At 41.0% G+C, this 57,671-nt stretch carries 55 protein-coding genes and 1 riboswitch (2 of these 56 only partly in view); of the genes, 5 read left to right on the forward strand and 50 right to left on the reverse strand.

The genetic code is table 11. The features are described 5' to 3' along the window. The 12 genes from PU629_RS15295 to PU629_RS15350 all read right to left on the reverse strand — a co-directional run. A protein-coding gene (locus PU629_RS15295) for an acetyltransferase (RefSeq protein ID WP_275280924.1) crosses the window boundary here: on the reverse strand, nucleotides 1-569 show its 5' portion. The gene continues 94 nt to the left of window position 1, outside the view; 569 of the gene's 663 nt are visible here — the first part of the coding sequence; it begins with the start codon at nucleotides 567-569; the stop codon falls past the left edge of the window. 18 nt (nucleotides 570-587) lie between these two features. Then, nucleotides 588-1,184, reverse strand: coding sequence for a sugar transferase (locus PU629_RS15300; protein WP_275280925.1), 597 nt, complete (start codon nucleotides 1,182-1,184; stop codon nucleotides 588-590). A gap of 18 nt (nucleotides 1,185-1,202) precedes the next feature. Then, nucleotides 1,203-1,373, reverse strand: a complete 171-nt coding sequence (locus PU629_RS15305) for a hypothetical protein (RefSeq protein WP_275280926.1) — start codon at nucleotides 1,371-1,373, stop codon at nucleotides 1,203-1,205. A gap of 56 nt (nucleotides 1,374-1,429) precedes the next feature. Beyond that, nucleotides 1,430-2,608, reverse strand: coding sequence for a glycosyltransferase (locus tag PU629_RS15310; protein ID WP_275280927.1), 1,179 nt, complete (start codon nucleotides 2,606-2,608; stop codon nucleotides 1,430-1,432). Next, nucleotides 2,605-3,771 carry a glycosyltransferase family 1 protein gene (locus tag PU629_RS15315; protein WP_275280928.1) on the reverse strand — a complete coding sequence of 389 codons (1,167 nt, stop codon included), beginning with the start codon at nucleotides 3,769-3,771 and terminating at the stop codon, nucleotides 2,605-2,607. The genes PU629_RS15310 and PU629_RS15315 overlap by 4 nt, the downstream gene beginning before the upstream one ends. A 12-nt stretch (nucleotides 3,772-3,783) precedes the next feature. Continuing rightward, on the reverse strand, nucleotides 3,784-4,851 hold the full coding sequence (locus PU629_RS15320) for an EpsG family protein (RefSeq protein ID WP_275280929.1): 1,068 nt from the start codon (nucleotides 4,849-4,851) through the stop codon (nucleotides 3,784-3,786). A gap of 13 nt (nucleotides 4,852-4,864) precedes the next feature. After that, nucleotides 4,865-5,779: a glycosyltransferase family 2 protein gene (locus PU629_RS15325; protein ID WP_275280930.1), complete on the reverse strand. Its 915-nt coding sequence runs from the start codon at nucleotides 5,777-5,779 to the stop codon at nucleotides 4,865-4,867. Between the two features lie 14 nt (nucleotides 5,780-5,793). Beyond that, nucleotides 5,794-6,954, reverse strand: a complete 1,161-nt coding sequence (locus PU629_RS15330) for a glycosyltransferase family 1 protein (protein WP_275280931.1) — start codon at nucleotides 6,952-6,954, stop codon at nucleotides 5,794-5,796. After that, nucleotides 6,936-8,126: a glycosyltransferase family 4 protein gene (locus PU629_RS15335; protein ID WP_275280932.1), complete on the reverse strand. Its 1,191-nt coding sequence runs from the start codon at nucleotides 8,124-8,126 to the stop codon at nucleotides 6,936-6,938. The genes PU629_RS15330 and PU629_RS15335 overlap by 19 nt, the downstream gene beginning before the upstream one ends. Nucleotides 8,127-8,232: 106 nt before the next feature. Next, a complete protein-coding gene (locus PU629_RS15340) occupies nucleotides 8,233-10,056 on the reverse strand; it encodes a polysaccharide biosynthesis protein (protein ID WP_275280933.1) in 1,824 nt (607 codons plus the stop codon). Between the two features lie 419 nt (nucleotides 10,057-10,475). Continuing rightward, nucleotides 10,476-11,144, reverse strand: coding sequence for a CpsD/CapB family tyrosine-protein kinase (locus tag PU629_RS15345; protein ID WP_275280934.1), 669 nt, complete (start codon nucleotides 11,142-11,144; stop codon nucleotides 10,476-10,478). A gap of 25 nt (nucleotides 11,145-11,169) precedes the next feature. Beyond that, nucleotides 11,170-12,015, reverse strand: coding sequence for a YveK family protein (locus PU629_RS15350; RefSeq protein ID WP_275280935.1), 846 nt, complete (start codon nucleotides 12,013-12,015; stop codon nucleotides 11,170-11,172). 352 nt (nucleotides 12,016-12,367) lie between these two features. Here PU629_RS15350 and PU629_RS15355 point away from each other — a divergent pair, with 352 nt between their 5' ends. Then, the gene (locus tag PU629_RS15355; RefSeq protein WP_275280936.1) at nucleotides 12,368-13,246 is read left to right on the forward strand and encodes a metallophosphoesterase; all 879 of its coding nucleotides are present in this window, start codon (nucleotides 12,368-12,370) and stop codon (nucleotides 13,244-13,246) included. 172 nt (nucleotides 13,247-13,418) lie between these two features. Here the strand turns inward: PU629_RS15355 and PU629_RS15360 are convergent, their stop codons facing one another. Continuing rightward, entirely contained in the window at nucleotides 13,419-13,901 is a 483-nt protein-coding gene (locus tag PU629_RS15360; RefSeq protein WP_275280937.1) for a CcdC family protein, read from the reverse strand. A 503-nt stretch (nucleotides 13,902-14,404) separates the two neighbouring features. After that, a riboswitch (cyclic di-GMP riboswitch) is annotated at nucleotides 14,405-14,488 on the forward strand. Nucleotides 14,489-14,523: 35 nt separating this feature from the next. On the opposite strand from PU629_RS15360, the gene PU629_RS15365 reads away from it, so the two are divergent. Beyond that, nucleotides 14,524-14,640, forward strand: a complete 117-nt coding sequence (locus PU629_RS15365) for an anti-repressor SinI family protein (RefSeq protein ID WP_275280938.1) — start codon at nucleotides 14,524-14,526, stop codon at nucleotides 14,638-14,640. Nucleotides 14,641-14,674: 34 nt separating this feature from the next. On the opposite strand, the gene PU629_RS15370 is transcribed toward PU629_RS15365, so the two are convergent. The 5 genes from PU629_RS15370 to yneA all read right to left on the reverse strand — a co-directional run bounded on the left by PU629_RS15370 (nucleotide 14,675) and on the right by yneA (nucleotide 17,525). Continuing rightward, nucleotides 14,675-15,025 (reverse strand): helix-turn-helix domain-containing protein, encoded by a 351-nt coding sequence (locus PU629_RS15370; protein ID WP_275280939.1) that lies wholly within the window; start codon nucleotides 15,023-15,025, stop codon nucleotides 14,675-14,677. Nucleotides 15,026-15,445: 420 nt separating this feature from the next. Further along, on the reverse strand, nucleotides 15,446-15,661 hold the full coding sequence (locus tag PU629_RS15375) for a YneF family protein (RefSeq protein ID WP_275280940.1): 216 nt from the start codon (nucleotides 15,659-15,661) through the stop codon (nucleotides 15,446-15,448). A 139-nt stretch (nucleotides 15,662-15,800) separates the two neighbouring features. Then, nucleotides 15,801-16,259, reverse strand: coding sequence for a sporulation inhibitor of replication protein SirA (sirA, locus tag PU629_RS15380; RefSeq protein WP_275280941.1), 459 nt, complete (start codon nucleotides 16,257-16,259; stop codon nucleotides 15,801-15,803). A gap of 493 nt (nucleotides 16,260-16,752) precedes the next feature. Next, entirely contained in the window at nucleotides 16,753-16,986 is a 234-nt protein-coding gene (locus PU629_RS15385; protein ID WP_275280942.1) for a DUF896 domain-containing protein, read from the reverse strand. 191 nt (nucleotides 16,987-17,177) lie between these two features. After that, on the reverse strand, nucleotides 17,178-17,525 hold the full coding sequence (yneA, locus tag PU629_RS15390) for a cell division suppressor protein YneA (RefSeq protein ID WP_275280943.1): 348 nt from the start codon (nucleotides 17,523-17,525) through the stop codon (nucleotides 17,178-17,180). A gap of 167 nt (nucleotides 17,526-17,692) precedes the next feature. Here yneA and lexA point away from each other — a divergent pair, with 167 nt between their 5' ends. The 3 genes from lexA to PU629_RS15405 all read left to right on the forward strand — a co-directional run bounded on the left by lexA (nucleotide 17,693) and on the right by PU629_RS15405 (nucleotide 19,811). Next, nucleotides 17,693-18,313, forward strand: coding sequence for a transcriptional repressor LexA (gene lexA, locus PU629_RS15395; RefSeq protein WP_275280944.1), 621 nt, complete (start codon nucleotides 17,693-17,695; stop codon nucleotides 18,311-18,313). A 685-nt stretch (nucleotides 18,314-18,998) separates the two neighbouring features. Continuing rightward, nucleotides 18,999-19,502 (forward strand): DUF4183 domain-containing protein, encoded by a 504-nt coding sequence (locus PU629_RS15400; RefSeq protein WP_275280945.1) that lies wholly within the window; start codon nucleotides 18,999-19,001, stop codon nucleotides 19,500-19,502. Nucleotides 19,503-19,517: 15 nt separating this feature from the next. Continuing rightward, nucleotides 19,518-19,811, forward strand: a complete 294-nt coding sequence (locus PU629_RS15405) for a DUF4183 domain-containing protein (RefSeq protein WP_275280946.1) — start codon at nucleotides 19,518-19,520, stop codon at nucleotides 19,809-19,811. A 452-nt stretch (nucleotides 19,812-20,263) separates the two neighbouring features. Here PU629_RS15405 and glnA read toward each other — a convergent pair whose 3' ends face one another. From glnA to PU629_RS15565, 32 genes are all read right to left on the reverse strand, one after another. After that, nucleotides 20,264-21,598 (reverse strand): type I glutamate--ammonia ligase, encoded by a 1,335-nt coding sequence (glnA, locus tag PU629_RS15410; RefSeq protein ID WP_275280947.1) that lies wholly within the window; start codon nucleotides 21,596-21,598, stop codon nucleotides 20,264-20,266. Between the two features lie 54 nt (nucleotides 21,599-21,652). Further along, nucleotides 21,653-22,048: a MerR family transcriptional regulator gene (locus PU629_RS15415; protein ID WP_275280948.1), complete on the reverse strand. Its 396-nt coding sequence runs from the start codon at nucleotides 22,046-22,048 to the stop codon at nucleotides 21,653-21,655. Between the two features lie 179 nt (nucleotides 22,049-22,227). Further along, nucleotides 22,228-23,487, reverse strand: a complete 1,260-nt coding sequence (locus tag PU629_RS15420) for a methionine gamma-lyase family protein (protein WP_275280949.1) — start codon at nucleotides 23,485-23,487, stop codon at nucleotides 22,228-22,230. Continuing rightward, nucleotides 23,459-24,712 carry a GTPase HflX gene (gene hflX, locus PU629_RS15425; protein WP_275284447.1) on the reverse strand — a complete coding sequence of 418 codons (1,254 nt, stop codon included), beginning with the start codon at nucleotides 24,710-24,712 and terminating at the stop codon, nucleotides 23,459-23,461. Before hflX ends, PU629_RS15420 begins: the two co-directional genes overlap by 29 nt. A gap of 44 nt (nucleotides 24,713-24,756) precedes the next feature. After that, nucleotides 24,757-25,737 carry a stage V sporulation protein K gene (spoVK, locus tag PU629_RS15430; protein ID WP_275280950.1) on the reverse strand — a complete coding sequence of 327 codons (981 nt, stop codon included), beginning with the start codon at nucleotides 25,735-25,737 and terminating at the stop codon, nucleotides 24,757-24,759. Nucleotides 25,738-26,045: 308 nt separating this feature from the next. After that, the gene (gene hfq / locus PU629_RS15435; RefSeq protein ID WP_275280951.1) at nucleotides 26,046-26,276 is read right to left on the reverse strand and encodes an RNA chaperone Hfq; all 231 of its coding nucleotides are present in this window, start codon (nucleotides 26,274-26,276) and stop codon (nucleotides 26,046-26,048) included. Nucleotides 26,277-26,321: 45 nt separating this feature from the next. After that, nucleotides 26,322-27,266: a tRNA (adenosine(37)-N6)-dimethylallyltransferase MiaA gene (gene miaA, locus PU629_RS15440; RefSeq protein WP_275280952.1), complete on the reverse strand. Its 945-nt coding sequence runs from the start codon at nucleotides 27,264-27,266 to the stop codon at nucleotides 26,322-26,324. Beyond that, nucleotides 27,266-29,233 carry a DNA mismatch repair endonuclease MutL gene (mutL, locus tag PU629_RS15445; protein ID WP_275280953.1) on the reverse strand — a complete coding sequence of 656 codons (1,968 nt, stop codon included), beginning with the start codon at nucleotides 29,231-29,233 and terminating at the stop codon, nucleotides 27,266-27,268. The genes miaA and mutL overlap by 1 nt, the downstream gene beginning before the upstream one ends. A gap of 4 nt (nucleotides 29,234-29,237) precedes the next feature. After that, the gene (gene mutS, locus PU629_RS15450; RefSeq protein WP_275280954.1) at nucleotides 29,238-31,916 is read right to left on the reverse strand and encodes a DNA mismatch repair protein MutS; all 2,679 of its coding nucleotides are present in this window, start codon (nucleotides 31,914-31,916) and stop codon (nucleotides 29,238-29,240) included. A 136-nt stretch (nucleotides 31,917-32,052) separates the two neighbouring features. After that, a complete protein-coding gene (cotE, locus tag PU629_RS15455; protein ID WP_275280955.1) occupies nucleotides 32,053-32,592 on the reverse strand; it encodes an outer spore coat protein CotE in 540 nt (179 codons plus the stop codon). Between the two features lie 1,584 nt (nucleotides 32,593-34,176). Beyond that, a complete protein-coding gene (locus tag PU629_RS15460) occupies nucleotides 34,177-34,611 on the reverse strand; it encodes a YlbF/YmcA family competence regulator (RefSeq protein WP_275280956.1) in 435 nt (144 codons plus the stop codon). After that, a complete protein-coding gene (gene miaB / locus PU629_RS15465; RefSeq protein WP_275280957.1) occupies nucleotides 34,608-36,098 on the reverse strand; it encodes a tRNA (N6-isopentenyl adenosine(37)-C2)-methylthiotransferase MiaB in 1,491 nt (496 codons plus the stop codon). Before miaB ends, PU629_RS15460 begins: the two co-directional genes overlap by 4 nt. Nucleotides 36,099-36,427: 329 nt before the next feature. Continuing rightward, the gene (locus PU629_RS15470) at nucleotides 36,428-37,357 is read right to left on the reverse strand and encodes a dipeptidase (RefSeq protein ID WP_275280958.1); all 930 of its coding nucleotides are present in this window, start codon (nucleotides 37,355-37,357) and stop codon (nucleotides 36,428-36,430) included. 151 nt (nucleotides 37,358-37,508) lie between these two features. After that, a complete protein-coding gene (locus tag PU629_RS15475) occupies nucleotides 37,509-37,769 on the reverse strand; it encodes a stage V sporulation protein S (RefSeq protein WP_275280959.1) in 261 nt (86 codons plus the stop codon). Nucleotides 37,770-37,861: 92 nt separating this feature from the next. Then, nucleotides 37,862-38,656 (reverse strand): TIGR00282 family metallophosphoesterase, encoded by a 795-nt coding sequence (locus PU629_RS15480; RefSeq protein ID WP_275280960.1) that lies wholly within the window; start codon nucleotides 38,654-38,656, stop codon nucleotides 37,862-37,864. 135 nt (nucleotides 38,657-38,791) lie between these two features. Beyond that, nucleotides 38,792-39,739: a DUF2705 family protein gene (locus PU629_RS15485; RefSeq protein WP_275280961.1), complete on the reverse strand. Its 948-nt coding sequence runs from the start codon at nucleotides 39,737-39,739 to the stop codon at nucleotides 38,792-38,794. Next, the gene (locus PU629_RS15490; RefSeq protein ID WP_275280962.1) at nucleotides 39,736-40,659 is read right to left on the reverse strand and encodes an ABC transporter ATP-binding protein; all 924 of its coding nucleotides are present in this window, start codon (nucleotides 40,657-40,659) and stop codon (nucleotides 39,736-39,738) included. The genes PU629_RS15485 and PU629_RS15490 overlap by 4 nt, the downstream gene beginning before the upstream one ends. A gap of 330 nt (nucleotides 40,660-40,989) precedes the next feature. Next, nucleotides 40,990-42,549: a ribonuclease Y gene (gene rny / locus PU629_RS15495; RefSeq protein ID WP_275284448.1), complete on the reverse strand. Its 1,560-nt coding sequence runs from the start codon at nucleotides 42,547-42,549 to the stop codon at nucleotides 40,990-40,992. 399 nt (nucleotides 42,550-42,948) lie between these two features. Further along, the gene (recA, locus tag PU629_RS15500) at nucleotides 42,949-43,989 is read right to left on the reverse strand and encodes a recombinase RecA (RefSeq protein ID WP_275280963.1); all 1,041 of its coding nucleotides are present in this window, start codon (nucleotides 43,987-43,989) and stop codon (nucleotides 42,949-42,951) included. 260 nt (nucleotides 43,990-44,249) lie between these two features. Beyond that, complete coding sequence (locus tag PU629_RS15505) at nucleotides 44,250-45,482, reverse strand: competence/damage-inducible protein A (protein ID WP_275280964.1); 1,233 nt, start codon at nucleotides 45,480-45,482, stop codon at nucleotides 44,250-44,252. A gap of 79 nt (nucleotides 45,483-45,561) precedes the next feature. Beyond that, nucleotides 45,562-46,146, reverse strand: a complete 585-nt coding sequence (pgsA, locus tag PU629_RS15510) for a CDP-diacylglycerol--glycerol-3-phosphate 3-phosphatidyltransferase (protein WP_275280965.1) — start codon at nucleotides 46,144-46,146, stop codon at nucleotides 45,562-45,564. Nucleotides 46,147-46,319: 173 nt separating this feature from the next. After that, nucleotides 46,320-47,249 (reverse strand): helix-turn-helix domain-containing protein, encoded by a 930-nt coding sequence (locus PU629_RS15515; protein ID WP_275280966.1) that lies wholly within the window; start codon nucleotides 47,247-47,249, stop codon nucleotides 46,320-46,322. 21 nt (nucleotides 47,250-47,270) lie between these two features. Next, a complete protein-coding gene (locus PU629_RS15520) occupies nucleotides 47,271-48,047 on the reverse strand; it encodes a DUF3388 domain-containing protein (RefSeq protein ID WP_275280967.1) in 777 nt (258 codons plus the stop codon). A 213-nt stretch (nucleotides 48,048-48,260) separates the two neighbouring features. Then, the gene (locus tag PU629_RS15525) at nucleotides 48,261-48,521 is read right to left on the reverse strand and encodes a DUF3243 domain-containing protein (RefSeq protein WP_275280968.1); all 261 of its coding nucleotides are present in this window, start codon (nucleotides 48,519-48,521) and stop codon (nucleotides 48,261-48,263) included. A gap of 89 nt (nucleotides 48,522-48,610) precedes the next feature. Further along, complete coding sequence (ymfI, locus tag PU629_RS15530) at nucleotides 48,611-49,342, reverse strand: elongation factor P 5-aminopentanone reductase (protein ID WP_275280969.1); 732 nt, start codon at nucleotides 49,340-49,342, stop codon at nucleotides 48,611-48,613. A 10-nt stretch (nucleotides 49,343-49,352) separates the two neighbouring features. Then, nucleotides 49,353-50,639 carry an EF-P 5-aminopentanol modification-associated protein YfmH gene (gene yfmH, locus PU629_RS15535; RefSeq protein WP_275280970.1) on the reverse strand — a complete coding sequence of 429 codons (1,287 nt, stop codon included), beginning with the start codon at nucleotides 50,637-50,639 and terminating at the stop codon, nucleotides 49,353-49,355. Then, nucleotides 50,640-51,926: an EF-P 5-aminopentanol modification-associated protein YfmF gene (yfmF, locus tag PU629_RS15540; protein ID WP_275280971.1), complete on the reverse strand. Its 1,287-nt coding sequence runs from the start codon at nucleotides 51,924-51,926 to the stop codon at nucleotides 50,640-50,642. A gap of 87 nt (nucleotides 51,927-52,013) precedes the next feature. Then, nucleotides 52,014-52,979, reverse strand: a complete 966-nt coding sequence (locus tag PU629_RS15545; RefSeq protein ID WP_275280972.1) for an ABC transporter permease — start codon at nucleotides 52,977-52,979, stop codon at nucleotides 52,014-52,016. Next, nucleotides 52,957-54,039: an ABC transporter permease gene (locus PU629_RS15550; RefSeq protein WP_275280973.1), complete on the reverse strand. Its 1,083-nt coding sequence runs from the start codon at nucleotides 54,037-54,039 to the stop codon at nucleotides 52,957-52,959. Before PU629_RS15550 ends, PU629_RS15545 begins: the two co-directional genes overlap by 23 nt. A 3-nt stretch (nucleotides 54,040-54,042) precedes the next feature. Continuing rightward, a complete protein-coding gene (locus PU629_RS15555) occupies nucleotides 54,043-55,560 on the reverse strand; it encodes an ABC transporter ATP-binding protein (protein WP_275280974.1) in 1,518 nt (505 codons plus the stop codon). Between the two features lie 69 nt (nucleotides 55,561-55,629). Continuing rightward, entirely contained in the window at nucleotides 55,630-56,712 is a 1,083-nt protein-coding gene (locus PU629_RS15560; protein WP_481900440.1) for a BMP family lipoprotein, read from the reverse strand. A 301-nt stretch (nucleotides 56,713-57,013) separates the two neighbouring features. Next, a protein-coding gene (locus PU629_RS15565) for a DNA translocase FtsK (RefSeq protein ID WP_275280975.1) crosses the window boundary here: on the reverse strand, nucleotides 57,014-57,671 show its 3' portion. The gene runs 1,661 nt beyond the window's last position; 658 of the gene's 2,319 nt are visible here — the last part of the coding sequence; the start codon falls outside the window, past its right edge; the stop codon is at nucleotides 57,014-57,016.

A 57,671-nucleotide genomic window follows, 5' to 3' on the forward strand; every position in this document is an offset into this window, starting at 1 on the left:
TGAAGTACAGTTGCCCCTGCCCCAATAACAGACCATTGACCTATTTTTACTCCTGGTAATACCGTCGCACCACTGCCGATATGAACACCTTCTTCTACCTTCACACCACCTGTTAATGTGGCATTTGGTGAAATATGGGAAAAGTTCTCAACGCGGCCATCGTGTTCAACAATGGCTCCCGAATTAATAATCACATGATTTTGTATCTTTGTTTCGGAATTGATCACAGCATTCGGCATAATGACCGTTCCCTCTCCAATTATCGCTGAGGAGCTAATCACGGCTGTGGGATGTACCAATGTGAGATACCTTTCAGCAGGAAGATCTAAGTATTCAACTATTTCTTTACGTTTCCGATTATCTCCAATTGCATTAATAAATCGAACATTATAAAACTGCAACAAAAGGTTTTGTGTAAAAGACATTGGACCACATAAATACCCGTCATGATGCTCCAAGCGCGAGTACCGGTCATCTAAAAAACCAATCAATTCATGTTCAGGGAAATGGTCTAAAAGCTCTTTAACAACCTTACCATGACCGCCATGGCCTATAATGACAACCTTCACCCTTTTACCTCCCGACCTTTAACCTTGTTTAACCCCGCGAAAGGGCTCCATCGTAGCATGTTCTGGATGGTGAATACCCTGAGAACGTATGACTTTTATTAAAGTCATACCTAATATTTTTAAATCTAATAAAAATGATTGATTCTCAACATACCAAACATCAAACTTAAACTTTTCTTCCCAGGAAATTTCATTTCGACCATTTATTTGAGCCCATCCTGTGATACCTGGCTTAACTAAATGTCGTTTTGCCTGTTCCGTGGAATAAAGGGGGAGATACTCCATTAAGAGCGGTCTCGGCCCAACCAGGCTCATATCTCCTTTTAAAACATTGACTAGTTGGAGCCATTCATCGAGACTAAATTTCCGTAAGAAAAGACCCAGCGATGTGAGCCTTTCTGCGTCCGACAGCAATTGACCGCTTACATCCGTTTCGTTGGTCATCGTTCGGAATTTATAAAAATAAAATGGCCTTTCATTTAAACCAGGTCGAAGCTGTTTAAAAAAAACAGGTGATCCTAGTCTCCATCTAACCACTATACTTATTAAAACTATCAAAGGGGAAAGGAAAATGAGAAAAAAAAGGGCGACACTCAAGTCAAACGTTCGTTTCAATTTATCATCTCTCCATACTTACTTAAGCTTCTCTTCTTCGATTGCTTGTATAGCTCCCATTAATTGAATCTTCATCAACTCAACAGCATCTTGGACACTGATCTCTCTAATTTGTTCTCCTGAGTAAAAATTTAATAGGATTTCGAAAATTTTATTCTTATATAACGATACAGGATTTTTCGTATCCACTATCCCAACACCTCGAGTAATTCGTTAATGACTAGTAATAGTTTAATAGTTTGCATTTAAGTTTCTAGCAATTGAATAAATTTATGTACCTCTTCTTGATTTCTTTGGTTATCTTGAAGTTGAATCGTTAAGCGCTCCCTTAAAGATCGATCTTTAATCAAGGCTTGAAGGGTAGAGGCCAATGCCTCAACATTTGGTTCTGAAAGAATACCCGTTACTCGATCGTTAATTTGTTCCTGAAAGGGGGGGATGTTTGTGACCACAACTGGCTTAGCTAAAACTAATGCTTCTTCTACCGCTACACAATGGGCTTCTGTAAATGAAGGCTGAACATAAACATCACAATGTGCCATATAAGGATAAGGGTTATCCTTCTCACCCAGCATGATAAACACTTCCTCTAGTTCTTCTTGCTGGATTCGCTTTTTTAGCTCTTCATATAAATCCCCCCCACCTATGAGATACCATCTTATGGGTTTCCCTGCTTTTACTATTTTTTTACACGTTTCAAGGGCTAAGAGGACTCCTTTTTCTTTTACTAATCGTGCGACGGTAACAATCGTGAATCCATGAAAGGAGCCATAAGGTTCAAATGCCTCTGAGAGTTCCTTAATCATTCTTGGAGAGACACTGTTATGGATGACTCTAATCTTATGTTTAATCTCTGGAAAAGCAGTTACCAATGATTGCTTTGAGGATTCAGCAACTGTCACGATATAGTTGCTTTGCTCAAAGGTTTTTCTTTCAAGTGTCGGTTGCTGCCAGCCGACTTTTGAAGCATAATCCATATGATTGTAGACAATTTTCTTCTTGGCCTTTACTTTTTGAGCCACATAGTAATTAGTAAAAAAGTCAAGATAGCTTACAGCCACATCATATTCCTTATTGACAGAGGGTAAGATGCGTTTATAAACGGCCCACCTTGCACCCGTTCCTACTCCTTTTGAGAATAAAGCAACCGACGGAGCTAATACTTTGCCTGCCACTAACAAGAATTTCTTTTTTCTTATTAACTGAGGGAGGGCAAGGGTTATCGGCGTAGAAAACGTCTCAAATAAAGGGGGGAGAATGTTCACTTCTCTTGGTACATGCTTAAATAACATGCCGCTATGGTCAAACAATAGAAGATCCACTTCGTATTTCGCATAATCGAGGTTTGAAAGCAGCGATATTAAGCTTTTTTCTACCCCTCCTGTTTGAAGGTATAGCGCTACAAATAAGAGCTTCTTCTTCATCCCGACTCTCCTTCAATGATCCAAGACTTTTCTAAGAAACCATAAAGAGATAACCAATCCTTAGCTGTATCGTTAACAGTAAACCTTAAGCGGCTGAAAGCATGTTGGATCTCGTTGATGCTTAATCTCTTATTTTCGAATGACTGACGAATAACTTGAACCCATTGAGTCATGTCTGTTTCTAAACTGAGATAAGAAATTAGCCCTAACTTCAGATCCGTGGTCCTAGGGACAGTATCTGATACCACACAAGGCTTTCCAGCTGCTTGTGCCTCTAGAACAACTAAACCAAAGCCTTCAGACAGGGATGGAAAGACGAAGACATCAAAACTTTTCATTAATAACGGTATATCTTCCCTTACTCCTAGAAATCGGACATTTTCCGTTAGGCCTAGGCGACTCGATTCCGCCATGATCTCATTCTTAAGAGGTCCATCTCCAACAAAAACAGCTATCATTTTTTCTTCCTCTAGAAGGAATTGTTTTAGAATCATCAGTACGTATCGTTGGTTCTTCACTTCAGAAAAGTTCCCGACATGACCAATTACTCGTGTACCCTCATGTAGTTTTAATTCTTCTTTTAACTGAATAACCTTATTTTCACTTATTTGTATGAAATCGTCCAAACTAATCCCGTTATTCAAGATTCGAATTTGCCCATTCTTTAATCGCCTTGAACCAAATAAAAAGCGTCCAGCCTCTTCGCTGCACGCACAATAATCCGTTCCCATAAACCCTATAAGAGATTGCAATCCTTTAAATGTCAAATAGTGTCTGAATGAGTGTGAATTCACCCATTGATTCGAATGGGCGTGACACACTCGTTTTTGAACGCCTTCTAATTTTGCCGCTAAAGCAACAATCCCTGACTGATAGTCCGTATGACAATGAACAGCTTCATAAATTTCGGACCTAATAATAGACCTTAAACATTTAACATAGGACACGAATCCTGATTGACCAAGACTTGGAATTCTATAGATCCTTCCACCCATCTCTTGAATTTCGTCATCGTAATCGCAGGTTGTCAAGCGATGTGATACAAAATCAAACTGTACCTTATCCCGATTAATTGTTCGATAAACGTTCATAAGAAGTGTCTCTGCTCCTCCTCGGTTCATCGCACTTACAACATGCAAAATTCGTTTGCGTCGTCCTTCCAAATTTTTCACCTCCTAAAGTTTAAGATAGGTACTCCCATATTGAAGATCGAGTGAAATCACTTGTTCATAATAAAAATAGCCGAGATAACAAATAATGAGCAGAAAATAAATGATTTGGCGTTGTTTCTTTACGAATAGAAAAAGGATCCAGGAAAATAGGATTAAATTGTAGAGGCCAAAATAAATATCGAATCGTGCAAAAATCCAATTTTTTGTTGAAACGATCATGAAAACTAACCCTAAAATACTCAGGTTAACAAAGTAATCGCTCTCTGGCCATATTTCTCTTAATTTGTCCCTCCCTAAATAAGCAATAAGCAGCGGTGACGCCGTTACAAATACACGAATAATATTAGCTCCACCTTCTTGAAAATCACTGTAATGGCCATATTCCGTATCTGAAAGTGCATCAAACAAAACCGATTGAAATAGAGTGAATCCGATCGCCATTATTAATCCAGAAATAAGAAGTAAAAAAGTCCATTTTGACCAGGCCTTTTTTCTAACAATAAAATAAATAGGAATAAAGATAAGTGCCGTTCGATGAATCGTCGCTGCAAACAGCACGATGAGCATAAACTTTTTCCAATCGCCCTTTATGATTAGAGGCGTAGCAGCGAATAGAATGGACGATGCTAAAAATTGCCTTATCCCATTCATCGAAACAGTATACATACCTGAAGTAAAATAGATAAAAAAACTAATTTCAATCATTCTTGAATACTTATAAAGAACGATAACAATTAATACATTAGTGATCAAAGCCGTTACAAATATTAGGATTTGAGGATTATTAGATAGCTTATGAAGAAGTGATTGTAAAATAAAAAAACCAAAATCATCCTTAAAACTTATATTTTTTATTTGATAATTTATCACTTCATAGCTATGGATATAAAAATAGGTATCGCCAATATTATTTCGGAGCCCAGAAACTAAGACCAATGCTAGCATGACGAAAAAAATAAGGATTTTATTAGGTTTTGTATAATGCATTTTCATCCGATCAAAGTAAGAAAAATATCGTGCAAGGAAAGAGGATAAATAAACAAAACCTAGATTAAGCCATATGATTTCCATGTTCTGAATCCTTTCAACTGTTAGTCTTGTTAACCTCCATAAAAGTCACCCTTTTCGTCTTTTTAATAAACAAAAATAAAGCAACACCAAGCGGAGTTGCCAAAATGGTGATTAATTTATTCGGTGACGACATCCAATACTTATAATTTTTAAGTAAAAGGTTGCTAGAAATAAAATGAATGGAAGCACGGAATCGTTCTTTAAACGATTGAGCATAGTTCATTGTGGTCACCCGATAAAGTAAGAAACCCTTTGGATTGGTTTTATATTGAGTAATGATATTTCGGCTTGACCCATCCTTTAAATATTCAACATGACACAAAATGTCATTCAAGATGAGTAAAGGACCAAATTGATCAATTAAAATATACTTAAAGGCAAGAGGGCAATATTTTTCGCCTTCATAAATTGGATAAGGCGATGTCCTCTTCGTTAAGGCTGTTCGATAGACAAGCTTTTTATCCCCTTTAACCTTATACTTTCGATAGAGGTCTGAATGGGTGGAAGCCTCTAACTTTTCAGGCAGTTTAGTTCCAATAATTTCTCCATTGAAAGTAGCATCAAGTCCCACCATACCTGCATAGGTCTCACTTCCATTCTTTAACCAAAAACAAGTTATCTTCTCGACAGCATCATCTGGCATATAATCATCTGAATCAATACACACGTTGAGCTCTGTGTCTATTAATTCATAGGCCTTATTGTGGGCACCATGCATGCCTTGGTTTTCCTGGTAATGATAAACGATCTTAATAGACCCTTCTTTGATCCAGCTTTGAACAAGCTGCCGAGTGTTATCAGTCGACCCATCATCAATGATTAACCATATAAATTCTTTACAGGTTTGTCTTTTTAAACTTTCATAACAAACTGGCAAGGTATAAGCTCTATTGTAAGTTGGCGTAAAGATTGTTATTAGAGGTTTCATCGCTTTCTCCAATTTTATAGATTCACAGATTGAACTTGTTCTGAAATGGTCTCGTTGACTATTCGCTCTGCTTCAAGAACGTAATAATTTTCAAGCCAATTGGCCGAATCCTGAATATCATATCCCGCTTTCTTTATCTTCAAAGTTTCATTGCTATTACTTAATCTTTTCAAAGTTAAACTTTTCAAAGCCCACATGCTCGGCGCTTCATTTAAGGATTTATAGTTCATGAGACCAAGGCCCAGATCGACTTCTCTCGTAATCCTTTCTGATACGAGGCAAGGAACGCCTACAGCCTGTGCTTCTATAAGTGTTAAAGGTAGCCCTTCATGAAAGGATGGATAGATGAGTACATCAAAAAGATGTAACACTTTATGAACATCCTCCCTAACACCCATAAATATCACCTGATTTTCCAAGCCTAATTCATGAACCTTGTTTTCGATCTGTAATTTAAGAGAACCCTCTCCAACAAGAACTAATAATGAATGAGAATGATGTTTGACAACCTCATTAAAAATATCGATGAGATAATGATGATTTTTTTGTTTATTAAATCTTCCAATATGGCCAATGACAAACGGATTAGAATCACCAAGCTGTTGCTTCATTTTCATCTCTTTCTTTATTGCATCAGAGAATTGGAAGGTCTTAAGATTAATTCCATTTTTTATGATGGAAGTTTGAGTACTATGAACCTTGAACAGCCAATTAGAGGCTTCTTGAGAGCAGGCAAAGTAATGAGAAGCAAACTTAGGAATGAATCGTCCGACAAGCCATTTATAGCCTTTAACTAGCCAATTCCCTTCACTGCTTGTATTGTGACTGTGCGCGATTCTAATCGGTATACCAGCGTTATAAGCTTCTTTTAATACTAATCCACTCATTTTATCGAGATGAGAATGAACAATTAAATAATGAGCGTGTTGGTTAAAAAAGGCTCTTAACTCTTTTTGATAGTTAACCGGACCTACCTTTGTTACATAGGGTATTCGAAAAATATGCCCGCCTAACTCTTTGATTTCTTTGTCATAAACACCAGGATTACAAATTAAAAAATCAAATTGAATCTTAGAACGATCAATATGGCGATACAGATTCATTAATAGGGTTTCTGCCCCGCCGCGATTCATATTCACTACAACTTGTAAAACTCTTAATGCGGTTTTCTCCATGCCCTCACCCCCTTTTCGATCAAATCATTGTATATAGATTGATGGGCTTCCATAATGAGCTCTTTACTATACCGCAGAAGGATCTGTTCTCTTCCCACTTTTCCAAATTGGCGACCAACTTTGGGATTCAAGATTAATGTTTTAAGAGCTTCGGCCATCTTCAGGGGAGAAGAATGGTCAACCAAATAACCAGAGCTTTCATGTTGAACTAATTCTCGGTGTCCCCGGTTATCAGTAGCAACAACTGGTAACCCGCACGACATCGCCTCCATAATATTTACCGGTAACCCTTCTCGATAACTAGAAGCTACTGCTATGTCTGACATCTGAAGAAAAGGTAATACATCGTTTTGGTAACCTAAGAAATGAACCCGATCGCCGAGCCTTCTTTCAACGGCCTGCTTTTGGCAAGCCTCTAATAGCTTCCCATCCCCCGCAAGTAATAGATGAACATGTGGAAGTTCCTGATGCAGATAACTTAGTACTTCAATTAAAAACTGCTGATTTTTATTTGCATTAAACTCTGCGGCGTAAAAAAGGAGACTATCTTTTGGCTGAAACCCCAATGACACTTTCAATAACTTTTTTTCTCCGTTTAGAAGAGGTCTATAGAGCCCTGTATCTACTCCTACACCGTTCACTTTAAGAATGTGATTTGCTTTAAATTTCTTTGCTCTAGATAAAAGATAGTCCTCTTCATTAATCGTAATTAATACATCGGTAAATCGAGAAAGCCATTTCTCAATTGGATAATAGATGATCCAATTCATGATTGGAGCCTTTTTATAAAAATGAAACCCATGCACTGTATAAAGAACAGAACTCCCCTGTTTTCTAACAAATCTTGCTGCCAGTCTGGTTAAGACACCGCCCATAGGTGTGTGACAGTGGATGATTTGAAACCGATATGTCTGTATAATCTCTTTGAGTTTCAAGTAAGCATTCACATTCTTTGTTCTAAATGGAGAACGAGAAACCATGAGGTGATGTCTTACATTAACAAACGGCAGCTCCATATCCCCATAAGCGGCAATGTGAACTTCCCATCCTTGATCATGAAACCACTTTAGGATCTGCAAGTGAAACTTTTGAAAATGATAATCCACAGTTGCACAAAAAAGAACACGTTTTTTTTCCTGGAGTCCCTCAGAGACTTCTTGATATAATGGCACAAAAGATCTCATTGTGTTAGGGTTCCTGGGTCAACTATTTTTAAGCCATTAGTGACAAATTCAGATAAACGCCTATTTAATTTATGCATCTCAAAACTCCTCTAAATTAACTTGAAACACTAAGCAGCTTTTCTGAAAAACTATTTCTATTCGCCATCTCAACAACCCTCTTTTTAATTTCATCAGAGCTTAAAGTCAGAAACTGATTTAATAGTTCATTAATTTCTTGGATGAGAATTTGGGAAGTCTTACCAATATAAATGTGCGGATAAACTTGTTCTTCATGTCTTTCATTTAAATTTAATAGCTCCTCTGATAATTTTTCACCTGGTCTAACCCCTGTAAAAGTTAATCCAATCTCTTCTATCGTATGACCCGATAATCGAATTAAATTTTCAGCAAGATCTACTATTTTTACAGGCTCTCCCATATCGAGAACAAATATTTCCCCGCCTTTTGCTAAGACACCTGCTTGAAGGACAAGTCGCGATGCCTCAGGAATCGTCATAAAATATCTCTGCATTTCAGGATGTGTGACTGTAACGGGTCCACCCGATTGGATTTGTTTCTTGAATAGAGGAATAACACTTCCTCTGCTCCCTAGTACATTTCCAAAACGAACGGCTACAAATCTTGTTAAACTGATGGAGTCCATATGCTGAATGATCATTTCTGCTAAACGTTTGGTTGCGCCCATGACACTTGTTGGATTGACAGCTTTGTCAGAGGAAACCATCACAAATGTTTCAACCCCCTGTGAATGACAAGCCTCCGCCATATTCTTGGTACCTATTAAATTGTTTTTGATGGCTTCTTCAGGATTTTCCTCCATTAATGGGACATGTTTATGTGCAGCTGCATGATAGACAACAGATGGACGATAGGTTTGAATAACTTTTTGAATCCGCTCAAAATCCTGTACATCTGCAATCACTGGAATTAATTCTATATCTTGTTTCATAGCCCATTCTTTGAGTTCATTGTTGATGGAATAAATACTATTTTCACCATGACCGAGCAAAATCAATTTACTCGGTTGAAAGGGAATGATTTGCCGGCATATTTCAGAGCCAATCGAACCGCCTGCCCCGGTTACTAAAATAGTATTATTTTTAATAAATTCTGATATGGAGGCTATATCGAGAGAAACGGGTTTACGTCCCAACAGGTCTTCTACTTGAACATCTCTAAATTCACTCACTGACACCTTGCCTGTCATTAAATCTTCAAGCATGGGTATCGTTTGTGTTTTAGCATTGGTCTTAGAGCATTCCACAAAAATTCGATTTAAATCCTTTTTGCTTAATGAGGGGATGGCTATAACAATATTTGTAATTTGGTTATCCTCAACAATGTTTTCTATATCGCCAACTCCACCTAGAACTGGCATTCCTAATATATCAAGGCCTTGTTTGGATGGACTATCATCAATAAATCCAAATGGGCATAATTCTGCATTTTTGTTGGTCAATAATTGTCTCGCAACCATAATTCCAGCAGAACCTGCTCCGATGATCAATGTGCGTTTATTAGGTTCCCATTTTATGATGTATGTATCACGTATCAATCGCCACATTAAACGAGAGCCGCTGATTAAAAAAAGATAAAGCAATCCCGTTACAACAAGGAAACGAACATCTACTTTTTTAAATAAGATAAACTGGAACCCTCCAACCAATAAGACTGAAAAGGTAACGGTCTTGATAATCATAATTAATTCATGAACACTTGCATATTCCCAGGCCTTTTTATACAGCTTATAAATGGATGAAAAAAAATAATGACAAATTAAAAGACAAACTGTACTAAACAACATAGTTTCAGAATAGACGGGATGGAACTGAATAATTGTTAGCCCACTGAGCACCGATGATATTGCAATCAGTGAGTCTACTAATACAAACACGGTGAGCCGTTTAGCGTAGGTCAAGCCTCCCTCCCCCACTTTCCTTAGTTAATTGAATGAAGATTTAATCGTTCGATATGGGTAACTTTTTCAAGCCCCTTCTTAACATCCTTTAATTGTTCCATCGAAAGCCTCCTGTTTAATATAAATATATAGACTAAGAATACGGAAACTTAACTATTTGGATTAGACCCCTTTCGTCTTGATTTGATCTATACTAGTAAGCAGTAAAAGACTAAACACGGATGCCTACTCCTAATAGGATAGACATCCGTGTTTAAACTTTTATGAATTTAAATGGGCATTTAACCCTTCCTCACGTTACACCATTGACGATCTACGTCTAAGGTCTTCTAACCCACAGAATAACCGAGTGCCTACGTTGATAAAGGAAAGTAGACATTTCCTTCTGTTCTTAATATAGAACGCCATCACCAAAAAAACTACCTTGTTACTCGTTTATTAAGAATACTTCCGATTAATTTAGCTTCTGATTGCTCTAGCAGCTTCTTTGCTTCTAAGATTTTCTTATATGAGGTCTTACCACTACTTGCTACCAATAAAGTGCCATCACATTGATGAGCCAAAATAGAGGTATCGGTTACTTCCAAGACAGGAGGTGAATCAAATAAAATATAGTCATACATCGACTTAACCTGTTTCATAAAGCGTTTCATAGCGACCGACACTAGAACTTCAGCTGGATACGGAGGAATCGGGCCACATGGCAGGACATCCAGTGTTTTGATACCCGTAGGATAAATGGCTTCTTCTAATAACGACTGACCCTTTAATACATAGGACAAACCAAGTTCTGAGTTTTTTGTAAAAATTTTATGTAGGGAGGGCTTCCTTAAGTCTGTATCAACGAGTAAAACTTTTTTTCCTAGCTGCGATAATGAAACCCCTAGATTAACAAGACAAGTTGTCTTTCCCTCTCCATATTCGGCCGATGTTAAGATCATGGTTTGGATTTCGCTGTTCTTAGGTAAAAATTGTAAAGATGTTCTTGCCTTTCTAAAATCTTCAGCAATTTGTGATTTCGGATAGTAGTAAGAGGTTAAATGCCTCTTAATGACTATTTCCTTTTTATTATCTTTAAAATGACGCATTCTATCAGCTCCATAAAAATTGTTATTATAAATAATCGTGTCTAGCTTGCGTCTGTCGTTCTTGTAATATGTTACGTTCATTTAATTGCTTTCTTTTTTCAGTTTCTTCCTCCAACCTACTACTTAATGGATCTCTTCTTTCAACTAGAAAACGTTGCCTCTGACTTTTGTTTTTTGCCTTTTCGGAAGTTGATTTAGTCATCTTAGTAATGGACCCAACTACAGGCAATTGGAGAAGGACTTCCAGCTCCTTTTCTGTTCTTATTGATTCATCCATTGAATTCCTTAAAAAGGCTAAACAAATCCCTAAGATTAAACCAGCTACTCCTCCATAAAGGATAAGTTTATGATTCATTCCATTATTAACACTCTCCACTTCTGCCGGTGACAACTGACGTACATTTTTGAAATTTAAAACTCTTGCAACCTCATCTTTAAAGACAGATACTTCGGTATTTGCAATTTCTCTAACCAAATAAGGATCAGAATCACTGACTCTAAGATCAATAATTTGAGAATCATTAATATTGGTAACCGAAATTTCGTTTGAAAGAACATTTGGAGATCTTTTCGACATAATGTGGTTGCTTACATTTGACAAAACATTTGGATCCGTAAACATGACCATTAGAGTGCTCAGCGTGCTCGCATCATTTTGTGGTCCATTACTGCTGATTAAGACGCGTGTCGAAGCCTGGTATGATGGTTTCGGTTGATGTTCAATTGAGTACCAATAGCAAAGAGCAGATCCAAATAATGTAAAAATGAGGATACTGACATAATATCTCTTTAAGACAGAGAAAATTTCCTTTAAATCAATTTCTTTTAATCTTTTAGAATGAGGAAGCGTCTCTTGTTCAAAATTGCTCAATGGTTTCACCTTCCGAATTATTAGACTTTTTATTTTATTAATTTTTTTATATAATATTAGGAAACACACTTCGTCAATTCAACATAATGTTCTTAGTTCTATATAATGAACAAATTCAGCTATCGGCTCTGCTTTTACATATACAACTAGAAAATTAACTAATTCCAGAATTTCTTTTCACTAATCTCCAAGGAAATCGAACTCCCTTAAAGCTTATAGCTGCAACCATGTTTCCTATATAGAACAAATCTATAATTTAAATTAACACTACCGCCCAAGTTCTGTCAATGTTATTTTTAAAATTTTCATATTTATTTACACAAAAAAACTCACTGCCAAAAGGAGTGGTCCCATGTCCAAGAGAAAGGATTCGTTGCCCCCGTCTTTAACCATGAACCGACGGAAATTTTTAAAAACCTCATTCGGTCTCATAACAGCCTCCCTCCTCGCCACACCTGGCTATTCCTTTTTCCTCGAACGTTTCTGGGTCGAAACTACTCAGCTCAGTTTAAAAATGTCCCGGCTCCCCCATGCCTTTAATGGCCTCCGTATCGTCCAAATTAGTGACTTACATCTTGGATTTTATTACGATGTTCATAACTTAGAAGGAATTGTTCGGCGTGTGAATCAATTAAATCCTGACTTAATTTGTTTCACGGGAGATTTGGTCCATGAACAGCTTGATGGAATTGAGAAAAGTATACCGGTCTTAAAAAAACTAAACGCTTCCCTCGGGAAGGTCGCAATCTTTGGCAACCACGATTTTCGCGGTGGGGACCCCGCACGCGTTCAGGCAACACTTGAAAAATCAGATTTTCATTTTTTAAAAAACAGTCATATGACCATTTCCCGAGGGAAGAGCGCACTACATATCGCCGGTCTTGATGATCTTTTTGGCGGACACCCTGATGGCAAAAAAGCGCTAAAGGGAATCCCTCGAAATGGATTTACCCTTTTACTTGCCCACGAGCCGGATCTCGCTGATTGGAAGCAGGCTGTTCCTTATCCCGTTGATCTTATGCTTTCCGGCCACAGCCATGGCGGACAAATTCGTGTTCCTTTTTTGGGAGCCCTCTACCGGCCAGACGGTGCGAAACATTATATAGAAGGTTTAAAAACAATTGGTCAGTCCGACATGAAACTCTATGTGAATCGAGGCATTGGGACAACCTACCTCCCATTTCGTTTTAACTGTCGTCCTGAAATGACGCTGTTTATTTTGCGATCTTGATCGTACTAAAATGTCTTCTTTTTATATAGCCCTTCTCTAATGTTGAAACTTCACCCGTTATAAATAGAAACGGATCTAAGCAAAATCTACAGACTTTAAGCACATATTCAACTCATTATTGACATGCAAAAAGCCCCCTCATTTCAGGGAGGGGGCTTCATTTTTTGTTGGATCAAGTTGTAGTAATAATGGAATTGGCTTGTTTTTCGAGACGTTTGTACATAATATACATGGCAACGCGCCACGGGAGGATCATGCCAAAAGCAAGGACGAAGAACAACGCACCGGTCTGCGCATAGCTGATTTCTTGCTCAACAAAAATCTTAATGATGACACGGACGATTAACAATCCAATCAACACAAAGGCAAAGGCTTTTGACCGCTTCAAATAAATTTGCTCATCACGTATTTCAAACTTGGATGTCTTAACAAGCAAAATAGAAAAGATGGCACCAACGACAAGGGCCTCAAAAAAATCTAACCAAGGAACACGGCACTGCGGAGCGATAAACATTAAAAAGCCTGTTGACATCCCCATTGGTGGGATAAGGATTTTTCGTGCATTCGTCGGGCGATTAGACGCCTTCAGCCGCACAATAATAATGCTTCCAGCGAACAAAATCCCTATTAATAAACTTAAAAGCTGTAGCCACATAATTATCAACCTTCTTATCTCAAGCTGTTGACACTTTTATTCCTATTATAGCGTGAACCCCCGAAATTTAAAAGGATTGTGTAAGAGCTTTGTTGATCATGTCATAAGATGACCTGTCCCCTTAATGAAAATAAAATAGGCTAAGTTAGGTTTAATTGCACCTTATCTCTTTTTTCATTTACGATTAACCGGCAGCTGATCGTTTTTCATTCGGCACTCTACCATCAGACAACCTCTCAATTAAGAGTCCGATTATCACATCTAACTAGATATTCTTATTTTTCCTCTAATCAATCCCTTCACACAACGGTTGTAATTTTACTATTTCGACATATTATTGGACAAAAAGTGACGAACGAGGGGCTAGACGTCTTAACTCGCACAAAGGATTGTTTAAATCGGGGGATTTTGTCGTTTTTTGTCATTAGATTCTATATTAACCTTCTTATATTTTGACAGTTTTCTCATAGACAAATTGATTATAATTAAGAAAAAAAGTAGGACGATTTATTGGAGACGATGAGGGGTATTTTCTATTTGGGCACCTTAAATATCCTGAGTTAGTGGTGCAACCGACCGGCAGCTGGACATTCAGTGAGTCCTTGGGAGGATGAAGCCTTATATGAAAATGGGTGTGTTGGATGTTGAATGGGTTAAACTTATAAAGGAGGCTAAAGAATTAGGGTTATCGGTTGAAGAAGTACGGTTATTTTTTGAAAATTATAAAAACAAGGAATAAAATAAAAATAGATGAAATTAGAGAAAAAGCCAAATTAGTCTTGGCTTTTCCTCCATTTTTGAAATTCCAGAAAAGCCTTAAATTCATCTTTGTCAACGCCACTGTCCATCGCTTCTTTGACAATTTTGATCCAGTCCGAATCAAGCTCGTCACTGGATGGAATAGCGTTATTTAAAATGGAATCGCTTTGATCTTCATCAATTAAACTTGTGACACTGACATTTAATACCTCTGCCACTTTTTCAATAAATTGAATCGAGGGATTGCTTCTCAGATTTCTTTCAATTGTACTTAAATAAGACTTAGCAACGCCGGCACGCTCTGCTAACTCGGTGAGAGACAATCCTCTCGATTCTCTTAATTTCTTTATTCTATCTCCTACCACTTGAGTTCCCTCGCGTTCTCTTAATCGTGGGTCTGCTTTCACTTCTTCTCTTATTATTCCATTAATTGAAGAAAATAAAAAGAGACCATTTTACTAAAAATAATAACATTCTCCCAAAAAAAACCAACTTCCCATGACTTTTCAGTTAAAAGAACGGATTGGCATGTCGATTAAATTAGTTCTTCTAACTTATTATAATAAAAAAGATTGCAAAAAAACAGAACAGGATGGCAATTTTTTTACAGATCTTGAACATTATAGGAGCAAATACCCATTTTGATGACAGATAAGGAAAAACCACTCTTCTATAACTTCATAATAGAAAAAGTGGTTTATGTCTAAAAGAATACATTTTATGTCATAAATAGGGGTAAAGACTTCCCCCCCTATCCCTTTAGAAAGTAAAGACTTCCTTTAAACTTACTTCATTTGTTTTTGCATAGCTTTCATCATCTGATTGATCTTTTTCTGCGATGGATTTTGCCCCATTTGCATCATCATGACGCGAAGCATATTTTCATTAATTGGCGGATTTTTCTTCAAGTAATCCATCATGTATTTACGTGCTATAAAGAATCCTAACACTACGCCAAGAATGACGCCTACGATTCCAATTACAATATATAACCAAACCATGAGTATCTTCCATCCTCCTTTAATCCCACAACGATGCGCATAATCTTTGTAGTTATTATAATAATCCTATCTAAGTTTACACTATCAATGAATGAAGTACAACTCTATTCAGAAGCGTCTTTTCACAAATCATGACTGCTTATTTTACTTTCTTAATCAAATGCTTTTTCGTCGCGCGAAGCCAGCCGCTACGCTCTCCAGTGCGGTCGACTGCAAAAAAGTCAGGCTGAATGGAACGACATACTTCAAACAATAACGTCTCCGTCAATAAGCTTCCGCTGCTTTTTAAAGTTAATTGCCGTTCTTTAATCTCTAGACGTGAATGGCTTTCCTGATGGTTCGACTCTAGCATAATAACCTGCTCTCCAGCTAAACTGGTATAGCCGATCTGCTCCTTTAAACGGCGCTTTAGCAGACTTTCCATTCGAAAGACAGGAATAGTCTCGGTAATAAAGTCGATTTGTTTCTCAAGCTGACATCGCTCATTCGGATCGGTGGTATGAAACGCCTCTGAAAACAATTGAGCTAGCAAAGCTTCTTTTCCAGTATACGCCTCTCGGACCTCTTCTTTTATAATAAAAATATCATAATGCCTCATAGCCATCCCTCCGACTCACAGTGTTTGTCCATATTATAGACAAGACCCTCTGAAAAAGCTGTCGAATGAGAAGAAGAAACACCTACTATATTTTGTCACACTGACACAGATTTTACCGATTCAGAATGTTCGCTTAGAATTTTGGTCGCGCGGTATGGGAGTGAGCTCCTTTACTAAAGCCGCAAACCACCTGCTGCTAGACTCAGGAGTTGTCCTTCTGATGCTTTCAAAAGATCATCTGATTTGCTTGCGATTCACCGACTTTCGCGAATCGGCACGAATACCTTCTGCCTATTAATTAGGCAATGGTTTCTGTAAAGGCTACTTTGAGCGAACTTTTGCGGCTAGCCTCCTGTTCAAATCAACCGATTCTGTTCTCGGATATAGACTAAAAAAGACCCATCATGACAGGGTCTCTTTAAGATCATTTACTTAATAGGGGCTCCCCCCATTTGAACAATCCTCAACAAGAGTAAGTCCAAACAAATCGATTCTAGTGCTTACTTCTCCGTTCCTTGGATTGCTTTAATTTGAGCGGTGTGACATCGTCCCCATTAGGATCAACGACTTTGATGGTATGCAAATGATCTTTAAAACCCGAACGGAATGCTTCTAAATAGGCTTGACGCAAATGAGCCTGTTCTTTTTTCTCTGCAGGTGTCAACCCTTCCGACTTTGATTTTCTTGATAGTTCTGATATACGGGCAAGCTTTTCTTTCTCTAGCATTATTACTCTCCTTTAAACAGTAGGCTGCTTCCATAAACTTTATTGCTTCTTAACACACGAAAAATAGCAAGAAGCTTTTAGAAAAAAGCCATGACGTTTGACTCCTAACTACACCGACGGCAGCCATTTAGTTTCAAAAATGAATGACATAAGCTTAACGTATTAAAAAGAGATGTTCAAGTCCTCTGCTTTTAGTGAGGCACCCCTGCACCCGCAATCTGATTTGCAGTGCCACCGGGTTCATTCTGATCGGTTGGAATCAGCAGGGTTTGTCCAGCTTTAATTTGATCACGATTATGTAATTGATTGTTCGTTTCCACCCATGACATAAATTGTGCGGCAGACATTTTCCCTTTATATTTCTCGCTTAATGACCAAAGCGTATCACCACGTTGGACCTTTATTGATGCGGAATGACTGGCATCTGATTGTTTCAAATCGTGCACTGTAAAAGCAATACACGCTACAATTAAACCGATAAAAACTATATATAAGACCGAATAAGAATGTGATTTGGATAGTGATGGTGAGTGTTCCATTTAAAATCCCCCTGCAACGAATGTATGTTCGCTTTATATAATAATAGGAATACACGTTCGTGTCAAGCGTTCTTTTCGAACGAATGTTTGCACCTTATATGGGAGCATGCTATACTTTTAATAGAGAACGAATGTTTGGGGAACGAGGAGCTTAGGAGGGACATGGGATGGAATTATCAAAACGGCAACAAGCGATCGTTGATTTTATTCGAAGCGAAGTAGATAAAAAGGGCTACCCACCATCAGTACGAGAAATTGGAGATGCCGTCGGCTTAGCTTCTAGTTCAACCGTACACGGCCATTTATCGCGATTAGAGAAAAAGGGAATCATTCGGCGCGATCCAACTAAGCCTCGCGCTATTGAATTAATACAGCCCGGGCAAGACTTACCGCGTACACAAGGGGAAGACAGTCTGATGCTGCCGATTGTTGGACGAGTGACAGCTGGTGAGCCGATTACAGCTATTGAAAATGTTGAAGATTACTATCCTGTTCCTGTCAACATGGTAGGTCATGAAGAGGCTTTTATTCTAAATGTGGTTGGGGAAAGTATGATTAATGCCGGCATTCTTGATGGAGATAAGGTGGTCGTGAGGCAGCAGAATACCGCAAATAACGGCGATATTATTGTTGCGATGACCGAAGAGGATGAAGCCACCGTTAAACGTTTTTTCAAAGAAAAAGACCATATTCGTCTTCAACCCGAGAATCCTTTTATGGCACCTATTCTTGTACCAACCTGTACGATTCTAGGAAAAGTAGTCGGTGTTATCCGAGAGATTCATTAAATGTAAGAGGCTGGGACAAAACTAAATTAGCTGACTTAAACTCTGAACACTAAATGTTTATACGTACAGAAGCAAATAGAAGGCGTAGTCAAAATACGGAGACCCCTGCGGGAACAGCACGTGTCCGAAGACCCCGCAAGCAAGCGTTTTTCTTGCTGAGGAGGCTTGGGCCGTGCCCGAGGAAAGCGACGTATTTTGACGAGCGTTTCATAATTGACTTAACTTATAAATGAAAAACCGAACCCATCACGTTAATCTGTGAATAAGTTCGGTTTTTTCTATTCGTAAACTACGCCTGTCCCAGCCTCTTAGTGGTTCAATCATTCCTCTTTAAGTTTTTGTCGGAGTATTAAACGTTCAAGATATTTCTCCTTTATATAAGAGGCACGATCTTTTAAACCCTCTCAATCTCCCTCTCCCAACTTTAGCGTTTCCTCAAAAATCGACATATGAAACTATCTCCACTCATACAAGTGCCTCTGCTGACTACTGACAAACTCATTAGATCTATGGGCCCCCTTTTAGTTGTTAAGTATTTGGTTCTAATAAACCATTAAAATTGGCGCATGCCATGAGGGAATTTTACTATACAAGGGAATAGAAAACGGCATACCTTATCGAAGAAAGGAGAAGGTGTATGTGATTTTACATCGGAATAAGTTTAAATGGATGGGTGGTGAAATAAATGGAGAATCATGAAAAGGATTTACAAAAGGCAATAAAAAAATTACAGAATACTAGAGAGGGCAACAAATTAAACGACACCCGAGAGATCCAAGATGGAATTAGCTATGTAATAAAAGATTCGAAATATCAAAAAACCATTGAAGTCGATCATTCATTTAATAATATTTACATCTCATTTAATAATAATTTCTATTGCTGCAAAGAACCCCCGCCTATTCCCACTATCATGTTGACTTCACAAAAATATTTTTCGAAAGTTTCTAATGGAACAATTTTAGGATCGGACTTAATAATTTCTGTAAATTCGTTTGTAGATGATGATGGAACGCCCATTGAGGCGTTTCCTAAGTTATATCAATACTTCAATTTGTATATAAACGGAGTCATTCAACAAAACGGCGTTGGTTCTGTTGATCCTTTCCAACTCACTATTAAAAACGGCTCCATTCTAGATAAGGATGATCCGATTTCATTGGAATTTGTTATGACTAATACTTTATGAAAGGAGGTGATAACCATGGCAGCTTCGCTTATTCCCCCTAACCTAAAATCATATAAATACTATGCTCCTGCTAGTGCTGGGACTGTTACAGGTTCTGATCTAGTCATTGCAGCCACTGCATTTGTAGATGACAGCGGCGCTTCGATCACTGCCTTCAACACAAGCTTTGCAAATCTTACACTTTTTATTAACGGACAACCGCAAGAAAACGGTGTATCCGCTGTTACATCATCAGACTTAACAATTACTGATGGTGCTACTTTGGATCCAGGCGACCCAATTGTCCTCAATCTCGTCTACAACTTCTAATTATTTTAAAGCGCAAACGCATCCTTAATTAGCCATGATGGCCACTAGAAATTCACCGAGAAAGTTCCAAAAATAGATAAGCCATTTGCTCTGTGATGCCTTGTTTGTAACTTTCCTTACTGTCACCGTCTGAGGATCTCGATAAAGTTAAAAATCGTGTAGGAGGGAGCGACTGGCTCCCTTTCTCTCTCACCATACATACGGATCGGAATTAAATAAGAGCCACTACAAAGTGATTCAGTCTTTCGTTTCCATGGAGGATCATCGCTGATTTCTCTTTATTCCCCTCTAGAAAAAAATGGTAAGTAAAGGGAGCTAGGAGAAAATTTGAATCCTATCCTGGCATTTTTTAGGGTGCTGTTTCGTGGGTGCTCCTGCTTCATTACAAAAAAATAATTTCCACCCACAAAAGAAAATCCCCTTAACACCAATGGTATCAAGGGGTCCTGCTATTAATACAAGCTCATGTACTGCTCGCGCTCCCAAGGATGGACTTGAGTGCGGAACATATCCCACTCAATTTCCTTAGCTTCAACGAAATGGCTAAGGGCGTGAGACCCGAGTGCTTTGGTGATCACTTCGTCAGCTGTCATGACTTCGAGCGCTTCTTTCAAAGTGCTTGGAAGGTCATTAATCCCAGCTGCTTCACGCTCTGCTTTATCCATTACATAGATATTGCGGTCCGTTGGTGCTGGCGGAGTAAGCTTGCGTCTCACACCATCAAGGCCGGCAGCAAGCAAGACCGCCATTGCAAGATATGGATTCGTTGATGGATCCACACTGCGCACTTCAATACGAGTGCTTAAGCCGCGTTTAGCTGGAACACGAATAAGCGGTGAACGGTTGCGTAGTGACCAAGCCACATAACAAGGTGCTTCATATCCAGGGACAAGACGCTTATAAGAGTTAACCGTCGGGTTCGTAACAGCTGTAAACGCTCGAGCATGCTCAAGGATCCCCGCAATAAAGTAGTGGGCGGTTTCACTCAACCCTTTTTCAGTAGATGGATCGTAGAACGCATTGTCATTCCCTTTAAATAAGGACATGTTCGCATGCATACCAGAACCGTTGACACCAAACAATGGTTTTGGCATAAACGTTGCATGAAGACCATGTTGACGCGCAATTGTTTTAACGGCAAGCTTAAAGGTTTGGACATTATCGCAAGTTGCGACAGCATCGGCATATTTGAAGTCAATTTCATGCTGACCAGGTGCTACCTCATGGTGAGAGGCTTCTACTTCAAAGCCCATATCTTCAAGTTCAAGAACGATATCTTTACGGCAGTTTTCACCAAGGTCAGTTGGTGAAAGATCGAAATAACCGCCCTTATCGTTTAATTCAAGAGTCGGTTCACCCTTTTCATCCATTTTGAATAAGAAAAACTCAGGCTCTGGTCCAATGTTAAAAGCAGTGAATCCAAGTGCTTTCATCTCTTCTAATTGGCGTTTCAAAATTTGGCGAGGGTCCCCTTCAAATGGTGTACCATCTGGGTTATAAATATCACAAATTAAACGGGCTACTTTTCCTTTACCACCAGTCCACGGGAATACGACCCATGTATCAAAATCTGGATACAAGTACATATCCGATTCTTCAATTCGTACAAATCCTTCAATAGAAGAGCCATCAAACATACATTCATTAGAAAGTGCTTTTGGCAGTTCGTCTACTGGAATTTCAACGTTTTTAATAATTCCTAATAAATCAGTGAATTGTAAGCGAATAAACTTAACGCCTTCTTCTTCTGCCATACGAAGAATATCGTCTTTTGAAAATTTTCCCATAAGCGTGGCCAGCCTCCTAAATTTTATTTATCTTAACACAGGAGTTCCCTCACATTAATGAAAAAAACGTGAAAGTTCTCCTTGTATTAATGATGTCTTTCCTTGTTTACCTGCAATTAAGAGCTCTTGCTTCAACATTTTCATCAATGCTTCATCCGATAGATCTTTTTCTTCTTGCTTGGGAGGCAGTGTAGAAATGGCAGCTGGCGCCTTATTATCAAAGACATGCTTAATTCCAGCAAGGTTGACGCCTTTTTCAAGAAGTGATTTGATTTCAAGCAAACGATCGACATCATTAAAAGAATACATTCGTCTATTCCCTTCCGTGCGTTGGGGGGAAACGAGATGATTTTCCTCATAGTAGCGAATCTGTCTTGCCGTTAACCCCGTCAATTCTCTCACAATACTCATAGGAAACAAAGCCATGTTTCGACGCAGTTGGTCATCCATTCCCATACCTCCTTCCTAAAATAATAGATATACTTAATTATATTTTACTTTTTGTCAAAGGTTATGTCAACAGATGTTACCTTTTCTAACAAAAATAGTTTGTTATTTTTTGAATTTTATTAACTGCAACGTTTCCCTACGATTCTATCAAAAGGGTTCGTTAAGTGTCTCTCTGCCATTTAAAGTTGGACCCGTTTCTTTTCCAGCAATGCCTCGGCTGCATTTAGTAAAGCAAGTTGGACATGACGAAATGTAAGGCCACCCTGAATAAAGGCTGTATAGGGAGGACGAATCGGTCCATCTGCAGATAATTCGATGCTAGACCCTTGAACAAAGGTTCCGGCAGCCATAATAACCTTGCTTTCATAACCCGGCATCGCACTTGGATACGGGGTCACATGACTATTAATAGGGGATGCTTTTTGAATCGCTTGACAAAAAAGAACCATTTGCTCAGCATTCTCGAAATTAACGGATTGAACAATATCGGTTCGTTTTTCATCCCACTTAGGAGAAGGCGAAAGACCCATTGCCTCGGTTAAAGCTGCCGTATAGATAGCTCCTTTCAGTGCTTCGATGGTGACATGTGGAGCTAGGAAAAAGCCCTGAAAGAATTCGCCTAATTGATTGAGCGTTGGACCGACTTCCTTGCCAAGTCCAGGGGCTGTTAAGCGGTAAGCACATTGCTCGACTAAATCCTCGCGTCCTGCGATATAACCACCCGCTTTCACCAAACCTCCACCAGGATTCTTGATGAGTGAACCGGCTATTAGGTCCGCTCCCGCCTCACAGGGCTCTTCTTTTTCCACAAATTCGCCATAGCAATTATCAATAAAGACAATGAGATGGGGATGCTTCTCTTTAATTTCTTTTATTGCCTTTCTAATTTCTTCTATAGAGAGGGATCTTCGTGTGGCATAACCGCGCGATCGTTGAATGGCGATCACTTTGGTCGTAGGAGACACTTCATTGATGACCCTCTTCGTATCGATTGTCTCATTCTCGAGCGGGACAACTCGGCATGAAATCCCAAAATCTTTAAGAGAACCGCTTGCCTCACCGCGAAGGCCAATGACTTCTTCAAGCGTATCATATGGGGCTCCCGTTATGTACATGAGTTCATCTCCAGGACGCAGCACTCCAAATAAAGAGACGGTAATGGCATGTGTGCCAGACATAAGCTGAGGCCGCACTAAGGCCGCCTCAGCACCAAATACTTCTGCATAAACGCTTTCTAAAGCTTCTCGTCCAAAATCATCGTAGCCATAACCTGTGGAACCATTAAAATGGGCATCACTAATTTTGGCTGTTTGAAAGGCTTCTAGTACTTTCTTCTGATTATGTCTTTCAATGCTCTCGAGCTTTTGAAAAATAGGCGCACATTGTTCTTCTATTTTCTTGTTGATTTCTTCAAGTTGTTGCGGGGTGGTCAAAGTCATGATTGGTCTCTCTCTCCTCATGTGACGATGCTGATGCTGTCAATGTTTCATATAGAGGGGACTCGGTCCAGACGAACCCTTCTACTAAATAAGATTCTGTTTGTTCCTCCCACTCCCGGTGCTGGACAACCGTCTCATGTTCTAAGCGTGTCACAAGTCGTCCATCGCTTGCCGGTACAACCGTCTGGTAAGGATCCATTTGTTCAATAATTTTCTTTTCAACGGTATGACTGACTTTCACTAAATCAGAGGCGTCAAAAGCCGAAATAACTAAAGAATCTTTGTATAACGGCGGCTGGAACGGCTCACTTAGCTTATCTTTTTTATTGTAAATAATAAGCATTGGAACATGTCCTACGCCAAGTTCCTTCAGAAGTCGGTTTACAGTTTCTTCATGCTGGGTATGATCCGGGTGCGAGGCATCCACGACATGGAGAATCAAATCGGCTTCTTTTACTTCTTCTAGAGTGGAACGAAAGGCAGCCACTAGTGTTGTCGGCAGGTGCTGGATAAATCCAACGGTATCACTTAATAAAGCGGTAAAGCCGCTTGGAAGACGAAGCTTACGTGTTAGTGGATCAAGTGTCGCAAACAACTTGTCCTCTGCTAATGTCTCAGCATCTGTTAAACGACTGAAAAGCGAGGATTTCCCAGCATTCGTATACCCTACCAATGCCACTTGAAAAACTCGGTTTCGGCGGCGTCGTTCCCTATAGCGTTCACGGTGCTGGACAATGGTATCAATTTGCTTCTTAATCTCTAATATGCGGCGTCGAATGTGACGGCGATCCGTTTCAAGCTTTGTTTCCCCGGGCCCTCTTGTTCCAATTCCTCCGCCAAGCCGGGAAAGGGCAATTCCAAAACCGCTCAAACGCGGGAGCAAATATTCATATTGAGCGAGCTCCACCTGAAGCTGACCTTCTCGTGATCTGGCGCGCTGGGCAAAGATATCTAAGATCAATTGAGTCCTGTCGATCACTTTGACATCTAATTCTTTTTGCAGATTCGTTTGCTGACTCGGACTTAAATCATCATTAAAGATGACCATTTCAACCCCTGTCGTTTCACAGGCTTGGCCAAGTTCTAGCACCTTTCCTTGCCCTAGATACGTCGCTGAGTCTGGTCGCTCTCTTTTTTGAGTGAGGGTGGCCACCACTTGGCCACCTGCTGTTTCTGTTAAGGCTGCGAGCTCTTCCATCGTGCTTTGGAAAAGACTATCATCCATCTTTTTTAATTGACAACCAACGAGTATAACGTTTTCCAAATTATTTAGTCACCCTCTTCTCGTTTCCTAGTTAATGGGAACAGGTCTGTTTGGCGAGGTTCTTCCTCAATAGTAATGTCCATCGAGCGGATCGTCAATAAGGCCTCTCGATTAGGGACTCCCTCCTTCACCAGTCGAACCGCCTGCTTACGTATCATTTTCTCAATGAGATTCCGAACATAGCGACCATTGCTAAACATTTCGGCCTCTTCCAATACCTTATGACGAAAATGACGCTGGAGCTTCTTTCGCGCCTCTTCTGTGAAGAGATACTCCCTATCTTCTATCATTTGTTCAGCAATCTCTAACAATTCAAGCTCATTATAGTTGGGAAAAGTTAAGATAATGGGAAAGCGAGAAGGCAAGCCTGGATTCAGATCCAAAAAATCATCCATCTCATCTGAATAACCCGCTAGAATGAGGATGAAATCATCTTTCTTATCCTCCATGTGTTTTACTAGTGTATCGATCGCTTCTTTCCCGAAATCCTTTTCGCCACCTCGCCCAAGCGAATAAGCCTCATCAACAAATAAAATCCCGCCTTGCGCCTTCTTTATTAATTCGCGTGTCTTTTGTGCGGTTTGACCGATATATTCTCCCACCAAGTCAGCACGTTCCGCTTCAATAAGATGGCCTTTTGAGAGGATATTCATGTCTGCAAATAACTTCCCAAGAATTCGGGCAACCGTTGTCTTGCCTGTCCCTGGATTTCCTTTAAAAAGCATGTGCAAGGTCTGCTGCTTAACGGCCAAATTATGTTCTTTGCGGAGTCGGTTAACATAGAGCCACGCATAAATTTCATGAACCGTTTGTTTAATGTCCTTAAGCCCGACAAGGCGGTCCAATTCACGTTCAAGCTGTTGTAAAGATTGATGTCTTACGCGTTCTTCAAATGGTTTTTTTAATGGAGGCGGGCTTTTTTGCTCTTCTTGTTTCAATACAATATTGATTTGACCTTTCTGTTTGAAGGTTAAGCTTTCCGGCACAACGCTCACCTCTTTTAATAAAATGGCAGATAATAACTTGCCTCTGTCTAAATATAATGAAAGCCCCGAAAGAGAGGCTTCATATTTATATGTATGCCTCTTTGCTCTTGTTTTTCCTTAAAGATTTTTATTAAAGGCTGTATTCATAAACTTATTGCGTTTTGAATAAAGAATGTTCGTGACGCCAAAGTTATGATTAGATAACTCGAATACGTTATCGGCTTCAAAATAGGCAGCGGGATTTTGAAGCATAAGAAAAGAGGCTGATTAAATGCATCAGCCTCTTTGTTTCCTATTGCTTTAGTTCCTTATTCTTCTTCTTGATGAAATTGAACGGGTCGGGCAGGCGAGAAGGTTGAAATGGCATGCTTAAATATAAGCTGTTGTTTTCCTTCACTCTCGATCAGAACCGTGAAATTATCAAATCCTTTAACTAAGCCCTTTAATTGGAATCCGTTTAATAAGAAAACCGTAACAAAGGTGTTATCCTTACGAAGCTGGTTTAGAAAGCTATCTTGAATATTAACTGACTGTTTCATAGTGCCTTTAATCCTCCTCTATTCTCTCTAATACAATTAGTTCGACTAATCTTTTAACTTTCCTGCTACAAATTCAAGGATTTCATTTATTTTTTTATAAGAATTTTCAACGTCAGTCATATCAAACCATTCGATGGCCATTTGGTGTCGAAACCATGTCAACTGACGCTTAGCAAAGCGCCTGGAATTGCGTTTTATTAACTCAACGGCTGTCTCAATGGAGTATTCACCGTCAAAGGCACCAAACAATTCCTTATAGCCGATCGCTTGAACCGACTGAGTATGACGAATCCCTTGATCATATAGGGACTTTGCCTCTTCAATTAGCCCTTTTTGAACCATCATGTCCACTCTTTGGTTGATTCGTTCATATAAAAGATGACGCTCCATCGTTAAACCGATGATAACGGGGTCAAAAAGGAGGGCCGGCTCATTCTCAGGAAGATGCTCGCTCATCGGTTTACCTGTTTTATGATAAATCTCTAAAGCGCGGATGACGCGCTGCACATTATTAGGATGTATTCGGTCCTTTGCTTCAGGATCCACCTCCAGCAACTCTCGATATAACGGATCAGGTCCTTCGACTTCTGCTCGTTTTTGTAAATGTTCACGAAAAGCAGTGTCTTCTTTCACCTCATTAAATTGATAATCATATAAGACCGCCTTGACATATAATCCTGTCCCTCCTACGAGAACCGGAAGTATCCCTTTGTTATAAAGCGAGTCAATTTGTTCCCGTGCTTCCTTCTGAAATCTCGCGACCGTATAGCTTTCCCTTGGATCAAGAAAGTCAAGCAGATGATGAGGAATCCCTTCTGCCTCCTTTTCAGTCACTTTGGCTGTCCCAATATCTAGTCCTTGATAGACCTGCATTGCATCGCCATTAATGACTTCTCCATGAAAAGCTTTTGCAATTTCGATTCCAAGCTTGGTTTTGCCAACCGCCGTTGGTCCTACGATTACCACGCAACGTTCTTTGTTCTGAGACATCACATGACCCTCTTAAACAGCTTTTCCATTTCATATGTTGAAAAATGAATAATGACCGGTCTTCCGTGCGGGCAGGTAAACGGATCTTGCGCTTCAATCAGCTGATCAAGCAAGGATTCCATTTCATCCATTCTCAAATGCCGATTCGCCTTAATCGATTGTTTGCAGGACATCATGATCGCTAGGGCTTCTCTCAGCTTCTTAATGGAGACGGATTGGCTGTCGATCAATTCTTCCACGATCGACTCAATCGTCTCTCGCTCCCTTCCTTTTGGAAACCAATTTGGATGAGAACGGACTATAAAAGAATGATGGCCAAAAGCTTCGAAATTCAAACCTAGTTCTGAGAGAATCTGCCTATTTTCTTCAATAATAGATGCTTCACTTGCCGTAAAATCAAAGGTTAACGGAAAGAGCAGTTCTTGGTTCTTATGACCGGTCTCCCCTACTTTTTCCCGAAAAAATTCATATTTGATGCGCTCTTGAGCCGCATGCTGATCTATAATAAAAAGTCCTTCTTCATTTTGGGCAAGAATATAAGTCCCATGCAATTGACCGATCGGAAAAAGTTTTGGCATACGTTTACGTTCTGGTTCGTTTTGGTCGAGACCCGACTCTGACGTGAATTCTTGATCCGGCCTGTCTTCTCTGATCACTTGAGAAGGATTAAAAGAGTCACGATCTGATAGGTCGATAGGGTCACTCATTGACTCCATGTCCTCCACGTCTTGTTCCTGTAAAATCTCTCTTTGTGAAGGGCCCTCCAAAGAACGGCTTGGTTGATCTTGAGCTTGGAAGGTCAGGGCTTGTCTTTCTGGCTCCTGATGAGTGAGTCGCTCAGGGTTTGCCTCAAATGACGGGCTCACCGCTCTTTCTTTCACTTGGTCAAGAGCTGTTTTACCGGGAACCGGGCGAAAATCCATCGCTTGCTGCTCTGTCCATTCACGCTCTCGTTTTGTTTTCTGAACATCAGGGATAAGTCTTTGGGCATGAAAAACGCCTTTAATTGCCGATTGAATCAGTTCCACTAATTCTGCCTCTTTACTTATCCGAGCTTCAAGCTTTGCCGGGTGGACATTCACATCAACAAGCGTGGGATCCATTTTAATATGAACGACGGCAATCGGAAACCTGCCAATCGGAAGAAGGGTATGATAGCCGTTCATGATGGCATTAAATAAGCTGTAATGACGGATATAGCGGCCATTGATAAATAGATAGACGTACTGTCTCCCAGCCCGAGAAATCATCGGCTTCACTAGCCTTCCCTCCACTTCAAAATCAAGAGAGGAGGCTTTTAAGGGGAGGGATTGCTTGGCTGTTTCAACGCCATATATTGCAGCGAGCACTTGTGCCAAATCTCCATTCCCATTCGTCTTCAGCAAGGTCTTCTCATTATGAACAAGATGAAAACGGATGTCGGGATGGGCAAGAGCTAATTTATTCACAACATCCGTTATATTCGCAAGTTCTGTATTAATTGTTTTTAGATATTTTAACCGAGCAGGTGTGTTATAAAAAAGCTGGGTAATTGTCATTTCCGTTCCTTTACGACTATGAGACGGTTCATCCGTTTCAACACGTCCGCCCACCAAAACGAGATGTCTACCCGGCCCCTCTCCTGTGGAGGTGCGAAGTTCAAAATGAGAAACAGAAGCGATACTTGGAAGGGCTTCTCCGCGAAAGCCTAAAGTTCTCACATGAAAAAGATCCTTTTCACTCTTGATTTTGCTTGTTGCATGCCGCTCAAATGCTAAAAGGCAATCCTCAGGTAAAAAACCATGGCCATCATCGGTTATTTTTATTTTCTCAAGGCCGCCTTCTTTGACCTCGATCGTGATTGCCGTCGCGTCCGCGTCTAAAGCATTCTCTACCAATTCCTTCACGATAGATGCCGGGCGTTCAACTACTTCCCCCGCTGCGATTTTATTGGCCAACGCTTCATCCATTCGCACGATTCTTCCCATTTAATCACCCCTTCGTTAACGATTTGGCCCGCCGGTGGTTTCTCAGAGCCATTTGACAGTCATATAAGACATTCATGGCTTCCATCGGTGTCATATTCAACAAATCCAATTCTTTGATACGGCGTTCCAATTCTGACGCTTTATTGCCGGGCTTTGGTTCTTTTACTTCTAGATCACCGAAGAGAGTAAGCTGGCCGCTGTCGGCTTTTGAATCAACCGCTGAATCGATCCCATCTGCTTCCCGTACTTCTGGTAATTGTTCTAGAGGTTCTGCCGCTTTCTTAATTACTCGGTCAACCTGTTGGTCAGGCGTTTCAAGTGTCTTTAAAATCGCTGCCGCCCTTGTAATTAGCGTGGGAGGGAGTTCTGCGAGCTCAGCCACATGAATCCCATAACTTTTATCCGCATAGCCTTTCTTGACTTTGTGCAAAAACACGACACTTCCGTCTTGTTCCATCGCACTGACATGAACATTCACAAGGTGCTCCAACTGCTGCTCAAGAGAGGTCAATTCATGATAATGCGTGGAAAACAAAGTTTTAGCATGAATATGATTGTGAATATATTCAACAATCGCTTGAGCAATGGCAATGCCGTCATAAGTCGAGGTTCCGCGTCCGATTTCATCAAGTAAAATCAAGCTGTTCTCTGTTGCTTGAGCAAGCGCCTCTTTTGCTTCAACCATTTCCACCATAAAAGTACTTTGGCCGCTTGCAAGATCATCCGTCGCACCAATTCGAGTGAAGATCTGATCAAAGATAGGCAGAGAAGCTTGATCAGCAGGAACAAAACAGCCGATTTGAGCCATGATGACAGTCAGTGCAATTTGTCTCATATAGGTGCTCTTCCCGCCCATATTTGGACCTGTAATTAACTGAATTTGACAAGAGGCAGGCATCTCCACATCGTTTGCCACAAACTCCCCTTCGCTTAACACCTTTTCTACAACAGGATGGCGGCTCGTGACAAGATGGATCGCCCTCTCCTCTTTAAATTCAGGCTTCACGTAATGATAATCATCACTGACACTGGCAAAGCTTTGGAGGACATCTAATGTCGCAAGCTCACTGGCAACCGCTTGAAGACGACTGGCTTCTTGTTTGATCCTCTCTCTGATCTCTTGAAACAATTGGTATTCCAAATCCATTTTACGGTCTTCGGCTTCTAAAATAAGTCGTTCTTTTTCCTTAAGTTCAGGCGTAATAAAACGCTCGGCATTCGCAAGCGTCTGTTTCCGCTCATAACGGCCTTCAGGCAAGGCTCTTAAATTAGCTCGGGTCACTTCAATATAGTAACCAAAGACTTTATTAAACCCAATCTTAAGAGATTTGATCCCGGTTTCCTCACGCTCTTTCTTCTCTAAAGCCGCGAGCCACGCCTTCCCATTTCGAGTGACGTCGCGGTACTCATCCAACTGTTGATGATAGCCATCCTTAATAATATTCCCCTCGGTTACCGATATAGGCGGATCCTCCATAACCCCTTTCTCTATTAGATCAAAAATGTCCTGACAAGGGTCGATCCGCTGAGCCAACTGTTTGAGCGGTTCATAATTGACTTGACTCAATTGATTCGTAATAGACGGTATTTGACGTAAGGATTCCTTAAGTTGGATCAGCTCACGAGCGTTCACATTTCCATAGGCAATGCGCCCCACTAAACGCTCAAGGTCATAAACATTGGAGAGGGCTTCTCGAAGTCCTTCTCGTTCAAAAAAGGCCTCTTTAAGCGCCTCTACCGCATGAAGCCTGTCCAAAATAGGCTGAAGCTGAATCAATGGTTTCTCAATCCAGGCCTTTAATTTCCGGCCGCCCATAGCGGTCATGGTTCTATCAAGCAGCCATAGCAAGGAACCATGCTTCTTTTTTTCTCTTAAAGAGCTGGTGAGTTCTAAGTTTCGACGCGTTTGGCGATTAAGCCGCATATAATCTTTGACTTGATAACGCTCTACCGGCTGTAAATGTTCGAGTGCCCGTTTTTGTGTATGCTGAAGATAATTGAGCAACAGTACATAAGCCTTCTCTTCAGCTTGTTCTAATAAATCATTGTATAAATGGGTAAATGCCTCATCCTTTTCAAACGATTTCTGAACTGAAAAGGTGAGCTGGCTTGTCTCAAGCACAGGAGTCAGCATGCGTTTTTCCTCTTCTGTAAGAACCGGAAGCACCAGCTCTTTCACATTATAGGTCATGAGCTCCGGCATGATCTGGTCCACTTCATGAAGCTGTGTAACCTTGCCTTCCCCCGTCGATAAATCAATCAAAGCAAGACCAAAGGTATCTTTATTATCTAGTGAGAGTGAGGCTAAGTAATTATTTTCTTTCGGCTGCAGGAGGCCGCCTTCCATGATCGTCCCAGGAGAAACGAGCTGGACCACTTCTCGCTTCACAACCCCTTTTGCCGCTTTTGGATCCTCAACTTGTTCACAAATCGCGACTTTATACCCCTTCTCTACTAGTAGGGTGATATAAGACTGTGCAGAGTGGTAAGGGACACCGCACATTGGGATGCGCTCCGTAGAACCCCCATCCCGTGACGTCAGTGTAATTTCAAGCTCTTTAGACGCGCGAATCGCATCTTCGAAAAACATTTCATAAAAGTCGCCTAACCTAAAGAAAAGAAAGGCATCGGCGTAATCTTTTTTTATCGATAAATATTGTTCAATCATTGGTGTAAAAGCCATACTGTCATCCCCATCCGAGCATTTTCGACACTATTATTATAGCATATAACACTCGGAACTTGAGAGAAACGGCGATTAGAAAAACTTGCTTAAATAGGAAGAAGCAAAAGAAAAACTAGGAAGAGAGTCTCCCTAGTTATTCTTCAAGCTCCCCGACTAAAAACTCGGAGTCGAGGTCTTCAAAAGCCTCATCTAAATCGGCGTCCCAATCCTCGTCACCTAGAGCGTTTTCTGGATCAACACTCACTTTAATTTTTGTTTCGCCAATGACTTCAACCAAGAATTCTCGTTCGACTTGAACGACAATCTTTCCATTTGGTGAAATATCGGCATCTAGGCTGTTTGGCTCTTGCAGAACATGTTGAACGACTTCCATTTGTTCGCTTGCTACATTTTTATCTTTAATGGATAATTCAATTTCGTCACGATAGGTGACCGTTTCTGTTACAACTTCTGTTTTCGTATTGTTGTTATATGAGTACCAAATATTTATGTCATAGGTTCCTTCGACGACAACAACATCATTACGAAAATTGGAGCGGCATTTATGGTTGATCACCCAACAGCCTAATACACTTGATGGCTTATGAGTCGGCGTGACGGAATGAGCCGTCTGACTGAATTTCTTGCCTTTCCCGCAAACGGCTTTCGTGTAGATCTCTCTGAAATCAGACACGTGACCGATACCTCCTTTTCTTTCTTCAAAATCATGTTATGCAGGGCAAATGACTAGTGTGATTCGCTTTAAAGGTCTTCATGAAAGTTGGGCGAATGCCCCAGAGTCGTTCTCCATAATGTAAGCGCCCCTCTTTATCTCTGAACTTAACTCATGGAGGATAACAGCCAATCAAAATCAATGTAAGGATTCCAGGCTGTTGCCTTAATAGTGTATGTGGGCACTCAAAAAGGGTGAAGGGAATTGACAAGAGATCAAGCAAAAGAGACAGTAAAAAAACTCGTGTACTAATTGGCGTTCCAAAGCGTGAGAGAAAATCTAAAATAACAACTTAACTAACCCTAATAATTAGCAGACAAAAGCTTGGGGGTGGGGGAGGGAGTGGTGGGTGGGAGAGGGAGTTTCTGGGATTTTTGGCTGACCTTTTGGGATTTTTGGCCAAGCTTCTCGGATTTTTTAGCTAAGCTTCTCGGATTTTTTAGCGACCTTCTCGGATATATGGGGAACCTTCTTGGATTTTGCGCTCACACATGCAGCTGGGGGTGAGCTTCTCAGATTTTTGGCTGACCTTTTAGGATTTTTGACAAACCTTCTCGGATTTTTTTGCGACCTTCTTGGATAAATGAACAACCTTCTAGGAGTTTGCGCTCACGCATGCGGCTGGGGGTGAGCTTCTCAGATTTTTGGCTGACCTTTTAGGATTTTTGACAAACCTTCTCGGATTTTTTTGCGACCTTCTTGGATAAATGAACAACCTTCTAGGAGTTTGCGCTCACGCATGCGGCTGGGGGTGAGTTTCTCAGATTTTTGGCTGACCATTTAGGATTTTTGACAAACCTTCTCGGATTTTTTTTGCGACCTTCTTAGATATATGGGGAACCTTCTTGGATTTTGCGCTCACGCATGGGGCCGAGGGTGAGCTTCTCAGATTTTTGGCTGACCTTTTAGGATTTTTGACAAACCTTCTCAGATTTTTTAGCGACCTTCTTAGATAAATGAGCAACCTTCTTGGATTTTGCGCTCCTGCATGCGGCTGGGGGTGAGCTTCTCAGATTTTTGGCTGACCTTTTAGGATTTTTGACAAACCTTCTCGGATTTTTTTGCGACCTTCTTGGATAAATGAACAACCTTCTCGGATTTTGCGCTCCTGCATACGGCCGGGGGTGAGCTTCTCAGATTTTTGGCTGACCTTTTAGGATTTTTGACAAACCTTCTCAGATTTTTTTGCGACCTTCTTGGATAAATGAACAACCTTCTAGGATTTTGCGCTCCTGCATGCGGCTGGGGGTGAGCTTCTCAGATTTTTGGCTGACCTTTTAGGATTTTTGACAAACCTTCTCGGATTTTTTTGCGACCTTCTTGGATAAATGAACAACCTTCTAGGATTTTGCGCTCCTGCTTGATGTTTAACCGGAAAACTTCCGCTTATTTTTTGGTCTAGGAAGAACGATCTCATTTATGGAATGAAACGAGAGAACCGTCCCCGCGTTTCGAACTAGTTTATGAAATGAAACGGGAGAACCGTCCCCGCGTTTCACTCTGCGTTTCACTGCCACTCGCACAAAAAAAACCTGCTGAGTGGTCTCAGCAGGTTGATCCTGGGGCTTGTGCTTTTATGGCTGAACCGGTTTGGTTTGATAGCACATCGCCTCCTGTAGAAAGTAATATTTCATCGGTTACTTTATTTGAAATAGTTATGGAGATAAACTGTAAGAGGTCATTGACATCTGCTTGTGATTGTTTAAATTCTTGAACGATTGGAATCTCATCAAGTTCTTTCATTAATTGGTTGAGCTTTTCTTCATTTTGCCTCAATGCTTCTTCTTTACCGTAATGCTGAAGATTAATGGATTCTTTTTGAAGCAGCTTAATCCGCCGAATCAGCTGTTGAACCTTCTCGTTTTCATTAATCTGCGCTTCAGCACGTTTAAAGAAATCCACTTCGTCTGTTTCGGCTAACAATTTGGCTAATTCATTGGCTTTATCAATAATGGCCTCTCGACTAAATTTTTCAGTCATTGATTGACAACCTCCGCCTCTTCCACTAATTCACCGTCTAAGCTCCATGTTTTTGTTTGAACAATACGTACATTGACTAATTCGCCAATTAACGTTTTTGGACCTTTGAAGTTCACGAGTTTATTCATACGTGTATGCCCGGATAAAACCTCTTCATTTTTCTTACTTGGTCCTTCAACCAATACCTCTACGATTTGCCCTTCTAAGCGTTGGTTGCTCTTTAGGGCATGCTCATTGACAACCTTATTTAAACGCTGAAGACGTTCTTTCTTGACCTCAAGCGAGACGTTGTCTGTCATTTTTGCCGCTGGTGTACCCGGTCTTGGTGAATAGATAAACGTATAAGCTCCATCGAATTCACATTCTTCAACAAGTGAAAGTGTATCTTGGAACTGCTCCTCGGTTTCGTTTGGATAGCCCACAATAATATCCGTTGTAAAAGAAGCATGAGGAATGGCTTTCTTCAACTTATGGAAAAGCTCCAGATATTTCTCACGAGAATAGTTACGTCCCATGATCTTGAGAACATCAGAGTTCCCTGATTGGACAGGAAGATGGATGTGCTCAACTAAATTGCCGCCTTTTGCAAGCACGTCAATAAGATCATCAGTAAAATCCCATGGATGACTTGTTGTAAAACGAACGCGCGGAATCCCAATATGGCGAATATCATCCATTAATTGACTTAATCGATATGTCCCATCGTTAAGATCCTTCCCGTACGCATTCACGTTTTGACCAAGCAAGGTCACTTCTTTATAGCCTTGACGCGCAAGTTCTCGGACTTCATCAATGATTTCTTGCGGATGACGACTGCGTTCCTTCCCTCTTGTATAAGGAACAATGCAATACGTACAGAACTTGTCACAACCGTACATAATGTTCACCCATGCTCGAATGTTGCCTTTACGTGCCTTCGGAAGGTTTTCAATGACGTCCCCTTCCTTTGACCACACTTCAAGCACCATCTCTTTACTTAAGAGAGCTTCCTTCAACAGTTGAGGGAGACGATGAATATTATGGGTACCAAAAATCAAATCGACGTGCTGATGCTTTTCTAAAATGCGATTAACAACGGCCTCCTCTTGAGCCATACAGCCGCAAACCCCTACAATAAGATCCGGATTCTCTGTTTTGTATGCTTTTAAGTGGCCGATTTCACCAAACACCTTGTTCTCTGCATTTTCTCGAATCGCACACGTATTCAAAAGAATAATGTCTGCTTCTTCTTCCAGTTCAGTCGACGTATAGCCGATCTCTTCTAATATACCTGCCATCACTTCTGTATCATGCTCGTTCATTTGACAGCCGTAAGTTCGTATTAAAAAGTGCTTTCCTTCACCGATATTTTTCATATCCTCTGGAATGGAAAAATCACTTAAATGTTGTACCGTATTTTTGCGACGACGTCTCGCCTCTTTTAAATTAGGCGCTTGGAACGTATGTTGGAAATAGGTGGAATAATCCTTCTCTTTTTTCGAATCCAACCCGTTCCCTCCTTCCACTCATCAATATAGTAAAAACAAAACAAATTACCCAACCAATCAATTACTAGAATGCTCATTCACTCAAACTCTTTTAATTATACCATAGGCACTAGATAATGTTAACGAATGAAACGGAGGGACGGTTCTCCCGTTTCACTTTTAAACCAAGGATTGCCCTCGAAACGCGGGGACGGTTCTCCCGTTTCATAAGAGAGGCGACCCTTCTAGGAAAGGGTGTAACGTTCCCTAACTTGCAAAAAGACAACCTTCCGTGCGTGCTCCATGAAAGGTTGTCTAGTTTGCGGTCATTCAACTGGTTGGTTCCCGGGTTATTCCGGTAAATGGTTCACAAAATGCTGATAGAGCATTCCATGAACATCCTCTTCAGAATACCGCTTTAACAATTCATTGATTAAGTTTGGGTATTGGCCGAAGTTGGATAGGTTTTCAGGCGTCGTTTCAATCCCATCAAAGTCAGAGCCAAAGCCCAAATTTTTCATTCCCCCAAGAGACGCAATATGTTCAACATGCCTTAAGACATCATCAATGGTCGCTTTCCCTGTTGGGGTTAAAAAATCAGGAACAAAGGTGACGCCAATCATGCCGTCTCGTTTAATAAGAGCTGTAATTTGCTTATCTGACAGATTACGCGGATGGTCGCAAAAAACTTTACAATTGCTGTGAGAGGCAATGGGAAATTCCGCATCCTGCATCACATCCCAAAATCCGGCCTCGGATAAGTGAGAGACATCGGTCCATACCTTAAATCGATTGTTTTCACGTACGACCTCACGACCAAAATCCGTTAATCCAGCACCGCGTGATTCCTTCGCCCCATCCGCTACGGCATTGCTTGCATTCCAGGTCAGACCGACATTTTTGACTCCTAATTGAAAGAGCGTCCGCAGCTTAACCAAATCTCGCCCGATAGCGTCACAGCCTTCTAAAGTCAGCATCGCACCGACTTCGTTCGGCTGTAAATGGTCAATATCCTTCTTCGTTCGAACCGGCTTTAAGTTAGGCTGTTTGTCCAAGACTTCGTTATAAAAAAGATCGACCATATTCAGCACTTTTGTGAATTTCAACTCTTGAGGGACGGTGTCTGACACAAAAAGAGCAAACAACTGAACCTTGGCGCCTGCTTCCTCTAACCGACTCATGTTGATATGTAAATCCTCACTGGATTGAAATGAAAGGGAGGGGTCATTTTCCAAACGAAACAGCACATCGCAATGCGCATCAAAAATAGGGAGCATCATTTATCGCCCTTTCGTATTTTGTTAATCTTTAGAATTTTTTATCCTATAAGTTCATCTTACCATATTCTCAAACGACGTCTCAATGAATGCCACCAAAAATAAAAAGCCTCCTTGTTCATAGCGAACAAACAGGCTTGCCTTCGATTAAGAGTTAACGAGGTTCAACGATCAATTTAATCGCTGTCCGTTCTTCCCCCTCAATCAGGATATCCGTAAAGGCTGGAATACAAATGAGATCAACACCACTGGGTGCAACAAATCCTCTTGAAATCGCTACTGCTTTCACCGCTTGATTAATTGCGCCTGCACCAATGGCTTGAATTTCGGCTGAACCACGCTCACGAAGAACACCCGCTAGCGCGCCAGCAACTGAATTCGGGTTCGACTTTGCTGAAACTTTTAATATATCCATTTCCGTTCCTCCTTAAGGGTGATCTCGTAAATATGTATATTCCCTATTGGAGAGAGGTATTCCTTCTTTCATTCATAAAACATTTTAAGGCTTCACTCATCAAACGGATGGTCATCATTAATCAGCTTTCTCTGGATTTTAGTTGCTTTTCCGGTTTCCGGATTCACATCAATAATGACAGCAGCTAATTGCCCAGGACCTGCCTCACTTTCAAAGCGGGTAGGCATTGCCGTTATAAATCGATTAATGATCGTATCACGATTAACGCCAATGATCCCATTATACGGACCCGTCATACCGACATCCGTTACATAGGCTGTTCCATCAGGTAAAACACGCTCATCCGCAGTCGGAACATGGGTATGCGTACCGACAACTGCAGACACTCTTCCATCTAAATACCAGCCCATCGCCAATTTCTCGCTCGTTGCTTCAGCATGGAAGTCTACAAATAGAATAGGGGTTCGCTTGCGAGCCTCTTCAATCAAAGCATCCGCTTTTTTAAAAGGACAATCAATGGCCGGGAGAAACACGCGTCCCTGCAGATTAATAACAGCCACCTCTTGTCCATTAAAATTAACGTAAACAATCCCGTTTCCCGGTGTCTCCTCAGGAAAATTAGCCGGTCGGACCATACGCTTGGCATCCTCAATAAACTCGAAAATGGCTTTGTTATCCCAAGTATGATTGCCCATTGTGATAACATCTGCCCCTTGAGTCATTAAAAATTTATAAATTTCTTCTGTAATCCCTCTCCCACCTGCTGCATTTTCCCCATTTACAATCGTCAAAGAGGGACGATATTTACTTTTAAGTCGAGGCAAATACGTTTGGATCATTTGCCTTCCTGTTTTGCCATAGACATCTCCAACAAACAAAAATCGCATCCAATAACCATCCTTAAAAATGAAGTTCATACGTTCACTAACTTCAAGATACTTAAATTAAATTTTTGAATTCCTATTAGTAAGTATAACCCATTGAACGGTTTTTGTCCCTAACAGCGGTGAAGGCATCCGTTCTCATACAATATCTCTTTTTTGAAAAACCACTATAGATAGTCCAATGAAAACGACAAAATAAGCGAGCAAAATAAAGAGGGAAAAGCTTAAAGTCATCCCTTGCACAGGAGGCGTCCCTTCAACATATTGGTATAAATCAGTATTAGTAAAAAAGACATATTTAACATAATTCTGGTCAAACGAGCTTAGAAGATTTGTAATCAGCGAACCGGCATATTGAATAATAATGCTTAAAGCAATGGCCAATGCATTGCTCTTAAATAAAGTTGACAGCATAAAGGCAAAGGTCGCAATCATGACCACACCGATAAAATTGGAACCAAAGTATTGAACAAAGTGAGTTAATATCGATACATCTCGGACATCCGAATTTTGAATATAGACATAATGTGTTGACATATCGCCGAAACCAAATACGATGACACCAAGTAAAAACGACAGGATAATTAATAGCAGATACAGAACCAAGGCATTAAATAAGACTGAAACGTATTTGGATAAAAGAATCTTCCATCTTTGTATGGGTCTCATCGTCACTAATTTAATGGTTCCCCATGAAAATTCTTGTGAAACAATGCTTGAAGCAATGATGATAATAAAGATTGTCAAAAGCGTTGAGAAGCCTAAAGTGGATTGGACAAACCCCAGCGACGTATTGGCATTTAGAGGCGGAACGTCATTTTTTAAACGATACTGGTCAATCTTAATTTCATTTTTATATTGATCATTCAGTGGTTTAAATTGATTAGAGTCCATCGCTTCTTGGTCTTTTTTTATTTGACTGTTCGTCTCCGCCTTCCAATCGTTTGACTTTCCGCTCGTTGTTTTCAATGTCACCACTAGCGAAAGAACAAGTGTCACGATAAGGATCGCGACCATAATCCACAGCAGCTTCCGTTTATAAAGTTTCATATTTTCATTTTGAACTAAACGTATAAAAGCATTCATCGCTGGTCACCCACTTTTTCTGTTGTCATCTGAAGAAACCGCTCCTCAAGGGATTCTCTTACTAGAGAAACGGTATAGACATCCAAGTTCTGTTCCATCATTTGTCGATGAAATGCCGGCAGGTCTTCGAAGGACAATGACACCATCCATGTATCCTCTTTCTGCTCGATAACCGGAATGTTTCTTTCTTGCAAAAACAACGCTACCTTGTCAGTTGGGGTCGCCTGAAGAGCAATCGTCACCTTCTCCTTCCTTTCATCACGATGAACTTCTTCGGTATCCGTTATCTGTCCCTTTTGGATGATAATGATTCGATCGCATAATAATTCGATTTCAGCCAAGAGATGACTCGATACAAAAATGGTCATCCCATGTTCTTTAGCAAGTTTTCTTAAATATTCCCGGACTTCTCTTATTCCTGAAGGATCCAAACCGTTTGTAGGCTCATCCAAAATTAAGAGCTCCGGAGACGTAAGAATCGCTTGAGCAATGCCAAGCCGTTGCCTCATCCCTAATGAATAAGTTTTCACCTTCTGATGAATAGCATCGGTTAACCCCACTAACTTTGTAACTTCCACAATGCGTTCTTTATTAATGGGTCCTGTCATTCTCTGAAAATGGAGCAGATTATCATAACCAGTTAAGAACTTATATAACTCTGGCGTCTCAATAATTCCCCCAACATAGTTTAATGCCTGTTCTTTATTTGTTTTAACACTATATCCATTTATTTTGACATCGCCTTCCGTGATCGCCATATGGCCGACCATCATACGCATCGTTGTTGTCTTTCCCGCTCCATTCGGTCCTAAAAATCCAACAATCTCTCCTTTCTTTATTTCTAGATTTAATCGGTCAACAACTGTTTTCTTTCCAATCCGTTTCGTTAAATTTTCAAGTTTGCAAATAACCTCACTCATCGCACATCACTCACTTTACAAAGTCTGTTTTGTGAATCTTATTGATTATGAATCCTAATTTCCTTGAATAAGCTATTTAAAGCAACTCGATTTAGTAAAGCGGACAAGGTGTTTTCCCTACCAGGATTCAAAAGCCAATAACCGCCACTTATAGTAAGTCTATTTTCGAAAAGCTTTATTGTTAGTTACTCAGGAACTAATATAATAACAACAAAACAACCATCACTTTCTACTTAATACGAAATAGTCACTTAAAGGTTTCAAATGATTAGAAAATAATTCCAATAAAAAAACACCTTTGCTAATTACCAACAAAGGTGTTTTTTTATTTTATTTTGCGTATTCAATCGCACGTGTCTCTCTTATCACCGTTACTTTGATATGACCTGGATAATCGAGTTCACTTTCGATTTTCTTCGTAATTTCTTTTGCGAGTTGATAAGCATTCGCATCATCAATGATTTCTGGTTGAACCATGATGCGAACCTCTCGCCCTGCTTGTATAGCGAATGATTTCTCGACACCCTCAAAAGACTCAGAGATTTCTTCAAGCTTCTCAAGTCTTCTAATATAGGTTTCTAAAGTCTCACGACGTGCACCTGGCCGTGCTGCAGATAAGGCATCCGCAGCGGCTACCAAGACCGCTATAACTGAGGTTGCTTCGGTGTCCCCATGATGAGACGCTATACTGTTGACAACAACGGGATGCTCACGGTATTTCGTCGCAAGCTCAACCCCAATTTCAACATGGCTTCCTTCCACTTCATGGTCGATTGCTTTACCAATGTCATGAAGAAGACCTGCCCGTCTAGCCAGAGTAACATCCTCACCTAGTTCAGCAGCCATTAACCCAGTTAGATAGGCTACCTCCATTGAATGCTTTAACACGTTCTGTCCGTAGCTTGTCCTAAACTTAAGTCGGCCAAGAATCTTAATTAGATCCGGATGCAGGCCGTGAATGCCTACTTCAAAAGTGGTTTGTTCCCCGTACTCTCTAATCATTTCATCCACTTCGCGGCGTGATTTTTCAACCATTTCTTCGATACGTGCTGGATGAATACGACCATCTTGAACGAGTTTTTCTAATGCATTGCGTGCAATTTCACGTCGAATCGGATCAAATCCGGATAAAATAACGGCTTCTGGTGTATCGTCTATGATGAGATCAATCCCAGTTAAGGTCTCAAGAGTTCGAATGTTACGTCCCTCACGCCCTATAATACGGCCTTTCATTTCATCATTCGGCAAATTCACGACAGAGACAGTTGTTTCAGCAACATGATCGGCTGCACAACGCTGGATAGCGAGAGAAAGGATATTCTTCGCTTTCTTGTCTGCCTCTTCCTTAGCCCGCAATTCGATTTCTTTCGCCAGCTGAGCGGCTTCATGAACTGTTTCCTGTCGTACTTGTGTGAGAATGAGCTCTTTCGCTTCTTCTGTTGTCAAACCAGAAATCCGCTCAAGCTCTAACTGACCAAGCCGAACCATTTCCTCCACTTTGCTTTCCATCTCTTCAGTTTGTCGTTGTCGTTTTTCGAGAGAATCCTCCCTCTTCTCAAGTGATTCTTCTTTTTTATCAAGTAATTCGCTCTTGCGATCAAGGAGATCTTCTTTCTGAACTAGTCGATTTTCTTGTTTTTGCAATTCATTACGTCTTTCGCGAATCTCGCCTTCTGCTTCCGTACGCAATTTGTGAATTTCATCTTTTGCTTCAAGGAGTGCTTCCTTCTTGGAAGCCTCTGCAGAACGTTTGGCATCTTCCACGATTTGTGAAGCCATTCTTTCAGCGGACGAAATTTTGGCTTCCGCAATCGATTTGCGTATCAAGTAACCGATCAAAATTCCAACGACTACAGAGATGAGCGCAATGGAGATGATACTGATGATCATTGTCAAGTCATTCACCCCCTTGCTCTCAACAAGTCGCCTTGCTTTTTTGTCATTTTTTTGAAGTTTCAACTTCATTTACATTTAAATCATTTGTCATTTTTTTAATTGAAAATGAATAAATATATTTCCATTGTAAATTTAACAAAAATAGATGTCAACTTAATTCAGGACAACTCTATTAAGATTCGACTTAATTTTCAGAGTTGTACGCGGTTTTTTTTACAACATTTATTCCTGATGCATGCGTTGATTTTTATAATAGGAAAGGATTCCTAATAAAAAAGCACGGTAAATTCCATTGGAGAAATACCGTGCGAGAGTTCTAGGATATTTACTTATCGACTGCCTCTAAATGAGCCAGTTAAGAAGTTTTCTAGCTTTTGATTTGAAATAAAAAATTTAGAGCAATTCACCTTGCTCAACAAAACCTTCTTGCTCAACATCAGTTTGCTCGGCATCTAACCCGTAATGAGCACGGATTTTCTTTTCAATGGTAGAGGCAATTTCAGGGTTTTCTTTCAAAAATTGCTTGGCATTTTCACGGCCCTGACCAAGGCGTTCTTCATCAAATGAATACCAGGCACCGCTCTTCTGAACAATATCGAGATCGGAGCCAATATCAAGAATTTCGCCTTCTTTTGAAATGCCTTCTCCGTACATGATGTCGACCTCTGCTTGTTTAAAAGGAGGCGCTACTTTATTTTTGACGACTTTAATCTTCGTTCGGTTCCCTACCATATCATTACCTTGCTTAAGCGTTTCTGCTCTGCGCACTTCTAAACGGATGGTCGAGTAAAATTTCAAAGCACGTCCACCAGGCGTCGTTTCAGGGTTTCCGAACATAACGCCGACTTTTTCACGAATCTGGTTAATAAAAATAGCTGTAGTCTTAGATTTGCTAATCGCCCCGCCTAACTTACGAAGCGCTTGAGACATCAAACGAGCTTGAAGACCAACGTGTGCATCCCCCATCTCGCCTTCGATCTCAGCCTTTGGAACAAGTGCTGCAACTGAGTCAATGACAATAATATCAACAGCTCCACTGCGAACAAGTGCTTCAGCAATTTCAAGGGCTTGTTCACCGGTATCAGGTTGTGAAAGCAGCAATTCATCAATATCGACTCCAAGATTCTTCGCATAGGCCGGATCAAGCGCATGCTCTGCATCAATAAAGGCCGCTTGCCCGCCTATTTTTTGAGCTTCGGCAATTGCATGAAGGGCGACCGTTGTCTTACCTGAGGATTCAGGGCCGTAAACTTCAATAATACGTCCTCTCGGGAAACCACCGACGCCCATAGCGATATCAAGAGTTATGGAACCGCTCGATACGGTTGATACACGATTATCCGTTTGCTCACCCATCTTCATGATGGATCCTTTTCCGAATTGCTTTTCTATCTGTCTCAAAGCCATGTCTAAGGCTTGTTTGCGGTCGCTCATATTATGACCTCTTTCATATTATTATAATTTTGGTAGGATAAAGACGGTTCGATTTTTATTAAAACAAACGAAATCCCGCTTGGCTTTCCCGCAAGTTCGTGTCTGATTTGTCACTTCTTGGGAGTCTCGCGGATTCCATCAAAACGATAAAAATCATGATAGTCTTGTAATTAGGAAGTAATCTCTACTAACTAATCTTATGATAGACGTTTTTAGGCAGTTTGACAATAGGTTTTGCGAACATTTATTCGCTTTTTTTTTTACTGGAGACTTTTTCTAATGAGTTCAAGTCCCTGTTTGACCGTCCGGTTACGAATCGCCGTGCGCGAGCCCGATAGTTGAAGGGAAAGGATTTTTGTCTCTTTATCTGCCATTGATAGACCAATAAAAACGGTCCCGACAGGTTTGCCTTCACTTTCTGATGGCCCTGCCACGCCTGTGAAGCTGATTCCCATATCAGCTTCAGTCAAGAGTCGAATTCGTTCAGCCATTTCCTTCGCGCAAGTTGCGCTAACTGCCCCATCTGTTTCCAATACTTCTTTAGGTACTCCGAGCACGTTCTCTTTTACTTCATTCGTGTAACAGACAATGCCGCCTTTAACTATTTCCGATGCGCCTGCAAAATCTGTTAAAGTTTGTGAGAATGCACCGCCAGTTAGGCTTTCTGCCATAGCAACCGTTAAGCCTTTTCTCTTTAAAAGATCAAAGACCACGGCTGCATGGGAGTTTTCTTCTCCATACCCATACAAAAATGAACCGACGCGCTCTAAAATTTTTGCTTCGATTTCATCCAGCATCTCGTTTGCTTTTTCGGTATCATTTGTTCGAGCGGAGAGTCTCAGGGTAACCTCGCCCTCTTTTGCATACGGTGCAATCGTCGGATTGGTTTGCCCATCAATCAAGTCCATTAGCTCTGTCTCAAGCTGTGATTCACCGATCCCAAAAAATCTTAACACTCTTGAGTGAATCCGCTCTCCTTGCAATGACAGAAGATAAGGCTTTACACTTTCCATAAACATGGGCTTCATTTCCGATGGCGGTCCAGGCATTAAGATATAACGAGTGGATTCTCCTTCAAGAATCATTCCTGGCGCCATGCCATGATTGTTAGGAAGCACTTGTGCCCCCTCCAAAACAATCGCTTGGCGACGATTGTTCTCCGTCATCGTTCGCCCCGTTTTTTTAAAGTAAGCTTCGATTTTTTCAAGCGCGTCCTCATCCATGACTAATGACCTTCCCAAAGACTGTGCAAGCGTCTCTTTTGTCAGATCATCTTTTGTTGGCCCTAATCCACCTGTGAATATCAGGCAGTCCGAACGTGATTCAGCTGTTTTTATCGTATTTTTTAGTCGTTCAGGATTATCCCCAACGACCGTATGATAAAAGACATTGATCCCAATTTCAGCGCATTCCTGTGAAATAAATTGAGCGTTTGTGTTGGCGATTTGTCCAAGCAACAATTCGGTTCCGACAGCGATGATTTCAGCGTTCATAATAGCCTCCCATAAAAATGATTGTCCCAAAATCTTCCCACTTAAACTAATTTCACACTTACGGTTAAAAGTCCTGCTGTTATTTCAAGTTTGAGTTTCTTAGAACATGTTTATTTTTAGCAAAATAATCCCAGCCAGATAGGATGGTTAAAATCACGGCCACCCAAAGGCAAATGTAGGCGAGAGGAAAACCGTTCGTCCCAAATGGAATATTATTCAAAAGATAAAGAATGAGAGCAAGCATTTGAAACGTTGTTTTCCACTTGGCAATCGGACTTGCGGCAATCACTTGCCCTTGTTCAACCGCGACCAATCGAAAACCAGTGATCGCAAACTCACGCGCTAGAATAACAATAACCATCCATGACGGCATTTCGCGAAGACCAACCAATGCGACAAAAGCGGCCATGGTCAGCAGTTTATCAGCAAGTGGATCCATGAATTTCCCAAAATTCGAAACAAGATGAAGGCGTCTTGCTAAATAGCCGTCTAAGAAGTCGGTCAATGAAGCTACAATAAACACGATGGCTGCAATTAATCGGGCAACGGTAAACTGAGCATCCCCAACCATTAACTCGGCATGCCCCATCGGCACTAATAATAAAATTAAAAAAACCGGAATGAGAACCATTCGAAGTACCGTTAATTGATTCGCGATATTCATCTAAACCCCTCCAATCAACTTTTAATAGATCTATTTCTTTAATGCCGCCCAGTAAAAACAAAGGGCCAGATCCCCTCAAGTTTCCCGCACTTAGACGTTGTTTCAAAAAAAGACTTGGTCTAAATGCAAGTAAAACGAGGGAGTCAGACCCATAAGACACCTCACTGTCAACATTACTTCTTATATACAATCGTAATATGCTGAAAAACGGGATCCTTTGGAACGTCCAAAGTTTCGCCATTAATCGTTATCTTAACATTATCCACGTTACCAACTTTTAAAAACACTTGTTTCAAACTGCTGAAGTCTTGATGAAAACTCTTGGTCTTACCATCTGTATCCGCATAAATAGAGTCAGCAAAATAACTTTTGCCTGTCGAAGAGGTATCATTAACCCCAAGCCAGCTATATTGATTAGTCGCTGTCACATCCAACACAAACTTGTCAGCCCCGCTTAACGTATACGTATAATAGCTTCCTTGAGATGACGTTAATTCGATCTTCTGCTTAGCGGCAGCATTCGTATCTTTCTCCTTAGTCTTTGCCGCACTGTTGTCAGATTTACTAGAATCCGTATTGGCTGTTGATTGAGTAGATGACGCTTTGTCAGAATTTGATGGCTTGGATGCTTTGGTCCCATTCCCTAGATTTTCAGCCTTCTTATAAGACGTATCATTGGATGGACTTTGTGCACTGGAGTCATTTCCACTGACCAAATGCTGAGCCAAGACATAGATCCCAATCGCAATCGCGAGACCCACTATGGCCATGACCAAATATTGAACATTCTTTGTCAGATTGTGACTAGAAGTGACACGAATCGTCTCCCGCGCATTTCTCGGCGGAAGGGTTTCTATCTCTGACCCAGACCGTGGGACTTCTGAAGGGTACGTTTCAAATAACTCATTCGGATCTAATCCCACCGCTTCAGCATAGCTTTTGATAAAAGCGCGCGTATAAAATTGGCCCGGGAGGCGATTATACTCACCTTCTTCAATGGCAAGGAGATAGCGCTTTTGTATTTTTGTCTTTTCTTGCAAGTCGTCTAGCGTTAGTTCCATGGTTTCCCGTGCTTCCCTTAATGCTAAACCGAGTTCACTCAATGGAAAACACCTGCCCAATTATTAGTTAAAGTCATTGTTAAAAGAATCTGCCTCCACCACTTCATATGTAATTTCTTCATCAGGATGATTTCGCAGTTCAATAATGTAGTCAAAGTCATCGAGAGTATATTCCGTACCTTGGCAAAAAATATCAGGATGTTCGACCACTTTGGTCACCGGCATTCGCATGACCTGTCTCAGAAGCTCCCAATGCTTTTCTGTTGCCCGGCGAGTTGAGACAACACCGTCAATAATGAAGACATGATCATCTGAAAATTCATCTTCAGCGAGCTGAGAACGAATCGTCTGGCGAAGCAGGGTGGATGAAATGAATACCCATCGTTTATTGGCACACACACTAGATGCAATAATCGATTCCGTCTTCCCAACCCTGGGCAACCCGCGTATCCCTATTAGCTTATGACCATCTTTTTTATAAAGCTCCGCCATAAAATCAACAAGCAGCCCTATTTCATCCCGTATAAATCGAAATGTCTTCTTATCATCGGCATCGCGCTCTAAATAACGACCGTGTCGGACTGCAAGACGATCGCTTAATTTAGGTTCTCTAAGCTTAGTAACGACAATATTGTCCATTGTCTTAACAATCTCAAAAAGTTGTTCCATCTGAGTACTGCCTTCTGTGACGAGGAGCATACCGCGTCGAGAGTTATCGACGCCATTAATTGTGACAATATTGATACCGAGCATACCGAACAAAGAAGCAACGTCTCCCAAAAGTCCTGGCCGATTTCTATGTATTTCGTACTCTAGATACCATTCTTTCTTGTTCTCCATTATAAAACCCCATATCTCAGATTCGAATGCGTGCCATCTTACTCCTCGTAATCCCGTACTCGTCAAATCTGCCTCAGTCCGTATGATCGATCCCAATAAAGTGTGACAGTATTAATGTATAACAAATTATGTAAGGATTCAAGGAGAATAGAGGATTTTATAATGGATAGAAAAGGGATGCCGAATCAGACATCCCTCTTCAAAGATTTTTTATTATTGATGCATTCCGTTGTTTTGAACAAGCTTCACCATTATATTGGCAATAGCATGCTGTTCTTCTGGGCTCGCAACACTCCACAAATCGGAGAGAACACGTTCTTGTTCATTCTTAGGGTCAACATGTTCAGCAAGATAGCCACCAATTTGAGTCGCAAAATTGCTAATGGTTTCCTGTCCAATCCCTTTGTCTTGTGCGTCATTCAATTTGTCACCAAGAAAATTTTTCCACGTATCCCAATTTTGTAAAATAGACATGCTGACTCCTCCTTTTTGGATGATACATCAATAGGATGTCTGTTCACCTGCAAAATATGCATGAGAGAAGTCACCAAGCCTTAAGTGAATTAACAATACCAGCCGCCATTAATTGCGAGTACCTGACCGGTCATATAGCTTGCTTCAGGCTGACACAAGTAACGGACAAGACCCGCCACCTCACTAGGGTTGGCTAAACGTCCCAATGGAATTTCTTCGATGAGCGCTTCTTTCTCTAACTTATCAAAGGCAGCCATCATGGGTGTTTCTACAGCACCTGGGGCAATTGCATTCACCGTTACCCCGCTTGGCGCAAGCTCCTTAGCTAAAGCCTTCGTCAGACTGATCTGCGCGCCTTTCACCATCGAATAGGCCACTTCCATAGAGGCTCCTGTCTGCCCCCAAATAGAAGAAATAAAAATGATTTGACCGCATTTTTCTTTAATCATATGAGGGACAAGCGCTTGTGTCACACGAAAAGGAACCTTCATATGATGGACGATCATTTGGTCAAGCTCGTCTTCCTCAACATCTTGAAAAAGTTTCAAAAGACTATGACCGCTGTTATGTACAAGAAGTTCAATTTGATTATGGGGTAACCCATCAAGAAATTGATTGACCTCCTGCCGAATAAAAAAATTCGCTTTTATAGGCTTAAAAAATTGCTCTGGATAAGCCTTTAAAAGACGATTAGCCAGCCCCAAGCACGAGGGTTCATTCGAATTATAATGCAAGAATAGAGAATACCCTTCTTTAGCAAGTTCTAAGGCGATCGCGTTACCGATCGCCCCGCTTGCCCCTGTTATTAATCCAACCTTCATTGTAGACTCCTTACTTTGGTACAACTTGACAGCTTGTAAAGGCTTCACGAACAAAATGTTCATTCATCACCTGTTCCAGATTCTCGATTGTCAAAGCTTCAAGAATAGGTACAGTATCGAATAAATTCATATCGTTAAACCAATAACGCGTAAATTGATTGGCAATATACTCAGGGGAATTTAAGGATTTTAACAAAGAGCCAATTTTTTTCTTGCGGGCCCGTTCAAAGGCTGTCGCATCGATCGACTCTCCCTTAAATTCTTCTACCATATCAAAGAGACGCTTGGCTAAGCGGTCAGGGTCTTTAGTGTTGCCGCCCATTGCCGAAAAACCAAACTCCTTCTCTTCCGTATAATCAAAAGAAAAAGAATCGTCAATCAAATCTTCATTAATTAAGGCTTGATAGCGGTCCGTCCCTTTACCGAACATGAGTTCAAGCAGTAAGGAAACCGATAACTCGTGGCGCTGCATCTCTTTACCGTTACGATGCAATCGTCCTTCTTTATAGCCCACCATAAGTTTAGACGTATTAACCGCCATTTTGAGAACTGACTTTGGTTTTGCAACATGGCCCTTTTCAGTCGGATAGTCTCTTTCAACCGGTTGTTTGTCCGTGTAATCTTTGGCTTTCTGATTTTCTTCAATTACCTGGATGACTCGCTCCGGATCAACTGGTCCCACGACAAAAAACATCATATTGCTCGGATGATAAAAGGTCTGATAACACTCCATTAAAGTCTCGGTTGTAATTTTTGAAATCGACTCAATGGTCCCCGCAATATCCACTTTAACAGGATGTTTTTCATACATGTTTTCAATTAAACCAAAATAAACACGCCAATCCGCATTGTCGTTATACATCTGAATTTCTTGTCCAATGATCCCTTTTTCCTTCTCAACGGTCTGATCGGTAAAGCCAGGCGTCTGAACCATATCTAGAAGCGTCTGAAGATTCACCTCCACATTCGACGTACTTGAGAAGAGGTAAGCCGTCCTTGTAAAAGAAGTAAAGGCATTGGTCTGTGCGCCTTGAGAGCTGAAATCTTGAAAGACATCACCGCCTCCAGGCTTTTCAAACATCTTGTGCTCTAAAAAGTGAGCGATGCCGTCTGGAACAGTTATCCAATCATTTTTATTCAAAGGAATGAAACGGTTGTCGATCGACCCGTAATTCGTCGTAAAAGTGGCAAAGGTTTTATTAAACTCCGGCTTAGGAACGACGCAAACCGTAAGTCCGTTATCAAGTCTTGTCTGAAACACCCTTTCATCAAGCTGTTCAAAATGCTTCTGTTCCACTTACTCCGCCTCCTTTCCATGCAAAAAGTAGATCGTATCTTGTTGGACTTTATTCGCGACTTGAATGATCTCTTCCTTCGTTACTTTTTCTATTTCGTCCGCATAAGTTTCCAAGGATTGAGCCTCTTTCACCAAGACACGATTATATAATAAATCGATCATCGAAAAAGGATTGTCTAACCCCTCTAAGACCGCATTAATAAGAAGGGCTTTCGTCTGCTTCATTTCGAGCTCCGTAAAGTCACCTTGGCGCATTTTTTCCAGTTGTTCGGCAATAATCGCTGTTGCTTGTTCATAGTTCTTAAACTCAATTCCTGACATGACAATTAATAGCCCTTTAAAACTCTCTGTTCTTGAAGTGGCGTAATAAGCCAAACTTGCTTTTTCACGCACGTTCATAAAGAGTTTTGAGTGAGGAAAGCCGCCGAATAAACCATTAAATACTTGTGAGGCGTAATAATCCGGGTCGCCAAAAACAATGTTGGTTCGATATCCAATATTAAGCTTGCCTTGTTCAACGTCCTGACTCTCTTTCACCACTTTAGGTTCTCCGGCCGCCTGACGTTCAGGCTGAAATGAACGATATAAAGGCGCTTCCCGATCAAAGGTGAAATGGTTCTGAACAGAAGCCAACATCTCCTTAAGTGTCACATCACCGACAATATAAAGATCCATTTCGTCTTCTTTAAGCATCGTCTGATACGCTTCAAAAAGGGATTCTGGTGTGATTTGCTCGAGATCTTCTATATAGCCATTTGTATGAATGGAAAACGGCTCGCCTTCACACATTTCATCAATCAACCGCTGGCTAGCAAAGCGCATTTTGTCATCATATAAAGCCTCAATTCGGCTCTTCAGGGACCTTTTCTCTTGATTCAAGAGCTCCTTATTGAAGGCATTTCCTTCAATTAAAGGCTGCAAAATGGCTTCTGCTAATAAGGCCAGGCTCTGTGAGGCAACCGATTCATTATTCGATAAATAACGGTCATTGACACCATGAACATAAATAGAAAGAATATGATCATTGCCCTTCTTTTGAACATGGGAGGAAAAAGTCGCTCCATATAAATCGTCAAGCCGCTGATTAAGCTGTTTGATCGTTGGGGATTTTTGAGTCGCCGATTTCAACATTCCTGATAAAAGGGCTCTCTGGGTTACCGTTTCCCGCTTAATTGGGGAGCGAAATTGGAAATAATAAGTGACCGTCTTAAATTTGGTCGTTTGAATAGTATGAAGCGTCAGTCCGTTAACCTGATGCGTCGTCTCTTTCACTTTCAGATGATCCATAATGATCCTCCTCGGTCTTTCAGTCATTTTCATTTTACCCAATTATGGTTATAAAACCAACATTTTCTTCAATCCCGAAACTGTCCCTTATCGATTTCCTTTTATATAGGGTATACCTACTGCCTTCGGTGCCTCAGCGCGACCGACAAAGCCCGTTAAAGCAAGTATGGTTAAGACATAAGGCGCAATTAAAAGATAGACATTAGGGATCGCTTTTAATAGCGGAATAGACTGACCCGTAATGCTTAGTGATTGGGCAAAGCCAAAGAAAAGCGCTGCGCCAAGTGCGCCAATCGGGTTCCATTTCCCAAAAATCATCGCCGCTAGAGCAAGAAAGCCTTGTCCTGAAATAGTAGTCGGACCAAAATTAGTGGCGATGGTTACCACATAAACGGCTCCGCCAATTCCGCCAAAAGCACCGCTTAAGGCAACGCCTAAGTAACGCATACGCGACACATGAATGCCTAATGTGTCGGCAGCTGCCGGATGCTCACCAACAGAACGTAACCGAAGCCCAAAAGGCGTTTTAAACAAGATATACCAAACCACAAAAGCCATGATGATGGCAATATAAGAGGTATAGGTCACATTCGAAAAAAGGAGCGGTCCAAGGATGGGGATATGTGAAAGAAGCGGAATATTGATCTTATAAATTTGATTATCTATAAACGGTGTTTGACCGCTCCCTTGGTATAGTTGTTTAACAAGAAAGACACAAAGCCCAAGCGCTAAGAAGTTAATCGCGACCCCGCTAATGGTTTGATCGGCTCTCAGCGTAATACTCGCAAGGGCATGTAACAACGAAAATAAAGCACCGATGACCGCCGCCACTAGAATAGATAACCAAGGGGAACCATCACCTAGACCTAAATGCTGGAAAAATAAAGTCCCTACCGCACCGATAAACGCACCGACAATCATGAGACCTTCAAGACCAATATTGACAATACCAGAGCGTTCTGAAAAAATGCCGCCTAAGGCTGTGAAAATAAGAGGTGTTGCTGATAGAAGCGCACTAGGAATGACTATCTTAAGAATTTCCATTAACGTCATAAGGTTTCTTCCCCCTTTTAAGCTTCGTGCCAATTATTTCAATTAAATAACTCGAAGCGACAAAAAAGATAATTAAGCTCATAATGATTTGAATTAAATCAGTTGGGATGCCCATTGACTGCATGCTGACCTGACCGGTTTGCAGAACCGCAAATAATAAAGCTCCTAGCACCACGCCAAGAGAAGTATTCATCCCTAACAAGGCCACCGCAATCCCATTAAAACCTAATCCCGTAAAATCGGCATTAATGGTCATATAATGGTAAACGCCAAGACCAATCATAGCGCCCGCCACCCCGCCATAGGCTCCCGATACACCAAAAGAAAAACTCATATTCCTTTCAACATTCATTCCTGCATAACGAGACGCATGCGGATTAAAACCGACAGCCCTTACCTCAAAGCCTTTAGTCGTCCGCCAAAGTAGAAACCACATTAATAAGGCACCAATTACTGCCACCACAAATCCCCAGTTCAAACGTGAGCCTTGTGTCAGATTTGATAAAAACGGAGAAGACAGCGAGGCAGAAGTTGGGACTTCAGGTGTGTGCTCTCCTGAGACATATAAAAAGCGGCGAATAATCGCATTGGTCGTATAAAGCGCTATATAATTCATCATAATCGTCGTAATCACTTCATGAACATGGAACCGTGCTTTTAAAAAGCCAGGAATATACCCCCATATCCCACCCGTAACAGCAGACCCAATAATGCAAAAAGGGATCAAGATGACTTTGGGAAGATGGGCAAATTCCACGCCAAGAGCACACGCTGTCAGCCAACCGACTAATAATTGACCTTCAACGCCAATATTAAATAGTCCTGTTCGAAACGCAAAAGCGACAGAAAGTCCTGTTAAGACGAGAGGGATCATTGAAACAATCGTTTCCCCAAAATAATACGGGTTTAAAAAGACCATTTGCAGCATCGCTCCATAAGCGGTAAACGGATTAAAGCCGCTTATTAACATAATGATTCCGCCTGCTATTAATCCTAAGAGAACGGCCGCAACTGGAGTTGCAAATCGATTGAATCGATCTTTACTAGCTAAGCCTCCCATGCCTTACACCTCCTGCCTTTTCTTACCGGCCATTAATAAACCGAGTTCATCTTCATTCGTTTCACTCGGTTTGACCGTATCGATAATTTGACCTTCGTAGATAACCGCGATTCGATCACTTAAATTCATGATCTCCTCCAGTTCAAAGGACACTAGGAGGACTGCCTTTCCCCGCTTTCGTTGTTCAATAAGACGGCCATGAATGAATTCAATCGCCCCGACATCCAATCCCCGCGTCGGTTGAACCGCAATTAACAAGTCGGGATCCCTGGTGATTTCCCTGGCAATAATCGCTTTTTGTTGATTTCCTCCGGATAACGCTCTGGCAAGAGTCTGAACACTCGGGGTCCTTACATCAAATTCGTTGATTAATTGATCAGCATGTTTTTTGATCGCGTCAAAGTTTAAAATGCCCCCTCTAGAAAAAGGAGGGTGATAATAGCTTTGCAAGGACATATTATCCCCGATTGAAAAATTAAGAACAAGACCATGTTTGTGCCGGTCTTCAGGTATGTGTCCAACCCCGGCTTCGGTAATTTTTCTAACCTGTTGGGCGGTTACCTGTTTCCCTTTTATAATAACGTCTCCTGAATCCACTTTTCTAAGACCTGTTATGGCCTCAATCAATTCACGCTGTCCGTTTCCATCGACACCCGCAATGCCTAATATTTCGCCAGCCTTCACCTCTAAAGAGAGATGATCAACTGCTCTTACTTTTCTTGAGTCCGATACCACTAATTCCTTAATCTCAAGAATCGTTCCTTTAGGCTGATACGGTTCCTGATTGACTTGAAAGGTTATGTCTCGTCCAACCATCATGCTCGCCAATTCATTCGGGTTGCTTTCTCTAACATTAACCGTTCCGATCCCCTTACCGCGGCGTATGACCGTACATTTGTCGGCCACTTCCATAATTTCTTTGAGCTTATGTGTAATTAATATAATTGATTTTCCTTCTTGAACTAACCGTTTCATGATACCTATCAATTCTCGTATTTCTTGCGGCGTCAGAACCGCTGTTGGCTCATCGAAAATAAGGATGTCCGTCCCACGGTAGAGTGTCTTAAGTATTTCGACACGCTGACCCATTCCCACTGAGATATCTCTAACTAGGGCTTTAGGATCCACGTTTAATCCATATTGATCCGATAATTCCTTTACTTGTTTCTCTGCTTTCTTAAGATCGATGGCTAGACCTTTTCTCGACTCACTGCCTAACACAATATTCTCAGCAACCGTAAACGAATCAATGAGCATAAAGTGTTGATGAACCATACCAATCCCTAATCGGGTGGCAACATTCGGATCAGTCATATTGACCACCTGCCCCTTCACCCGTATCTCACCGGAATCAGGCTGATAGAGGCCGAACAGGATATTCATAAGAGTTGATTTTCCGGCCCCGTTCTCACCAAGAAGAGCATGAATCTCTCCCTTTTTTACTTGCAAGGTTATATCGTCATTGGCAACAATGCCTGGAAAAGTTTTCCGAATGTGATTCATCTCAATGACAGCATCCATGATTTAGCCCCCTTTCTGCAACTAACGAGCAAAGGGATTCCCTTTGCCCGCCTGTTAGGTTTTAACTTACTATTTTAAGCTGGCTAAATAGGTGGTTAATGCTTTATCTGTTTGGGGCACTTTAATCTTTCCGCTAATAATTTGTTTTTCATAATCTTTTTCTTTAGTGAGTACATCATTTGAAATATTTTTGGTAGTAGGGGCAAGGCCGACTCCGTCCTCTTTTAATCCGAATTCCAACGTTTGTCCTCCAGGAAATTTTCCGTTCATTTCCATTTGGGAAACTTTATAGACGGCATTATCAACCCGTTTAACCATTGAAGTCAGTGTGACGTTCTCCGGTAATCCCTGATCATATTGATCGCGGTCCACTCCGATTACCCATACATTTTGCCCATTCTTCTTACGTGTTTTGGCCTCTGTGAAGACACCGTTCCCAGTCTGACCCGCTGCCGTATAGATCACATCTGCTCCTTGGCTATAGAAAGAGGAAGCAATGGTTTGCCCTTTATCAGCAGCGGCAAAGCTCCCGGCATATTGACTCATAACGGTGGCATTTGGGTTTACGGTTTTAACCCCAGCAGTAAAGCCATCTTCAAATTTTTTAATTAGCGCGGATTGAACACCGCCAACAAAGCCAATTTTATTCGTTTTCGTCGTAAGGCCCGCTACAACACCAACTAGGAAGGAGCCCTGTTCTTCTTTGAAAGAAATACTTGCAACATTTTTGGCATCTACCGCTGAATCGACGATAGCAAGATGTGCCTTGGGATTTGCAGTGGCCACATCTTTTATGGCATCCGCCATTAAGTAACCAATTCCAAAGACCAAGTTATAGTTAGTATGGACTAAAGCATTGAGATTCGTCTCGTAATCCTGTGAACTCGTAGACTGGAGGTATTTATATTGAGTCCCTTGAGTTAATTTCATATCTTTACCGAATCGCTGCAGCCCTTCCCATGCTGATTGGTTGAAGGATTTATCGTTGACGCCACCAATATCCGTCACCATTCCGACTTTAAAGTTCTTCATATTATTGGAAGAACCGCCGCCGCTCGTACTCGAATTATTATTGGTGGATGTTCCGCAAGCAGTTAACGCCATTGTAAACACAAGAGTTAAAGCAATAAAAACGTGTTTAATCGATTTCAATCCTGCTCCTCCTAAATGTCAAATTTAAAAGAAAATGGTCCCAAGATACCAAGAACCTGAAATTACTCCTTTTTAGTTTGTCCGAAACCTTATTAACCATTCGAAGGAGCATCCAAAGAGCATTTCAACTATACTTCTTGCTTTTTAGTCGGTTCATTTCTCCCCACTTTCGCCCCAATTCCTAATCTTGTCACTAGCAGACTCTCGTTTTCCATTCACCTCTAACTAACCTTGGTACAACCACTAAGAAAAAAAACAAGACCCTTAATAGAAAAAGGCCTTGTTTTCTTATAATCCAATTTTATGAGGTTTTCTCTTCCTCAATGGAAGTTATTAAAACATCGCGCGGTTTACTTCCTTCATAAGGTCCAACGATTTGCTTAGCTTCCATAGCATCGATCAACCGGGCGGCGCGAGTATAACCAATTCGGAAGCGTCGCTGCAGCATCGATACAGACGCTGTCTGCATATCAACGACAAGCTTCACAGCATCATCAAACAATTCATCCTCTACCTCAACTTTTTTTTGTTCAGGCTCATCGGTTGGAATCATATTTTCTTGATACTGGGCTTTTTGCTGGGAGATGACAAAATTCACAACACTTTCGACTTCCTCATCTGAAAGAAAAGCGCCTTGGATTCGTGTTGGCTTGGAGGCACCCACTGGTAAAAATAACATATCGCCTTTACCTAAAAGCTTCTCCGCACCGCCTCCGTCAAGAATCGTTCGAGAGTCGGTTTGTGATGAGACACTAAAGGCAATTCGAGATGGGATATTAGCTTTTATGACCCCTGTAATGACATCCACTGAAGGACGTTGTGTCGCAATGATCAGGTGAATTCCAGCAGCCCTCGCCATCTGGGCGAGCCGTGTGATCGCATCCTCCACGTCCTTTGAAGCTACCATCATAAGATCGGCTAACTCATCGATAATCACGACAATATAAGGCATCAACGCC

It is taken from the genome of Pullulanibacillus sp. KACC 23026 (assembly GCF_029094525.1).
Taxonomy (GTDB): domain Bacteria; phylum Bacillota; class Bacilli; order Bacillales; family Sporolactobacillaceae; genus KACC-23026.

Bases quoted from the DNA above. Each gene is read 5' to 3' on its own strand.
- PU629_RS15310 (WP_275280927.1), bottom strand. From the start codon at position 2,608: ATGAAGAAGAAGCTCTTATTTGTAGCGCTATACCTTCAAACAGGAGGG.
- PU629_RS15320 (WP_275280929.1), bottom strand. From the start codon at position 4,851: ATGGAAATCATATGGCTTAATCTAGGTTTTGTTTATTTATCCTCTTTC.
- PU629_RS15325 (WP_275280930.1), bottom strand. From the start codon at position 5,779: ATGAAACCTCTAATAACAATCTTTACGCCAACTTACAATAGAGCTTAT.
- PU629_RS15330 (WP_275280931.1), bottom strand. From the start codon at position 6,954: ATGGAGAAAACCGCATTAAGAGTTTTACAAGTTGTAGTGAATATGAAT.
- PU629_RS15345 (WP_275280934.1), bottom strand. From the start codon at position 11,144: ATGCGTCATTTTAAAGATAATAAAAAGGAAATAGTCATTAAGAGGCAT.
- PU629_RS15355 (WP_275280936.1), top strand. From the start codon at position 12,368: ATGTCCAAGAGAAAGGATTCGTTGCCCCCGTCTTTAACCATGAACCGA.
- PU629_RS15360 (WP_275280937.1), bottom strand. From the start codon at position 13,901: ATGTGGCTACAGCTTTTAAGTTTATTAATAGGGATTTTGTTCGCTGGA.
- PU629_RS15365 (WP_275280938.1), top strand. From the start codon at position 14,524: ATGAAAATGGGTGTGTTGGATGTTGAATGGGTTAAACTTATAAAGGAG.
- PU629_RS15375 (WP_275280940.1), bottom strand. From the start codon at position 15,661: ATGGTTTGGTTATATATTGTAATTGGAATCGTAGGCGTCATTCTTGGC.
- sirA (WP_275280941.1), bottom strand. From the start codon at position 16,259: ATGAGGCATTATGATATTTTTATTATAAAAGAAGAGGTCCGAGAGGCG.
- PU629_RS15385 (WP_275280942.1), bottom strand. From the start codon at position 16,986: ATGCTAGAGAAAGAAAAGCTTGCCCGTATATCAGAACTATCAAGAAAA.
- yneA (WP_275280943.1), bottom strand. From the start codon at position 17,525: ATGGAACACTCACCATCACTATCCAAATCACATTCTTATTCGGTCTTA.
- lexA (WP_275280944.1), top strand. From the start codon at position 17,693: ATGGAATTATCAAAACGGCAACAAGCGATCGTTGATTTTATTCGAAGC.
- PU629_RS15400 (WP_275280945.1), top strand. From the start codon at position 18,999: ATGGAGAATCATGAAAAGGATTTACAAAAGGCAATAAAAAAATTACAG.
- PU629_RS15405 (WP_275280946.1), top strand. From the start codon at position 19,518: ATGGCAGCTTCGCTTATTCCCCCTAACCTAAAATCATATAAATACTAT.
- glnA (WP_275280947.1), bottom strand. From the start codon at position 21,598: ATGGGAAAATTTTCAAAAGACGATATTCTTCGTATGGCAGAAGAAGAA.
- PU629_RS15415 (WP_275280948.1), bottom strand. From the start codon at position 22,048: ATGGATGACCAACTGCGTCGAAACATGGCTTTGTTTCCTATGAGTATT.
- PU629_RS15420 (WP_275280949.1), bottom strand. From the start codon at position 23,487: ATGACTTTGACCACCCCGCAACAACTTGAAGAAATCAACAAGAAAATA.
- hflX (WP_275284447.1), bottom strand. From the start codon at position 24,712: ATGGATGATAGTCTTTTCCAAAGCACGATGGAAGAGCTCGCAGCCTTA.
- hfq (WP_275280951.1), bottom strand. From the start codon at position 26,276: ATGAAACAGTCAGTTAATATTCAAGATAGCTTTCTAAACCAGCTTCGT.
- miaA (WP_275280952.1), bottom strand. From the start codon at position 27,266: ATGTCTCAGAACAAAGAACGTTGCGTGGTAATCGTAGGACCAACGGCG.
- mutL (WP_275280953.1), bottom strand. From the start codon at position 29,233: ATGGGAAGAATCGTGCGAATGGATGAAGCGTTGGCCAATAAAATCGCA.
- mutS (WP_275280954.1), bottom strand. From the start codon at position 31,916: ATGGCTTTTACACCAATGATTGAACAATATTTATCGATAAAAAAAGAT.
- PU629_RS15460 (WP_275280956.1), bottom strand. From the start codon at position 34,611: ATGACTGAAAAATTTAGTCGAGAGGCCATTATTGATAAAGCCAATGAA.
- PU629_RS15470 (WP_275280958.1), bottom strand. From the start codon at position 37,357: ATGATGCTCCCTATTTTTGATGCGCATTGCGATGTGCTGTTTCGTTTG.
- PU629_RS15475 (WP_275280959.1), bottom strand. From the start codon at position 37,769: ATGGATATATTAAAAGTTTCAGCAAAGTCGAACCCGAATTCAGTTGCT.
- PU629_RS15480 (WP_275280960.1), bottom strand. From the start codon at position 38,656: ATGCGATTTTTGTTTGTTGGAGATGTCTATGGCAAAACAGGAAGGCAA.
- PU629_RS15485 (WP_275280961.1), bottom strand. From the start codon at position 39,739: ATGAATGCTTTTATACGTTTAGTTCAAAATGAAAATATGAAACTTTAT.
- PU629_RS15490 (WP_275280962.1), bottom strand. From the start codon at position 40,659: ATGAGTGAGGTTATTTGCAAACTTGAAAATTTAACGAAACGGATTGGA.
- rny (WP_275284448.1), bottom strand. From the start codon at position 42,549: ATGATCATCAGTATCATCTCCATTGCGCTCATCTCTGTAGTCGTTGGA.
- recA (WP_275280963.1), bottom strand. From the start codon at position 43,989: ATGAGCGACCGCAAACAAGCCTTAGACATGGCTTTGAGACAGATAGAA.
- PU629_RS15505 (WP_275280964.1), bottom strand. From the start codon at position 45,482: ATGAACGCTGAAATCATCGCTGTCGGAACCGAATTGTTGCTTGGACAA.
- pgsA (WP_275280965.1), bottom strand. From the start codon at position 46,146: ATGAATATCGCGAATCAATTAACGGTACTTCGAATGGTTCTCATTCCG.
- PU629_RS15520 (WP_275280967.1), bottom strand. From the start codon at position 48,047: ATGGAGAACAAGAAAGAATGGTATCTAGAGTACGAAATACATAGAAAT.
- PU629_RS15525 (WP_275280968.1), bottom strand. From the start codon at position 48,521: ATGTCTATTTTACAAAATTGGGATACGTGGAAAAATTTTCTTGGTGAC.
- ymfI (WP_275280969.1), bottom strand. From the start codon at position 49,342: ATGAAGGTTGGATTAATAACAGGGGCAAGCGGGGCGATCGGTAACGCG.
- yfmF (WP_275280971.1), bottom strand. From the start codon at position 51,926: ATGGATCATCTGAAAGTGAAAGAGACGACGCATCAGGTTAACGGACTG.
- PU629_RS15545 (WP_275280972.1), bottom strand. From the start codon at position 52,979: ATGACGTTAATGGAAATTCTTAAGATAGTCATTCCTAGTGCGCTTCTA.
- PU629_RS15550 (WP_275280973.1), bottom strand. From the start codon at position 54,039: ATGGGAGGCTTAGCTAGTAAAGATCGATTCAATCGATTTGCAACTCCA.
- PU629_RS15555 (WP_275280974.1), bottom strand. From the start codon at position 55,560: ATGGATGCTGTCATTGAGATGAATCACATTCGGAAAACTTTTCCAGGC.